The following is a 44,144-nucleotide window of genomic DNA, read 5'->3' as shown; positions in this document are numbered from 1 at the left end:
ATACTTCGCCTTTCGGCTTCGCAGAGACCTGTGTTTTTGCTAAACAGTCGCTTGGGCCTATTCACTGCGGCTCACTCACAAGTGAGCACCCCTTCTCCCGAAGTTACGGGGTCATTTTGCCGAGTTCCTTAACGAGAGTTCTCCCGCTCACCTTAGGATTCTCTCCTCGCCTACCTGTGTCGGTTTGCGGTACGGGCACCTATGATCTAACTAGAGGCTTTTCTTGGCAGTGTGAAATCAGGAACTTCGGTACTCTATTTCCCTCCCCGTCACAGCTCAGAATCATGTCAGACGGATTTGCCTGTCTGACTTCCTCGCATGCTTGGACGCACATCCATCGGTGCGCACTCCTTATCCTCCTGCGTCCCCCCATTGCTCAAACAATCATGAGGTGGTACAGGAATATCAACCTGTTGTCCATCGCCTACGCCTGTCGGCCTCGGCTTAGGTCCCGACTAACCCTGAGAGGACGAGCCTTCCTCAGGAAACCTTAGGCATTCGGTGAAAGAGATTCTCACTCTTTTTTCGCTACTCATACCGGCATTCTCACTTCAAAGCGCTCCACCAGTCCTCACGGTCTGACTTCACTGCACTTTGAACGCTCTCCTACCATTGTTCGTAAGAACAATCCGCAGCTTCGGTGATACGTTTAGCCCCGGTACATTTTCGGCGCAGCGTCACTCGACCAGTGAGCTATTACGCACTCTTTCAATGATGGCTGCTTCTAAGCCAACATCCTGGTTGTCTGTGCAACGCCACATCCTTTTCCACTTAACGTATACTTTGGGACCTTAGCTGGCGGTCTGGGCTGTTTCCCTTTCGACTATGAACCTTATCACCCATAGTCTGACTCCCAAGTGTAAGTAACTGGCATTCGGAGTTTGACTGAATTCGGTAACCCGGTAGGGGCCCCTAGTCCAATCAGTGCTCTACCTCCAGTACTCTCTATCTTGAGGCTAGCCCTAAAGCTATTTCGGAGAGAACCAGCTATCTCTGTGTTCGATTGGAATTTCACCGCTACCCACACCTCATCCCCGCATTTTTCAACATACGTGGGTTCGGGCCTCCAGTCAGTGTTACCTGACCTTCACCCTGGACATGGGTAGATCACACAGTTTCGGGTCTACGACCGCATACTCATTCGCCCTGTTCAGACTCGCTTTCGCTACGGCTCCGTGTCTTCCACTTAACCTTGCATACGATCGTAACTCGCCGGTCCATTCTACAAAAGGTACGCCGTCACCCATTAACGGGCTTCGACTACTTGTAGGCACACGGTTTCAGGTTCTATTTCACTCCCCTCCCGGGGTGCTTTTCACCTTTCCCTCACGGTACTGGTTCACTATCGGTCACTAGGGAGTATTTAGCCTTGGGAGATGGTCCTCCCGGATTCCGACGGAATTCCACGTGTTCCGCCGTACTCAGGATACACTCCGGAGGAAATTCTTTTTCGATTACAGGGCTGTTACCCTCTTTGGCTGACCTTTCCAGATCGATTCATCTAAAGAATTTCTTTGTCACTCCAATGGAATGTCCTACAACCCCAAGAAGCAAGCTTCTTGGTTTGGGCTCTTTCCGTTTCGCTCGCCGCTACTCAGGAAATCGATGTTTCTTTCTCTTCCTCCAGGTACTGAGATGTTTCAGTTCCCCGGGTCTGCCTCACCTATCCTATGTATTCAGATAGATGTACTGTTCCATTACGAACAGTGGGTTCCCCCATTCGGAAATCCTCGGATATAACGTTTACTTACAACTCCCCGAGGCATATCGGTGTTAGTCCCGTCCTTCATCGGCTCCTAGTGCCAAGGCATCCACCGTGCGCCCTTATTCACTTAACTAAAGTTTTTGAATAAGATGGCTGATTACAGAATGTAATCAGTTGTGTCGCTATATCAATAGCTTTTTTGCCTTATTTTTAAAGTTTGATGTCGTTGTTACTCTTATTTAGTTTTCAAGGTACAAGCTTCCTTTGAGAGAATTGCTCTCTCAAAACTGAACCAAACAACCACGTACGATGGCCCACACGATGTGGGTTATGTCGATGTTGCCACAGGATGTGGCGAACTTAATCGACGTTCCTTTTAATCCTTAGAAAGGAGGTGATCCAGCCGCACCTTCCGATACGGCTACCTTGTTACGACTTCACCCCAATCATTCGTCCCACCTTCGGCGGCTGGCTCCAAAAGGTTACCTCACCGACTTCGGGTGTTACGAACTCTCGTGGTGTGACGGGCGGTGTGTACAAGACCCGGGAACGTATTCACCGCGGCATGCTGATCCGCGATTACTAGCGATTCCGGCTTCATGCAGGCGAGTTGCAGCCTGCAATCCGAACTGAGAACGGTTTTATGGGATTTGCTGGACCTCGCGGGTTCGCTTCCCTTTGTTCCGTCCATTGTAGCACGTGTGTAGCCCAGGTCATAAGGGGCATGATGATTTGACGTCATCCCCACCTTCCTCCGGTTTGTCACCGGCAGTCACCTTAGAGTGCCCAACTGAATGCTGGCAACTAAGATTAAGGGTTGCGCTCGTTGCGGGACTTAACCCAACATCTCACGACACGAGCTGACGACAACCATGCACCACCTGTCACTTTGTCCCCGAAGGGAAAGCTCTATCTCTAGAGCGGTCAAAGGATGTCAAGACCTGGTAAGGTTCTTCGCGTTGCTTCGAATTAAACCACATGCTCCACCGCTTGTGCGGGTCCCCGTCAATTCTTTTGAGTTTCAGCCTTGCGGCCGTACTCCCCAGGCGGAGTGCTTAATGCGTTAACTTCAGCACTAAGGGGCGGAAACCCCCTAACACCTAGCACTCATCGTTTACGGCGTGGACTACCAGGGTATCTAATCCTGTTCGCTCCCCACGCTTTCGCTCCTCAGCGTCAGTTACAGACCAGAGAGTCGCCTTCGCCACTGGTGTTCCTCCACATCTCTACGCATTTCACCGCTACACGTGGAATTCCACTCTCCTCTTCTGCACTCAAGTCCTCCAGTTTCCAATGCACGTTTGCGGTTGAGCCGCAAGATTTCACATCAGACTTAAAGAACCGCCTGCGAGCGCTTTACGCCCAATAATTCCGGACAACGCTTGCCACCTACGTATTACCGCGGCTGCTGGCACGTAGTTAGCCGTGGCTTTCTGGTCGGGTACCGTCAAGGTACGATCAGTTACTATCATACTTGTTCTTCCCCGACAACAGAGTTTTACGATCCGAAAACCTTCATCACTCACGCGGCGTTGCTCCGTCAGACTTTCGTCCATTGCGGAAGATTCCCTACTGCTGCCTCCCGTAGGAGTCTGGGCCGTGTCTCAGTCCCAGTGTGGCCGATCACCCTCTCAGGTCGGCTACGCATCGTCGCCTTGGTGAGCCGTTACCTCACCAACTAGCTAATGCGCCGCAGGCCCATCTGTAAGTGACAGCAAAAGCCGCCTTTCAACTTTCCATCAGGTGATAGAAAGTGTTATCCGGTATTAGCTCGCGTTTCCGCGAGTTATCCCAGTCTTACAGGCAGGTTGCCTACGTGTTACTCACCCGTCCGCCGCTCGTTCCACGAACTTCCCTCCGAAGAGTTCCGTTCGCTTCCCGCGCTCGACTTGCATGTATTAGGCACGCCGCCAGCGTTCGTCCTGAGCCAAGATCAAACTCTCCATAAAAGTGTTTGAAACTTTAGCTTTCAGAAGTCAACTTCTGACTTATTTTTTAAGAAAAACGAGGTTGTCTTTCTTCTTTCGTACTGGTTGTTTTGTTCAGTTTTCAAAGAGCAATTTGTTTGTCGCTGTTTCAAATTGGCGACTTTATTAATTTATCACATCTGCAATTCGATGTCAACAACTTTTTAAATTCATGTTAGCTGAACGATCGCTCGAATTAGCAACGAGATTAAATTTACCATGCTGAAAATAGAAAGTCAACGATTATTTTAAAATATATCCAAATTAAATTAAATAAAATAACTTCATACTATGAATCAGTAATTCTATCAAACAGCATATAACGCAACAAAATGCTGATAAGCCAGTCTTTCAGTGGTAGTAACTTATATTTAAAACGTTAGATAAATAATAGTTAGTCAAAAACCATTTCGAACGAAACTTTCTTTCTCCAATTCTATTCGAGCTCTTCTTTGATTTAAAAAGAGGTGCCCGATTCTGCTTTTTATAATAACGAGTATAAGAATCATGCACATTTTCAACGGCTTTTTAGAGGCTAATACAATCAGCTTCTTTGAGGGTGGGATAATGAACTCCCGAACCGTTTTATTCGACGCACAGTCATAAAAAAGCTGGCCTTTCAATTATATTGAAGGGGCTGGCCGTTTTGCAATATCTCATTCCTTATTATTTTTAATTATTTCACTCAATTGAAATATTCCCTTTTCAATTTCATCCAGCGAAGCAAATCCATAGGACAGTCGTACAAATTGCCCTGCTTTTTCCTTATAAATACTTCCTGGATTGATGAGAATCCCTTTGGATAATGCTTTTCCAAATAACTTTTTCACTTTAAAAGCAGGATTTATTTTCACCCATATAAAGAAGCTTCCTTTTGGAGCATCCCAAGTGGCGACAGAACCTAAATATTTTTCTAATGTCTCTAAAGCTCTTTGCCGGCGAATCCTCAGTTGTTTCCGGACATTTTCGATATGACGTTCATACAAACTGCTGGATAACCATTTCTCTGCTACAAGCTGAGATAATGTACTTGACCCATAATCTAACTGCATTTTCAAGTCTGCTAACCGGTCAATAACAGGCTCTGGTCCGACCAGCCAGCCAATGCGTAATCCAGGACTTAATGTTTTTGATAAACTTCCAATATATAAAACATTGCCTTGACGATCTTTGGCTTTTAATGGTTCTGGAGGTGCGTTGTCAATCCATAAATCACGATACACATCATCTTCAATAACAGGAATCTGTTCTCTAATGCAGTATTCCATTAATTCTTCTCTTCTTCTGTCCTCCATTAAGATACCTGTTGGGTTATGAAAAGAAGGTATGGTATATAAAATGTTTCTGCCCGTTTCCTTGGTTTGGTAAATAGAATCAACCTTAACGCCCTTATTATCCATCGGCAATCCCTCCAGGTCCATACCGGCTGACTGAAAAACAGATAACGAATAGAGGTAAGAAGGTTCTTCCAAGAATACCGTTGATTTATTCTTTAAAAGGCCAATGGAGATAAGATAGAGGGCTTGAAGCGCTCCAGAAACCACTAAAATGGATGACGGTGACACATCGATACCTCTTTCTTTCAGATAATTACTAATAGCCTCTCGAAGCTTTATATTCCCTTTTGGCTCTTCATACCCGAACGGATCCAATTGTTTCGAAACTTTTTGGATGATATCCTGCATTTCTTCTAAAGGGAATAATGCTGGTGATAATTCCCCTTTACTTAATTGAATGAAACGATTATCTGATTCCGCTTCATTAATTTCTTGTACTGTAGATACACTAGCTTTATGGATACCCTGCGTAACATTTCCATTCCAGTTTATTGAAAGATGATCTCCCATCAATGTCCATGTGTTATTGGTGACAACAGTCCCTTTTCCTGCTCTTCCTTCTATTAATCCATCTGCCATTAATTCCTCTAACGCTATGATCACCGTACTTCGATTGACTCCAAACATTCTTGCCAAATGACGCTGGCTCGGTATTTGGCTTCCAATAGCCCACTCTCCTTTTGAAATTTTCTCTTTTATAAAATCAATAATGATTTGATATTTGGGCTTTTTCATAAGTACTCCTTTTCCAATCCTATTTAAACTGGTTGGATTTTTTCTATTTAAGCTGTTGCAGACATTCTAACACACTCATATTACTATAGGAAACAACGTTCGAAACTGGTTGTACTTAAAATAAATGAGGTGTACTTATGATAAAATCTTTCCATGTAAAAATCGCTTTTGCTCATTTGGTAACCATTATTTTATGGGCATCTGCATTTCCCGGAATCCGAGCTGCTCTGACTGCTTACTCCCCAGAGCATATATCCCTTTTACGATTATTAGTTGGATCATTGACACTAATCCTTGCAGCATTTATCAAAAGAATTCGTTTGCCGGAAATCAAAGATATACCCATTATTTTATTATTAGGTTTTCTGGGGTTCTCCGTCTATCAAACAGCACTAAATTATGGGGAACAAACGGTTAGTGCAGGGATTGCAAGTTTATTGGTCTCTACAACACCTATATTCGCTGCTTTCTTGGCTTTATTATTTTTCCGTGAAAGATTTGGCCTGTGGGGATGGATAGGCTCCTTTATCAGTTTTTGCGGGGTAGCTTTTATTGCTTTCGGTGACTCCGCCGGCAGCTTTTCATTTAACGCTGGCATTATCCTTATTTTAATCGCATCCCTTTCAGAAAGTATTTACTTTGTTTTTCAAAATGCTTACTTAAAAAAATATGGTTTTTTCGCATTCACGATATATACGATTTGGGCAGGCACGCTTTTCATGTTGATTTTTATGCCTGGACTTGGAGAGGCAATCATGAACGCGCCAATGGACGCAACACTGGCAGTGGTTTATCTGGGAATTTTTCCAACGGTTATTCCCTACTTCACTTTGGCCTACGTTACGTCCAAAACCGGGGCTTCCGAGGCAACGAGTTCGCTTTATTTAACACCAGTGTTTGCTTTCCTTATTGCATGGGTTTGGTTGAATGAGATTCCTCATTTCCTTGCAATCGCGGGAGGCATGATTACTTTATTAGGGGTGTTTATGTCAAATATAAAGAGAGAGGATGAGTTACAGGTTAGCCAGACATCGTTAAAAAATTTATAAAAGCACAAAGAGAGAACCGGAGCTAAACTCAAGTAAACAAGTTTAGCTCCGATTCTCTCTATTTATTTACAGCCATCCCTCTTGTAAACTCAGACAATGATATAGCGATAAAATCAATGGAGGAATAGCGCCTTATCGATTAGACGGAATTATCTTTTTTCAGACATAGGATATAAAGGATATTCCCATTGGTGCGTACATTCTTCCAGCATATAATATCCGCGTTCCTTGTTTGGCACAATACGCGAGCATTGCTGTGTCGGAATGGCTCCAGCCTCATTCTCATTGGCTATGTCAATCCACTCTTGATTTGCAGCCGCATCATACCGTACTGTTAATGTATTTCCATTCACGGTGATGGTTTGTCCGTCCTCTTTCTTTTCAGCATTATCCATAAACTGCTCTATCGCTTCCTCCAGGTTTGCCGTCTCGTCTGTTTCAGATGAAGGTTGTGTAGAATCTAAATAAACATCCTCCGTCCCTTTCCAAGTATGGAAACGAATAGCATTTGCTGTTAACCATTCTTCATTTCCTAACCCCAAAGCATTTTCAGCATTGAAGCTTTCAGACGGATAGTCCCTGCGTCGAGCAACTATGCTAATGGATTGGTCATCCAGTTGTTTGCCGATAAAGCCAAATTTCGTCTTGTAAAAATTATAAGAATAGGTTGTCTCCCCAAGGGTAAAGCTGCGATGCTCGATTACCAGCGACTGCTGATCGTATGGTGAATCGATTTTTGTGTAACTATATTCCATCAACAAAACCATGAAGCCATGAAACAATATGATTGGTATAAAAAGAATAAGCCCGGCAATTGTCCATACTTTAGGAAGGCTTGAACGAATAGGGAGCTTTGCGCGAAAACCGATCACAGTAAGAACTACCAGGTTTATAACCATTGGGATAACATATCCGGTTGGTTTTAAAAAAAGAAAATAATAATCGGTGCCATGCATCATGATAAGAACCAAATCCATGATTCCTAAAACAAGGAGCGCCCATTTAGTTTTTGTCATAAAATTCCCCGTTCTTATTCATTTCTTGTGAAATGGTTTCTTTTTTAACCCATTCGCCTTTATCAAAAGATTCTACTGAAACCAATACCCATTTCGCTTATTACGTGATTAATTTAAGCCCGATTACAGAGCATAAAACCATGGCGATAAAAACCATACGCTTCCAGTCTTTTGATTCTCCATAAAATATCATACCGATAAGTGCGCCGCCGACAACACGAATCCCTGTCCAAATGGCGTAGCCTGTTCCCATAGGAATGAATTGTAAGGAATAACTCAGTAAAGCAAGACTTGAACCAAACCCTAAAATAAGTAGAATGACTGTTTGCCAATTCCGTTTTACAGAGAGCTGATTAATCATGGCAACACCAAATGTCTCCAGTAAGCCTGCGATAATTAAAGTAAACCAAGCCATCAGGATTCAGCTCCTTTCTCTGCCTTATCTGGTGTGACCAATTTCAAACCCATCACTCCAGCTAATAATGTTGCTATAAGAATTACTTTTTCCCATTTAAACGCTTCTCCAAAGAAAAGAAATCCTGCAATAACAGTACCTGCTGTCCCTAACCCTACAAAAATAGCATAAACCGTTCCTGCCGGCAGTACTTGTGCCGCTGTAATCATTAAATAATTACTAACAATAATACATATAACTGTGCCAGTCCATGTCCAAAAATCATATGCATGCGTTAAACCAATCACCCAAAAAATTTCCAAAAAGCTGCAACGAATACTTTCATCCAATTTCGATTCACTGCAAACACCTCCACTTTTATTATTTCCAAAAAACGAATTAAAAAAAGCCCTGAGAGGCAACTGTACATACAGCTTCTCCCGGGCTTTTATCCCTCCGTGACACAGTAATTCCCTGTGTGTTTTCTCTCGGACCAGACCAACATTTGATGTGCGGAACCCTAGAAAACATTTTTTCAACGTAATTTCTTATCATAATAGACGTTTTTTCTTTTCTGCCATAAAAGCTTTCATCTAAAAAACCATATCAAAAAGAAGAAATTGATGCAACATTTTTACATACGTCAACTCTCCCCATCAACAAAGCGTAGCATCCCTCTTTTACTAAATGATAGTTATAGGCTAACTGAAAACATAACGAAATAGCACAAGCACTCATGCTCGCAAGGGAAAGCGCAGCCCAATTCTTTGGATTGTGTTTATCATATCTTGTGAGATTAATAACAGGAAGTATCCACGCAATTAGTCCAAGCAGAAGACTGCCAATATTAAGTAAACCGATCATAGCTGATTCCTCTTTTCATTTTTTAAATGGTAGCCGGGGACTTTCGTCTCGATATAAGGAGTAAGTCCACTCGCCATTTCATTACTTCATGTAGAAAGCATTGATACGCTTTTATTCATAACCGCCCTTGGCCCCAGGCAGCGCTTTATACGCATCCTTTTCTCTAACGATGCTAAATGCCTCCTCACGTAATCCGATAAATTCCTTTGTATCTTCAGTCGGTTCACAGTAAGCTCCAGAAACAGAATGTGTTATTGTTTCTCCGTTGACGATAATTTCCCACGCATCCTCTTCATGTGGTTCTACACTGCAAATCGTTCCGTCGACGGGTTCTGGAGTAAACTCTTTTGGTTCTTTTATATTGATTTCTTTCATTTTTTCATAAATTTGGTTCATTTCTTCCTCTGTTAAGCTGATTTCTGCAGTTGCTGTACCATTTTCTATTAAATCCTTCGTCACGGTGCCTTCGAAAGTGTTAATCTCATTATTTTTGCCCACACCAAACTGTATGGAAAAATCAAAGTCATCCGGCATACTTTCCGGCATATTGGCAACCGAATCAACGGGAGCCGTTTCAGGTTCGGGTTCATTTGTTTCCGGTTGACTGCACGCGTATAGAGAAAGCGTAAGCAGCATAAAAAGGAATAACTTCTTCATTAGATATACCCGCCTTTACTAAAGAATAGTATGGTATGCTCATTTATTTCAGTTCCAAAGCAATATTTCCCAAAGCTCCCGATCTTCTATGACTAGGTCATACGGATTTTTTATGTCCAGCCAATGAATACTCCTCTTTTTAAAAAGAGCTAAATCTTCTTCGCCATCCCAAGAAGTAAAATACTCAACAACTTGACTATTTTGGATTGCTTCGTCCATATAATTGTATAGTATAGTTAAACATTTCTCTTCTTCTGCAGTTCCTTTAATTTGATTATTCAAAGGGATTTGATTAGCATATGCAGCTACTTGATGCTTGTATGAAAAATGAGAACTATACGAAAACCTGCGTTTAATTGTGCTATCATAATTATTTTCAAAGAATAAATGTGTAAAATCTAATTCCGTTCTAAAGATATTCGGTTGTTTTGGCGAAACAGGATTGGAACCAAAGGAACCTTTAGGTAATTTCATCGGGGAAGCAATATATATACACTGGGTCATCAGCGTTTCCCTCCTCTGATAAAGCCTTATTAAATAATCTTGGCTCATTAAAGTAAAGTCATTTAATTAATAATAGCTTGCCAAAGATATAGATTAATAATCTGACATTTTAATATCCTTATTCGAACATTCACTGCAAATCACAGGAACATTCTCCCACTCAAAACTCTTTCTAGGCATTGTTTGCGTCTTCAAATGGCTGGGAGGGAAATTCCACTTTATCCAGCACTTTTCACCTGTTTCTATGATTTTATCGCAATGGTCACAATGGAATTTTTTATCTTTATTATTATACATAATGAAGCTGCTCCTCTCTATGGCACCCTTTGGTTAAGAAAAATAATCCGCATTTATTTTCACCCTTTAGAAAACTCCAAAGTGCTTCTATTGGTGTCTTACTTAGAAGTCTTCCTGCTTATTATCGTATTCATTGCATTCGCTTCTCAACAAATAACAAAATTAATGTTGCTATTGGGCCTAATACAAGGGAAAGCAAAAACCAATTTAACCCTGTTCGATTCTTTCCTTGTGCAAGTCCGGCATTTATCAATGCCAGTGTGCCCCATCCTACAAAATATTGGTTATCCATCATTCATCCTCCCCTTTAAAATAATCAGTAAATCCGCTGCCAACAACACACTACACTTTTTTATTGTCATCACGTTCTCCTAAAATCCTATTAATGCATCCCATCCTGAGGCGGCCTCTTCCCCTCTATGCTAACTGCAGTCATACTTTGCCTGTCAACTTCATAAGAAGCTGTCCAAGTACCTGATTCACTCCCCTTTTTCCAGTGTTCTGTAAAGGTGACAATATACGTTTCATCCCTAATTTCTTCTGCATCCGTTTCTTTTGTAATATGATAACCTTCCACCGTTTCTTTCCATTGGCCAATATTATCGGGGAAATCATCTGTTACCGATCCTTCACCAGAAGTTGCAAAATCAACCGCATCTTCTTTGGTAAACGGGGGCACAGGCGGTGAGGTTACTTCTAGATAGCCCCAGCTTATTCCAAGGCAAGCGATTGGGATAATCCAGAACGGTTTAACGCTCTTTTTCTTCCTCTTTCTTCTTTCTAACCACTTATCAAACATCCCATAGATGATGGCGGCTGGCATTCCGTATAAGGCAGCCATTCCATCTTGAAAGATGATGCCGTTAGCCAGCCCGAAAAAGCCGAGAATCAACACATACAGCCAGTCATGTTGACGAAACCATTTCCTTTGCAAATATGCTACTGCTACCGCTACCAGGTTTCCATAAATCAGGATAATCATCCCAATATACAGGGCATAAACGGTAAACCAGCCCATGAATTGATTTCCGCGATGGTATGCAGAGTCAAATCCATTCATAAAATGGATAACAACAAACCATGTTGATAGAAAGATGGTGGTCACAAAGGTTGCGCTTAGCTTTCTTAAAAAGAGGCTTTCTGAATTATTTTCCATATGTATTTACTCCTGACGCTTCGTAATTCATTTGAGTTTCACACTGTAAAACCGCATTGCTTTAGGAACACCTTTTATTTCAAAAACACCCTTCAAAATTAAATGTCTTACTCTGTACTCCACATACACATCATTAATATATTGGTCTAAGCAGCCAATAACCTCGCCAATAAGACGTGCTGATAGGATGAATTCCGTATTCTCTTGCTTCTGATGCAGCATTTTTGCTTTGTTGATTATCAAGTCGTCATAATAGCTTTCATCTACACTTTTTATATCTCTATTTTCCCATACCCTCAGAGCTTCTTGTGTATCAGCTAATGCTTGCCATTTCTGCTCGAATTTTTCCCGCTGCTCTTTGCTTAAAGCAGGTGTCTTACTGCTATTTTCATAAATCAACTGCAGCTTTTCAGACATGATTTCCCCGGTGTGCAACGGATAATTATCCCTTTCTGGAATATTGAATTGTTTTTTATACTGTTTCGTTGTGTTTATAGCGGTTATATCATTCCTTTTATCTCTCAATAAATACAGAACATAGCTTAAAGCAGTCTGTTCATGAGCGTTTTCCCCAGTCCAAATGATAATAGACGCCGTTTCAGGGATAGCACTTATCATGGAGAGTGTACGATTGAAATGATGTCGGTATTCATCTAGACAATCATCATCCAGAATAAGATGATTTTTTAGCCATTCCTCCCTGTAGTCAAGTCCCGCTTGATCATGCAATTGCCAAATCGGGCCGATTGAAAAGGCATCTGAAAAGGAGATAACCATTTCTTCATCTTGTAATCCCATTTCTTTTAATGCCCATTTCAAGCTTCCAGCCGCGGAATCATCAAAGAGAATATGAACAACTTTATCATTGGTACTATTTTTTATATTTGTTTGATCTCTTTTGACATTCAAAAAATCATGGTATGTTTTCTTCAAGTCTGCTACAAACTGCTCCTCCGTATATTGGTCTGATTCTTCAAGCATATGGATTCGAAAAAAGTTTTGAAATAAAAGGGACCTCACTTCCTCTTCCGCAGCATGATTAAGGGTTCTTTTTAATTCATCCATCATTGTCCCGTCCCCCTTTATAGGTTTTATTACGATAGCGCCTATTAGCTCTTAATTAAACGAAACTGCTTGATCACATAAGAATTTTTTATAATCCTCCATCATTTATTTCAACTATCTCCATAAATTCACGTTACACGAAATTACTTATAGATGTAAATACTTATTAAGAGATAACCTCATACTCCCTTTTCTAACTAATAAAAAATCTTTATATAACGGATCTGTTTCTATCAATATCAGTGCCTATTTTGCTTGTCTTTTTTGAACCAGCAAAAATTACCCGGCATGCTTTATCCGAGCATACCGGGTAATTTTCTACTATGTGTTCAAAAAGCAGCCAACGGTTATTACTCATCTCTTTTCAATAAAACTTCTCCCGATAATTCGCCAGAGCAAGCAACGGAAACAAATATTCATAGCTATGGTAGTGAATATAAAATCCTCCAGGAAGCCCCTGCCCCTTCGGATAGGCTGTTGTCCAATCCGCTTTCACCGACGCATCCAGCAAATACGCAATACCCCGCTTGATTTCCGGCGTTGCTTTTCCTTCTGCAGCAATCAGCGCATCTAATGCCCAGGCGGTATGTGTACGAGTGCTTTCCTTGAGCGGGACATATTTTTTCTCTATATCGCTTTTGCACGACTCTCCCCAGCCGCCGTCCTGATTTTGAATGGCGTATAACCATTGGATCGCTTTTTGAACCTGCGGATGGTTGCTGCGTGTTTTAACCGCTGCTAACCCTGTAATCGCTGACCAGGTTCCGTAGATATAACAAATCCCCCATCTGCCATACCAGGATCCATCCTTTTCCTGATTTTGCAGAAGCCACTTTACGCCACGTTTTATAAAGGGCTGATACGTATCTGTATGCGTGTCATTTCCGAAGAATTCCAATGTCCTCCCAGTTAAATCAGCCGTTGATGGATCCAGCAACATCGATCCTCCCCCTTCAATCGGCAGCCAGGAAAGCAATGTATTATCTACATTCTTCTCAAAGGCCGGCCAGCCGCCATCATCATTCTGCATGGAGACTGCCCACTGAATTCCGCGGTCCCAGGCTTGTCGATAGACGGGGGTGTTACGGGCAAAGGAACGAATAGACCTCAACGCAGCTGTTGTATCGTCCAGATCAGGATTGAACGTATTGATATGAGAGAACCCCCATCCGCCCGGTGTCACATCTTGGTTATGGATGCTCCAATCGCCGTACTTCATCTGTTGTCTCCCAAGTAAATACTGATTTGCCTTCTTAATTACCGTGGCAGAGGAGGGTACACCAGCCTTTTGCAAAGCATGGCTGATCAAAGCCGTATTCCAGACGTTTGCCGTCGTATACTGCATGTGCGTTTGTTTTCCAATACTGGTTTGAAACGCTTTTAGTCCCTCTACTGCCTTGATAATAATCGGATCCTTTTTCGAATAGCCTCTGGCCATCAGAGCAAATATCATCAAAAACGTTGCACTGAAATAGCTGTAAAATGTCCCGTCTGATTCCCTTCGATTCAGCATATACTCCTCTGCACGCTGCAAGGCTAATTCATGGAGCTGTTCCGGGTTCCCTATCAGGCTGCTAATTCCTCGTTGAAAAGGGGTTTGGAAGGAGCGCCAATCGTTTAACTCCGCTTCCCAATCGCCGTCATCTCCCCGTTGTAAAAATAGATCGGACAAATCAGGCGAACGCTTTGTCTTCCGGCTGAATTTATAATCTGCAGTAATTAATATAGGAACCAAATTGGACCGTGCATATAATGATAAGTCAAATAGATTAAGTGGAAAAGAAACCGGAAAAAGAATGAATTTAACCGGAACAGGAAGATAGCGCGGCCACTTGTACTGCCCTGTCAGAGCTAACATAACCTTTGCAAACATATTGATTTCTTTTAAGCCGCCATGCCGCTGGATAAACCTTGTTGCCAGATGAATCTCCCGGTCCTCCTTTTTTCGGTGACCGGAGTAAAGGAGCGCATAACAAGCCTCCGCCGTTGCCGTGAGGTTCCCTTCCTCTTCATCGTGGAATATTTTCCAGGCACCATTTTTCCCTTGTTTACGAAGGATTCTGCTTACCAGGGCATCGATAAGATCCTCATCATCCATTTCCAATGTACGCAAGAGGATAATCATATAACAATCCGTGGAAATCCCCGTTTCAAAGGGATACGCCCAGGAACCATCGTGCTCTTGTTCTTTTGTAAGCCTGTCAACCAGACGATTGATTTCTACGTCTATCTTTTCCTTCATCAGAAAACCTCTCTTATAAGAACCGTTTTTCCTATACATATGACACACCGTGTAAGCATATTCCTTAGAGGAGGAGGAGACTGGATGACAATTGGCTGTTTCAAAAAAAGGATAGTGTATGAAAAGTCTGTTCTTGAAATAAAAAAAGAACTGAAGAATATAAGGAATCCAAAAGCAAACGGCCTATCCGTATCCATGCTTCCTAAAAGAGAGCAGGTATTCATTCAACGCATTCATCAACTGACAATTAAATGGAATAAAAATAATGTCACCCGGACACAAGCCTACTTCGATTTTTATATGCAGCACCCAGAAATCCATTGGGCTTTATTAGGGCATATGGTGTCACGCAACGGCGGTTGGAACATGACTGATTTGAAAGGCGACCTCCTATCGCGTTTGTTATCCGAAAAAGAACAAAAAAACTTTTATTTATTTTTAGAACGGGGAAATTGGTTAATATTCCAGGATGTTTATCCGCAATTATTGCTGTATCAGCAAAGTGTAAGAATGCATCAAAATCTTTTTCACCTTCTTCCTTTCTTGAATGTCTCTAGATTTATGGAAGTGGTATGGAATCATTTTTGGAAGCATGGTGACCGTTATCTATTAGCCATCGCAACCATTATTAATGAACAAAGCTATTTAGAAAAAAGAGTGGTACATCATCCTCATTTTAAAGAAACGGTATTAGATACATTGGGTTTTAAGCTGTATGGTTTTTTACGCTTCAATCATGTTATTTTCCCGCATTATCAACTTGGAAAAATAGAAAAGAAGCCCGCATTAATCGGTGATACCCTGCACCATTTCGGCTCTCTCCATGAGCGGATTATGCTGGGGAAACGTTTATATGCCATCCTTTTTCAACAGAAATCTGTCTTAAAAGATGTTCTGTTATGGGCAGAGAAGCATCCGCATACAGGTTCCCGATCCGATTATTGGAAGGATTTGTTTCATTCTGTGAATGAATCTGCGCCGGGTACGGTGTATAGACGAAGAACAAGGCATTGTGAACGGAGAAAAGGAGCTCTCCGAATCTATAGCCCTCCATTGAAATATGCTTGGAAAAACGTTAACCACTCCCCGGCTGAAAAAGGAGACTGGTTTGACGATGTAAGTGTGATTGATTATTTCGTAGAAGAAGAAAAAAATACAGGTGGGGAAATTCATGAAAAATACTGCAAAGCAATGGAAAAAATCGATCTTATCATCATTGCAAAAAAGGCGATTTTCCTCAGACAGGAATAAAGAACAGCAGGCGTATGTCATCGCAGCTCTCTTTTCTTCTATCGTGGGGACCTACTTAGATTTATTTTTTGTTGGCATCGGCATGTATCACTTTCCTATGCGGCTTTTCCCAGAAATATTTGCAGTCAATATTGCCTTTACACTGCTGATTCTTCCTGTTTCCGTCATTTTATTCTTGTACCTGGCCAATCGGATGAGGATTCTTCCGCGCTGCATAATGATCCTTACGATTAGTACAGCGGTCATTTTTATCGAAAAAACCGCTGAACAGCTGGGGTGGTTTATGCCTCATCCAGATTGGAATCACGCCTATTCCTTTTTCGGGTATATGCTGTTCCTCATTATTGTTTGGAGAATTTTTCATTTTTTTCAGGGGAAAATTTGAAAAGCTGGTATTTACTCCTCCTCCTTATCATAAAAATGAGGAGGAGGTGGCGTGATGCGAAATCGAAAAATTTCTATATTGCTGTTAGCAGCTACATATGTTGGAACGGTTATTGGAGCAGGCTTTTCTTCAGGGAAAGAAATTGTTACATTTTTTAGTGTCTATGGAGCTTTAGGAACCATCGGCATTGCAATCAGCGGAGTCTTGTTTATTTGGATAGGAACCAAAATAATGATTATATCTGCCCGAATTGGAGCCTATTCTTATCAGGATTTAAATGAATACCTCTTTGGAAGAAAGATTGCCAAAGTGATTAATCTTTTTATCTTTTTCGTCGTTATTGGCGTTACTTCCGTCATGCTCTCCGGGGCTGGCGCTGTATTTCATGAACAGCTCGGTCTTCCATTTCAATTGGGAGTGATCCTGACACTCATTCTCTCTTATATCGTTGTCATGAAAGGGCTAAACGGCTTATTTGCCATCAACTCCTACATTGTGCCATTAATGCTTCTTTTCGTCCTGTTTGTAGCAGGCTCTATCGCGGGAGAGCATCCGCATCTGCTGGCAGAAAAACTCCTCCCTGTTCAGTTATCGGACAACCTTTCATGGGCAGGCTCCCCTTTTGCCTACGCAGCATTTAATCTGATGACAGCACAGGTTGTTCTTGTGCCATTGGGAAAGGAAATTCAGGATGAGCATGTTTTACGCTGGGGCGGATTTTTGGGTGGACTGGCTTTATTCTTTATCCTGTTATGGATACATTTTTCATTGTCCGTATTTCCGGAAACATTTCCTTATGAAATACCAATGGCCGAGATTGTCCAACATTTCGGAGCCCTTATTCATATTCTGTTCTTAATCGTTATTTACGGCGAGATTTTTAATACGGTGGTCGGGAACGTATTTGGAATCACACGGCAGCTGCAGTCGGCATTTCGTCTTCGTTATCAGCATGCTGTCCTGATAATCCTGTTTGTTGTTTTTTTAATCAGCCAGGTGGGATATGGGAAATTACTGTCGGTCTTGTATCCGCTGTTTGGTTATCTGGGGTTGTTCTTTCTGTTGTGGTTATTGATTAAAAGAATGCCTGGGAAATAGGTGGGGATAAAATAGATATTTTTGTTTGGGGACTAAATAACAAAAGCAGCGATACTCTCTGTTGTTTGGTTCTGTTCGCTTTTATTCATGCAGAAATAATCTTCATTTCTTTATGAGCGAGCCTCCATGCTTATTCTATTTATATTTACCAAGAATCGACTGAATTTATAATTTGACATATCTGGAAAAATAGATACAATGGGGCGTACGGAACCTATTGATGTATTTAAAGCATTATCTAACGAATTCGGCTTCACATCTTACAGTTGTTAAAAGAACAAGAAGCTCATTTGCCGAAATCCGTTTGCTGAATATTTTAGAACAGAGATTGAAATAGATTCTCTTTTCTTTTTAGTTTATATATCGTTAATCCTAGATATACAGATATGTAGTTATTCAGGTAAGAAATAGGTTCAGTTTAGCTCGATACCCGCTTTTATATTTTTGTGTCAAATTATAAAATTGCCGGATCAGAGTTTAAGAAATAACCAAAAAAACAATAGAATTGTTTTTAAATGAAAGTTTATTGGAGGTATTATCGTAATGGATAAGAAGTTTGAACCACTATTTGAAAAAGTAACGTTACCCAACAAAATAGAGTTAAGGAATAAGTTTGTCTTGGCCCCGCTCACTCATGCGTCTTCAAACGACGATGGAACAATTTCTGATGCGGAAATTAATTATATCAAAAAACGTTCTAAAGATGTCGGATTGGCTATTTCTGCAGCTAGTAATGTGGCCGATATAGGAAAGGCATTTCCTGGTCAACCTTCCGTTGCACATGATTCAAACCTGGATGGTTTAAAACGGCTGGCTGAAGCGATGAAACAAAATGGGGCAAGAGCGATTGTACAAATACATCATGGCGGGGCACAGTCAATGCCGTATTTAACACCGAATGGAGATGTAGTGGCTCCAAGTCCTATCACCTTACAAGGTGATGAGACGCACAGTCCCTCCTATGAAAAAGAGGAGCATCATGCCAGAGAAATGACGCAAGAAGAAATTGAACACACCATTAAAGCATTTGGCGAGGCCACACGCAGAGTGATTGAAGCAGGATTCGATGGTGTAGAAATACACGGTGCAAACCATTATCTCATCCAACAATTTGTTTCACCATATTATAATCGTCGTGATGATGCGTGGGGCGAAAACAGATTAAAATTTCCAATGAAGGTTGTAGATGAGGTTATCAACACGGTGAAAGCTCATGCAGATGAGAATTTCATCGTTGGTTATAGATTTTCACCAGAAGAAGCAGAAACACCAGGTATAACGATGGAAATTACGGAAGAATTGGTGAAAAATTTAATTGAAAAACCTTTAGATTTCTTGCATGTTTCCTTAATGAACGTACACTCTAAAACCCGTGAAGGGAAGTATCAAGGCGAAGAAAGAATTAAATTACTTCACCAATGGGTGGATGGCCGCATGCCATTAATTGGTATTGGTTCTATATTTACTGCTGAAGACGCATTAGAGGCTATCGAATCAGGAAATGTTGACCTAATTGCATTAGGAAGAGAGATTTTATTAGATTATCATTTCATTAACAAAATACAGAATGGTAAAGCAGCCAACATCCTGTCCGAATTCAACCCTGATAGAGAAGATAAACATGATTTACCGCCTAAGCTATGGGAACAAATTAATAAAGGTTTATATCCGCTCCCAAGAACAGATAGCAAATAAGCCTTTCAATGGAATCAAAAAATCGAGTAGAGGGAAAAGTTATTTAGCTTTTTCCTCTACTCGATTTCTATTATCATGAATAACTCGAGGTGCAAATTCCATATTTGATATCTTACTTCGTTCCATCTTATCTGCTGTTGGTACTGTTTCTCATTAGGAAAAAGCGTCCTACAATTGAAGCTCGCTTTTTAATTCCCTTTCTCTACCTTTGGAATTTGTCTGAATGCAAATTCAATCCGATCAATTTGCTTGTCTTCATCTCTCACAAAACGTGTGATAGCATCCATTTCCTTCATGGTAAATAAAAATTGGTCATCCCCAATTGGATGAAGCACCGCGTCAGCTAAACCAGTGGCTGCCAAATGCAGGCTGTCATCTTCCACATAAAATTCAATTTTCAAACCGTCACCCGATATGAAAGTTCCCTGAAATTCCTTTAAGCTTTCCAATGCTAAGTCAACAAACTCAAAGTTTAAGTGCGTAGCATCGATGGGTTTGCCCAAGTAACTGGCAAATGCACCAAAAAGCAGTTTGGAAGATGGAGCTCCCGCTACATTTGCAAGAGAAATTCCCGTTAGTCCGATTTCCGGAAGAATATTCATCTGAGCTGCTGCCCCTTTAATATCTCCACCGTGTTGAATCAGCTTATATCCAAAGAAATCTGGAATAATCATTAAACCGTAACCATAGCAGGTTCCTTTTTCACATTCGATGTAAGGCGTTGTCATGGATGCCACACTTTCCGGAGATAGGATGCGCATATCACCAACCATCCCGTCATTCCGAATTATTTCTGCAAATTGAAGCATATCATTCACTGTTGACTTTAAGAACCCTGCTGCACGCATTGCTGGAGCATCTAAAGGATTATTGGACCTAACTATCATTTCTTCATCATCTTTCTGTTGCGTATCATACAAAACGGCTATATCTTCATATTCCAGGTCCTCCAGTTGGAAACCACTGTGATGCATACCGGCTGGCTCTAAAATATTTTCTTGCACATATAATTCATACGGTTTCCCGCTAATGCGTTCAATGATTGCACCTAAAAGAGCGTAAGCATCATTGGAATAACTAAATGCTGTTACCGGTTCCCCAATCGGTGTGAATGCTGTTTTTGCAATTGTATCCATTAACTCCGCATACGTATCAATCGCCTGAATTGCATCCAATGGGTCCTCTTGCTGCTGATTTTCTTCTAAGCTTAAATCCTTTTCCATACTTTTCTTCACCGCACCCATTAAAGTGGCTAACGGCGGAATACCTGATGTATGTGTCAAAAAATGATGAATCGTTATTTGTTTTGTTTGCACTTCATTCGGTGTCTTAAATTCCGGCAAATAGTTGATGACAGGATCATTTAGATTCAGCTTTCCCTTTTCTTGTAACTGAAGAATAGCAACAGCTGTAAAAGCTTTTGTTAATGAACCGACTCCAAAAATGGTATCTGGTGATAAAGGAAGTTTTGCTTCGGTATCACGGAATCCAAACTCTTTCTTATAATTCCATTCACTTTCTTTAGCTAATCCAATTGCAAAACCAGGTACGTTGTATTTTTTCAACATCTCATCACAATATTGTTTGAAATCATGGATCTCTGTTTCTTTTTTCATAAAGTAAACCTTCTCTCTTCTATTTATACTTATCTTTTAGATAAATTTTCATCAATTTTGAAGATGTGCCTATATAAAATGAATGTTTCACTCAACGTCCTCTTCTCAATCTCCAATTAATCGTTTCTACCACGTTACCTCACATCTTATTTCCAAATTTTTCCATAAAAGTATTGCGTTTCTCCATTGTACTCGTTTTTCCACCAAAAATGAACAAAGAAAAGGTATTGTTCTTTCAAAAATAGTGGATTTTTATTGCACAGATCCTATTGAAGAGATATTGAGTGATTATCTGAAATAGCAGCATCGAAAAAATAGATGATTTAAAGCGGAGATTAATTTTGTATTTTCTATCGAATTTGAGCGTAAAAAAACCAAAGGCCCGGTGTAAATACACCGGACCTTTGGGTTTGGAAATGTTACTTTTTATAAGGAACGTTAATATTATTTAATCTGCTTTAATTTTATATAGGGACGCTTGGAATCTTCAACCAAGGTTTATATTCTACTCCTATACCTGGGCACCGGTCTTGTTTAAACCACTGTTTAATTTCATGTTCTTTTAGTTATAAAAACACCCCTTTGGACAAAAATATCCAAAAGGGTAAAACGGTATAAATTTTCTATAAGCAGGTAATCTTTTTTACAAACGGTTAGATTTTATTTTAAATCCAGAGCAAGCCAGATGATGCTGGTTCTCTCATTCCTGGATAATTCCCTATTAGCATTCTACATGAGGAAAAGCTATATATAACCCTTTCTCATCCAACCCTTCGCTATGACCAAAGTAGATACTGAGAAGCCGGTGTGAGCCAGGCGTCGTTGTAAAAGTTTAATATTGATTAGGCTCTAATCCAAATCCTATTGCAGAACCAACTTTTTCATAACTCCTTATAGCTGGTTCATTAAAAGCAAATACTCCTAAACCAATTATTATCTGGGTTCTCGCCTTATGGCTGCTTCTTCAACATTTTAAAAATTCCTACATCAAAATATTTTCGGCCATCAGAGCCCCGGAAGCCACTACTTCTAAGGATTTCCGGGGTTCCCACAGCTACCAATTGAAGAAGCCTTTTAACACAAGCAACATAATGGAATAGACAAGGGATGAGATTAAAAATGTTGGCAAGTGAGCATTCTTTTCAAAAGGGATTTCCTTGCTGATGACATTAAATATCATGGCACCTGAGCTAAAAGCAATAATGGAATCTACAAACAGACCGGATGATGGCCCGAAAATTCCTGCAAACGCCCCAATCAAGGTTGACCCCGCAAGCATGTAGCGTCCTGCCCTTTTATGCAGTCGCTCGCTCTCTTTTCCCAGATGATACGACAAGCCGATAAAATGAAGACTAACGGCTAGACCGTAAAATAAGGATTCGACGCGCTGAACATCAGATGAAAAAACGATATAAGTAACAATGAAGGAATACACCATAAAAAAGCTGATCTGAACGAAATAAATGGTGTCTGCCTTCAGCCGTGCAGCTGTTTTCGTCTCAGCAAATGCATATACTGCAAAGTAAATCAATAAACCGATGAGGCCGAGAAAATAAAGTTCCGTATCTAATGCGAAAGATCCCCCGAGTTTATCCTGCTCCTCATGAAGCGTTGGCAAAATATAGACAAACACATAAGCAATAGCTACACCGCCTGATAATGAGAGCAGCTTTCTTTGTCCAATCGGCGAACGTTCAACAATCGGCAGGGCATAGAGTTGAATAATAATAAATATAATACCAATTATAATGGATTCTATCGTAACCATGACCGTTCCTCCTGATGTTAATATATGAGGTATACTTCCACAAAAACAGAAAAACCAAACATATCATGGGAATTTTATGAGAGAATGCTTAGGAGATATTTTTGAAGAACCCTTCGAAAAGGATAATTTCAGAATCATCCAATGTAAATTGGCTACTTCTTTATTACATAAAAGCGCCCGTTAATGGCAGATTGGCCTGTACATATCTGCAACCATAATTTTTTTAGCAAGCAAATGATAAAACAACGTAACACCACTTTCAAAAGGCAAGTGTGTATCTGTATCAAACTCACTAGCAATTTCTCGAATACTTCGCGAATTGTTCAATAGACGATTCCTAAGAGACATTGATAAATCATCAATTTGTTGGTTAGCCATTTCCCGGTATACATCATAGCTCCGAATATCAAAATAATCATTTTAATCCACTTATCAACTTTAGATGTTCTTTTTCTTTTCCCCACAAAAACACCCCTTTAGACAATCATATCAAAAGTGTCCCCATCGAAAATTAACGTTACCACCCAACACCCCACCAAAATCTCCCTCAATCTCTTCTCCCCCATACTCTCGCCCCTTATTTCCAAATTCTGCAATAGAAGAATTACGTTCCTCCATTTTGACCGCTTTTCAACCGTTTGTGTACCAAATTTTCACCCTTTTGTATAGAAAAATTACGTTCCTTCTGGTGGGTTTCCAACTGGAATACCTCCGGTATTATCCACCCGCTTTTCACCCGAAAATGAACAAAGAAAAGGTGTTGGTCTTTCAAAAATATTGGATCTTTATTGGATTTCTATTGAAAAATATCGAACAGAAAAACAGAGGATAAAGACGGAACAATCCTTCGGATTTATGTGTGGAAAAGACAGCAGAAAAGATATTGGAAATCATATTGAACACATGCCTGGCAAGGGATTGAAGCATTTCGAAAAAGAAGCGGATGATATATTGGATTGGTATTGGAAAGATCCTACGGAAAAAATATTGAAGGGATATTGAGTGATTATTTTGGGCTGCAGCAGCGGGAAAACGGATGATTTGAAGCGGGGATTAATTTTGGATTTTCTACTAAATTTGGGCGTAAAAAAAACCGAAGGTTCGGTGGGGATATACCGGGAAGACCTTCGGGTTTGGGAACGTTATTTTTTTATAAGGTACGCTTTTAATATTTAAGGAATGTTAATTTTCTATCGGGACACAAACTTGTAACTTTAAAATAAAGTTTGATCAAAAACGTTCGACAAATCCATATTTTACGGTAAAAGAAAAGAATCCATTTTGAAAAAAGATTGATCAAAATGGGTTCTTTTCTTTTTGAATGAACATTCCTTTTTATAAAAAAGTTTAATTAAAACTCACATAGAATCCTTTAATCGAAAAGGAATAAAACGGTGCAACTTTTTTGTAAACGGTATAACTTTCTTTAAAACGGTACATCTTTTTTATAAACGGTACGACTTTATTTCAAATCCACAATTGTGTAGGTATTGACGGGAATAAATCATCTTTGGAGATTCTTGAACAAAAATTAAAGTTGCCAAGGTGGAACCCTTGGACCTATTCAAATTTCTACAAAAGCTGTGCAAAAATATGGAACGGTCCAATTAATAGATGTTTATGGGGGCAACTATAATGTGTTTCCATTGGGTTGAGTTAGGAATATCAATCTGAGAATGGGACTGGCATCAGTCATACATTTTATGCCTGAATTTTTTGAAAAAATAACGAATAACGAGTTTGACCCACATACAAAGTGGCCCTTGGATAAGCAAGTCATGGTTATCAAATGTTTAATAATCGTGAGGACGACTGTATAAAAGTCGTTTTAAAACCGTTATCCTATTAGTTTAAATGGATGAATTGAAAGTTAGCATAATTGCGAACCCTAAGCGAAATGTTGAATGGACTTCCACACTGTGTATAGAAGTCTTTTTGTCTGTTATTATTTAGATTATTGGATAATTCAGCTCGTAACTTGGGTAGCAATAATATGGTGGTCTCAGTCCTATTTTTGGCATGGGCCAGGAATCCTCCATATAGACCATCCTTACTTTTTCATTTGAATGGTTTACTAGCAATAGCTTTACTTCTGGATTAAATTCATATCTCAAAATGGTAACCCCCTTCCATTAGGAATGTGTGGATTCTCCCCCATCAACATGAAGAACTTGACCAGTAACAAAACGAGAATCATCAGAAGCAAGATAGACAAAGGTTGGTGCGAGTTCAAATGGATGGGCAACTCGTTCCATTGGATTAAATGCTCCATATACAGCGACTTGGTCTGACGAGAAACTTGCTGAAATAAGTGGGGTCCAAATTCGGCCGGGGGCGACGGCATTGACTCGGATCCCTTGTTTCACGACATTTTTAGCCAAGGCACGTGTCCAACCAACTATTGCGCCTTTTGTGGCCGTATAATCAATCATTTGCTGCTCACCTACATACGTCACCACTGAAGAAGTGCCAATGATTGAGCTGCCTGGTTTTAAATGAGGAAGCGCTGCCCTTGTTGTGTAAAAATGAGAGTATATATTAACTTTGAAGGTGTCATCGAATTGCTCATCTGTAATGTCAAGCAGACTTAGTTGTTGGAATTGGATACCAACGTGGTTACAAAGAATATCGAGACGTCCAAACGTATTTACTGTTTGTTCTACAATGGAGATACACTGTTGTTTGTCTCGCAAGTCCCCAGGCATTAGAAAACAACGTTGTCCGAGTTGTTCAATCCTCGTTTTTGTTCTATTTGCATCCTCATGTTCATCTAAGTATGAAATAGCAACATCTGCGCCTTCTTTAGCAAACGCAATTGCTACTGCTGCACCAATACCACTGTCCCCCCCTGTAATAAGTGCTACTTTTCCTGTTAACTTTTCACTCCCTTTATAGTTCGGGTTTTCGATAATTGGAAGGGGTACCATAAATTTTTCCACTCCGGGATGGCGCAGCTGGCGCTGTTCAGGTAAACTTATCGGAATTTCTTCGTAACGTGTGATTTTCCCATAGTTAGGGTACATGGGATAAGGTTGAGTTTTCATGTTCGCTTTAAACATTTGTTGCATTTGCTTTATTTGGTCTAATTGACGACTTTGATCCTTTTGATCCATGGAAACCTCCTATAGAAATAATTTTCTTCTATAGAATGTTTATGTTGTTCACTACAAATAAATTAAAAAAGTTTGAAAAAAGTGGTTTACTTTCAACACAGAAGCTTATTCTTCCTCAAAAGAGACACCTTTTTTCTTTATTGAACTGACCTTTAGGACAAGGAGCTTTACTCAATATTCTACCCCTTTAACGGATCAACTTATTTTTACTTAACAGTTCTTTAATCCCGGCTACCTCAAGAATAGTACCTAAAAAAATAGGTCAACCAGAAAAAACCGGCTAACCACATAATACGATTTGACCCTATTGCTGAATAACAAAAAATACGTTTTGTTGTTCCACAAATTCTTAATATCATGAAGTAATTCTGTAGAGATGTTCAGTTTCCATTAACCAATCTCGGCGAGCAACGAGAGTTCTAAATGTGATAAAGTCGCTCTTTTTGCATCCTCTTTCAATTGATTCCATGGACTGTTTGTAGAACCTTCTGATACCTCGAAAAGTTGATTCACGCTCTCTTTTTGATTTTCATTAAGTAAGTTATGATAAATCATACGATAAGACCTTTTTCGAACATCATTGGCTGCATCTTTTAAAGTATTGTAGATGGGAAGTTCATATTTTTGATGTATTAGCTCTTCAATTGCTACATTGACTAGGTCAGCAGGTTCGTCTTTACTGTATGCGAGTTTATTCATTGTATCTATCAATTACTTTTTGACCTTCTTGGCTAAATGGTCGAATAAAGAGGCTGGGACAAAACTAGCCTCAACTAGTAAGTAAAAAAGATTCCAAGCAATAAAAGTTTGCTTGGAATCTTTTTTTGTGAAAGGATTCCCATCACCTGTCGCTGATTTTCTGTTATTGGCGGTGTACTTTCTCAAGTTCACCGCCATAAGTGCAAATCCTAATTCATTTTTCACTTTCTTTTTGCCCCTCACGGACATTCTAGTGAAACCCAAATTAGCCTTCAAGAAACCGAAGACTGGCTCCACATCTGTTTTACGTTTTCCGTAAATCTCAGCCGTTTTCTCTTCTGAAAGCTTTCTCCGTACAAATTCTTTTTGAGTTTCCCACTTTTCGTTGAGATAGACTCTTCGGTTGTTTCCTTCCTTTGCTTTTGTACAAAAATCACGGAGGGGACAGTCCGAACAACTCTCACATTCGTATACTTTAAATTCTCGTGTGAATCCATACCGATCTATTCGTTTTGATCGATGACTAAACCGTACTTTCTGGCCATTTGGGCACAGAAAAGTATCCTCCTCTTCATTGTATTCCCAGTTGTCTATATGAAAAACGTTATCTTTATGTTTCTTCTTTTTCTCCTTTTGGTATTGATTATATGTAATAAGAGGTACCCTGTTTCGTTGTTCAAGAATAGCTTCATAATTTTGTTCACTGCCATATCCTGCATCTGCCACAATATTTTTAGGTAATTCAAAAAAGTGTTCCTCTATTGTATCCAGAAAAGGAATTAAGGTCCGTGTATCTGTTGGGTTAGGAAAAACATCATAAGCGAGCGCATATTGACCTTCAGTAGCAAGCTGCACATTATATCCAGCTTTTAATTGGCCATTCTTCATGTAATCGTCTTTCATTCGCATGAAAGTAGCTTCAGGATCCGTCTTTGAATAACTATTGCGATCACCGAAAATCTCCATATCTTTTTGATACTTTTGTTTGCGAGTGATGAAATTCATCACTTGCTTACGGGCTTGTTTTGGTAGTTTGCGTTCCGAACGGATTTTCTTTCGTTCACTGCCAACCTCACACGTTTCGATTTTTTCATCATATGCTTCAATCTTTTCGTCTAAATTTTCAATGATTTCTTCCATCTCTCCGACGGAAAGTTCTTCTTTATTTTCCCGTTCCATTGCTGGGATGATTTCCTTTTCCAATAATTCATCATATAATTGATTAGACTTCTCAATTAGTTTATCATTGTACCTTTCCACGGATTTACGCCACACAAAGGTGAATTTATTTGCGTTTGCCTCGATCTTCGTGCCATCAATAAAGATTGCTTCTTCTTCAATCAACTCTTTTTCCACGAGCTGATTCCGGAATTGCACAAAGCATTCGCGTAATACATCTTCAATGAATAGGTTGGAACGGAAACGATTGATCGTACGATAGCTGGGCTTTTCACCTTGTGCTAACCACATCATGCGGACACTATCCTCTAATAATGCTTCTATTTTCCGCCCTGAGAATACAGATTGCGTATAGCCACATAAAATAATCTTCAACATCATTCGAGGGTGATAAGCAGGGCGCCCAGTTTGGCGCAAGAAGTCCTTGAAAGCTTCATCAGGTATGCTTTCAACAAGATCATTAACAGCAAAGGCAATATCATTTTCTTTTAATTTCATTTCTAAATCTAACGGCAAAATAACTTGATTCATGGTATAATGTTTAAACATAAGGACGCCTCCTAAGATTATCGTGTGGTTACTTTAATTTTATCAGAGGTTGTCCTTTTTGTGTGCATAAAAAAAGTGGTACTGACCAATTTACTGGCGAGTACCACTTTTTTAATTACTGGGTTTTGTCCCAGTCTCTTTTTATTATTCCTCTTCACTATCTTCTGCTTCTTCATCATGATCTTCTTTTATGTCAAAGTACGTATCTAAAATTCGCGAACCAATTTTACTGTTAATCCCGTCTCCTGTATCTATTCCTACACTTGGCACAACTACTGCGAAAGCAACCTCCGGCTCATCAAACGGCGCATAGCCGACTAATGTCAGGTTATTGAGATCTGCCAGCTTCTGTCCATCTTCATAAATTGATGTCTGTGCTGTACCTGTTTTTCCAGCCGGGTTGTACGATTTACCATTAAAATAGCTATATCCTGTTCCTCCATTTTCTTGAAACACACGGCGGAACCCTTCCTGCACCCTGCTGATTTCATCGTTAGTCATATTAATCCGATTCATTACCGTTGTATTTTTTGTGTAATACAATGGTCCAAGCTCGTCTAAAGAGGCAATTGGATCACGGGCTTCTTTTAAAAAGTGCGGCTGGACACGGTAACCGTCGTTGGCAATGGTGGATACATATTGCGCCAGCTGCAGTGTTGTATACGTATCATACTGTCCGATGGCAAAGTCAAGAATATTTCCTGGATTTTCCGGTGTCTGGCCTCTTACTCCGGTACTTTCATATGGGAAATCAATTCCTGTCGATGCACCTAAACCAAATTGATTGAAATAATTTTGTAAGCTCTGCAAGGTTTCAGCCTTATTTATATTTAAATTGGCATTCCCAGGTAATGGATGGCGGTAATCTCCGCCCAGACGCAAGGCAACATAAAACATATAAACGTTTGAAGATCGTTTCAATGCATCCAGGTCAGTTACACTTCCCATATTTTGAAAAGATTTTTTCGTTACTCCTCCTGCCAGTGTTATTGGTGCATCATAGAAAAATGTTTCAGGTGAAATAACTTCCGAATCATATCCGGCAAGAACGGTGGCTCCTTTAATACTTGAACCAGGTTCCGTAGCATTGGATAAAGCCATAAAGGAAGCATCGGTATATTCGTCTTTTTCTTTATCATAATTCACACCGGAAATAGCCAGGAGTTCTCCTGTTTTGGGATTCATCACAACCGCATAAGCATTTGCTAAATACCGGTTATCATAAGGATTACTCGCTTTTGCTGATTTCAGCTCCTCCAGGACAATTTTATCAACCTCCTGTTGGAATTCTAAGTCAGTTGTTAAAACTAAATCCTTTCCACGCTGGCCCTCAACAATAGTCTCTGAACCGATAATGGTCCCATTCTGACGCGTCGTATACTGAATCTGCTCTTTACGTCCGCGCAGAAAGTCTTCATATTGTTCTTCCAGACCGCTTCTGCCGACGCGGTCATTCCGGCTGTAGCCTTTCGTCAGATAAGCGCTCATATCCTCTGCCGGAATTCCCTGCTCCTGGCTGGAAATGTTCCCTAAAATAGTTGATAATGTATCTCCGTTCGGATAAACGCGATTCCAGTCTGTTGTTGCATTGATTCCGGGAAGTTCATCCAGATGCTCAGCAACAGAAGCATATTCCTCTGCTGTTACGCCCTCATTTTTAACTATCTGCGGCGTCAGTGCATATGCTTTATCCAGTTCTTTTTTTGTAGCAATAATTTCTAATTCTTCATCGGTAAAATCTGCAATTTCTTCATCGGTAATTAATTCCAATGTGGCAGCATATTCCTCTGAAGCATCCATCTCCTCTGTATCAATTTTTTTCAGCCGATCCTCTATCTCCTCTTGATGAAGCAGTAAATAATACTCTCTTTTATCTCTATCTGTGATTCGATCGATTTTTTTCTCGTCACTCATATCGATGTATTTAACTAAAGCTTCAGCTACCTCTAATCGGTCCTTTGCCTGAACGTCCTTAGGGGGCGTATATGTAATGGAATACATAGCTTCATTATCGACTATGATGTTCCCATTTCTGTCATAGATTTTCCCCCGGGGCACCGGCACACTTGTTGTGTCTAAATTCGTTCTCTCAATTTCTTCCTGATAAGATTCTCCGTTTAAAATTTGAACAACACCTAATTGGAGTATGAGTGCAGAAAATAATAAGAAGATGGCAAAGAAAAGGATATTCATACGCACAGGAAGCTGGGCCCGTTTTTTCTTTTTCTTCTTGTCTACCACTTTTCTCCCCCTTTACATGTATTTTGGCCTTACATGGCTTAGATTCTATGATTTGTTTAAAAAGCAAAAAAAAATGGAATGATGTATAGGCATCTTTTTAAACATTTCAGTTATCAATACTACTGTTTGATTTCATCAAACTTAACGACTTTTTTCGTCCGTGAAATCCTCTTTTAATGCTATTTTTTGTTTTTTTGCTGGTCCGATAAAAATATTACGGATACAAAAATAAATAATCGCATGTCCTGCTCCAAAAATCTTTTTTGATTTTTACAGCCAAACGTATATGTATCTCTATTCTACATTATTCTAGGTATTCATTCACATGCACCTCCTATAAGCTGAAAATAAAGTTGCGAAGTTTAACCTCCTTAGATATGATAATCTAAAAGGACGTTTTTCTAGAGAAAGCATATTATGCAATCAGACCAATTATTATAGAAGAGAACATACAGAATAACCAAACTTTTTTAGGATAGAATGATTTAATTGCTTATAGTAAAAAGCGTGTCCCTTGTACTTTTCGCTAAAGTATCGTGTAGTTTTAATCATAAAAGAATGGATGTTTGATTATGCAAAAGAAGATATTAATTGTAGAAGATGACATGGAAATAAGTGAAGTGGTTAAAGGGCACTTAGTACAGGAAAATTTCACAGTGCTGACAGCTTTTGACGGTGAAGAGGCACTTGAACTCTTTGAAAATACGCCAGTTGACCTTGTATTACTCGATTTAATGCTTCCAAGGCTGAATGGAATAGAGTTATTAAAGAGAATGAGAGAGAGAAGCTTTGTTCCAGTACTGATTATTTCAGCCAAAGAAAGTGATGTTGATAAAACGTTAGGTCTTGGTTTAGGTGCTGATGATTATATCAGCAAACCATTTTCCATTGTTGAATTAACGGCAAGGATTCATGCTGCTATTCGCAGGGCTACGCAGTATCTTCCTGGAGCAAGGGAATCTTCTTCACATATCATTCAATTTAAAGCACTGACGCTTGAATTGGATACGTTTTCAGCAAAATTAAACGAGAAAAGTATCCAACTCACGTCAAAGGAATTCCATATTTTAAAGCTTTTTATGCAGAATCAAAGCAGAGTTTTTACGAAAGAACAAATATATCAATTAATATGGGAAGAGGATTACTTTGGTAATAAGAATGCCATTAATGTTCATATTCGAAGGTTGCGTGAAAAGATTGAAAAAGATCCATCAAATCCGCAATATATACGGACAATTTGGGGGATTGGCTATAAATTAGGGGAGTAAGGTATGAGTTTTTTTCTGATAGTAATAATTATTTTTTTGCTACTCGTCATCGGATGGAAATATGTGTCCATGCAAAAATTAAAACGTGAACTTAACGAAATGCATGATAAATTATCTAATATTATCGAACAGGAATCAGCTAATAAAGTGTTAATGCAAACGAATCGGACATCTATTCAGCAAATGCTTATTCAAGTGAATCGTCTTTTAAGCCATAACCAAAAGGTGGTTGCTGATAACGTCAGAACAAAAGCAAGTATGAAAAAAATGCTCTCCAATATGTCGCATGATTTAAAAACACCACTAACCGTTATTCTTGTATACATAGAGAAGTTAAACAAGGATAAGACAATTTCGGAAGAAGAGCGATATGAGATAATGACGCGCCTTCATGAAAAAATACTAAATGTCATCGGATTGATGAACAAATTTTTTGACCTTGCTAAGCTAGAGTCAGGTGACGATGATTTTCCAATCGGTCGATTATCAGTCAACGAAATCTGCCGGAAGAATGCATTGGAGTTTTATCACTTGTTACAAGAAAAAGGTCTCCGTGTAGAGGTAGACATTCCAGAACAGGATTATTTTATTCTAGGTAATGAGAACTCGTTGAATCGTATTTTGAGCAATTTAATTTCAAATGCGATTCATTATGGAAGTGACGGCGGTGTAATTGGCTTAACGATTCGAGAAGTAGGTGAGAATATTGCTATTGATATTTGGGATGAAGGTAAAGGGATTGCAGAACCACATCAAGATCGTGTATTCGAAAGATTGTATACGATGGATGATGCAAGAAATCCAGAATTTCAAGGGAGCGGCCTTGGCTTAAGTATTACTAAACGTTTAACTGAAGCAATGAATGGTGAGATTAAACTAATCAGCCAACCGTATAAAAAAACAGTGTTTACATGTATTTTTAAGAGAATAACGTATTAGAGACTTCCAAAGGGGTGTTCATCAAGAACAGCCTCTTTTTTGTAATTAACGCAAACTTAAGAAATTTGTAAGGAATGAGAAAGAAAAAAATTAATTTCAATTATTACAATAAGATATAGTTAAGGAGGGGCTAAATCATGGAATATATCGTTCAAATGAATCGTTTAACGAAAAAAATTAAAGAGAAAGAACTTATATCCGATATAAGCATTCATATTAAAAAAGGTGAAATTTATGGGTTACTCGGTTCGAATGGTGCAGGTAAAACAACCATTTTGAAGATGCTTACGGGTATAACAAGACCTACAAAGGGAGAAATTTTAATATTGAATAAGAGATTGGCGGAACAAACAAAATCCGTATTGGCAAGAGTGGGCAGTATTATTGAATATCCGGTCTTTTTTGAACATTTAACTGCATTTGAAAACTTAAAGCTGCATTGTGAGTATTTAGGGTTTTTTGACGAACATGAGATGAAACAAGCGTTACAACTGGTAAATTTAAAAGGAATTGAAGAAAAAACTGTAAAAGATTTTTCGCTTGGAATGAAGCAGCGGCTTGGGATTGCGAGAGCGATTATCACAAAACCTGAACTGATCGTTTTAGACGAACCGACAAATGGCCTAGATCCAATTGGGATTAAAGATATGCGTCATTTAATTGGAATGCTCAATAAGGAATATGGGATGTCTTTTGTTCTTTCAAGTCACATATTAGGAGAATTAGAGCAAATTGTTGACAGAGTTGGTGTGATTCATCATGGAAAATTATTAAATGAGATTACTTTGGCAGATATTCGAAATGAACGTTCTGATTATATCGAGCTTGTGGTGACGGATGTTAAACAGGCTGTTTATTTACTTGAAAACGATCTCCACCTTTCGAATATGAAAATTATTCAGGATCGTAAAATTCGCATTTATGATACGACCTTTACTCCAAACGAAATTTCAAAAACACTTATTCTTCATGATATTGAAATTGAAGAAATAAAGAAACATTCCAATTCATTGGAAGATTATTTTTACCAACAAATAAATGGAGGAAATGGCGATGATTAAATTAATGCGATTAGAGTGGAAAAAGCTAAAACAAAAATCGGTGATTGGGGAAGTGATAGTCTATCCACTTATAATAATGTTTTTGCCCATTTTCTTTATAGAAGTCCTTAACTATGATTTTGGTCAGAGTTATGCTGCAGTTATTGAGTTGAATTTCTTCATTCAAATGGGATTTATCTTATTTGGAGCCTCTTTAATCAATCAAGTTTTTATTGATGAATATAAAAATAAAACGATTTCTTTATCCTTTAGTTATCCGTTCAGCCAAAAAAAACTGTTTGCAGCGAAAATACTTTTTATTGCAATGTTTGTATTTCTCCTTACTATGGCCTCTTATTTATTAACAGGTATTGTCACTTATTTTTATGATCAAGTCCATTCAATTATAAACGGTGATCCGACATTTTCAGATATCATCACTTTTTTTAGTCAGATGATTTTTCGCTCATTGATGATTACCTTGATTAGTTTTATTCCGCTCTTTTATTTGGGAGTTTGGAAAAGAGCGACAGTTCCAACTGTAATTGTTGCTATTGTTACGATGCAATCATCATACCTCTCATCAATGTTTAACCTTAATTTTAACCTAGTTCTTGTGGTGCTGTGTCTGTTAGGAAGTCTTAGTGTCTTTCTTTCTATTGTTACAGCGGAAAAAACCGGAGAGGCCTAATTTGTTAATATTACTATAAGGTTCAAAAATTAAATGTATGGAGGGATTATTTTGGTTATTTCTTTTGTTCTGCAGTTTATACTGATTGCTATATTTGTAAGTGTTGGCATACAAAAAATATTGGGGCATGAACAACAGGTTGCCATTTTTAAGCATCTAAAACTTCCTCAGTGGTTTCGGTTAGTAACCGGTTGGGTAGAGGTAGTTGGTGTTGTGGGATTGATTATTGGTTTTTGGTTACCGTGGGTTGTGGTCATTGCAGGACTATGGTTTGCAATTACTATGTTGATTGGAGCCATCGTACACATCAGAGTAAAAGATTCGTACAGTAAATCCATACCAGCGTTCATATTGTTGATCATCTCTGTTATACTGAGCATACTTAACTTTTCTGAATTACAGAATATTCTTCCGTAGATAGTGCCAATGTCACGTACAGGTATTTGGATTTTACAGGTAAACTGAAAAAAATATTTAGAGGCTTAAGTCAATGATACTTTAATGGAAGAGCTTAAGTGAAAGAGAATCAGTCTTTTTCAAAAATGAATGCTTGTATTTTTCTGCAAAGATCCAAGTTTGCAAGGTGTTTTGCAAAGCTGCGACGGAATCATTTTAATATTTTTCTATCACTGTTTACAGTTCCGTTGAAGAGATCGAAAATGTTTTACTTGATGTGTGATTTAGCAATATAAAAGAAATTTCACCCTCAAACTACTGTTATAATAATCATGAGTGGATACGGAATTTTGATTGTGAGGTGATTTAAATGTTATTTAAAGACTAATATGCTCTTTATACAGTCAACGCAGGATGGCAAGCAGCACGCCAGATGGACGTTTTTATAACATTAACATTTCGCCTCTTTTTTATTGGCGTATTCTTGCAAAAAACGAACAGCCTGAGGGAATCAAGCAAAAATGGAAAGTAAGTTGTCAACCTTTTACTGGGGCTTAAAACTTTATTATTAAATGAAAAGAGGTTAACCAAATGACAAATCATACCGCTGATGGTTTTATTCAGGAATTGAAGCAGCATCAAAATGAAGCAGAAATAGAAAAAATGAAAAAGTTTTTTAAAGGTTCAGATGAAAACACGAAGTGCTTAGGTCTTAACATGCGTACGGTATTCCAAATTGCTAAGCAATTTACGGATATGCCTTTAACCGAAGTCGAACGGCTTCTGGAAAGCGATTATTATGAAGTGAGAATGGGCGCCGTGAGCATTATGGATTTTCAAGCCAAAGCCAAGAAACTACCGGAGGAAAACAGGCAAGCTTTGTACGAGCTGTATATACGGAGACATGATCGAATCAACAACTGGGATTTCGTTGATCGTGCCGCTCCTTCTGTAATCGGAACTTATTTGCTGGATAAACCGAAGGATAAACTATACGAAATGGCACACTCCTCTAATATTTGGGAACGAAGAACAGCTATGGTAAGTACGTATAGCTTTATCAAAACCGGAAACACGAAGGACACATTTGCTATCGCTGAGATACTAATAAACGATCCTGAGGAATTGATCAACAAGGCCGTTGGCAGTTTCATTCGTGAAGCAGGTAAAAAAGACGAAGACAAGCTGAAATCTTTCCTGAATAAGCACGCTCGCACCATGCCTAGAGTCACATTAAGATACGCTATCGAGAAGTTTGATAAAAGTACAAAGGACTACTACTTAAATTTAAAGAAGAGTTAGCACTATGATAAAATCGATTATTAGAGGAAGGGAGGTCGCTAATTATGAAACCTTTATCAGGAAAAGTAGCGTTGGTTGCTGGAGGAACCCGGGGAGCAGGCAAGAGGCATCGCAATTGAGTTGGGGGCAGCAGGAGCAACCGTCTACGTGACTGGCCGTACAACACGGATGAGTCCCTCTGAATACAATCGTCCAGAAACCATTGAAGAAACTGCTGAACTAGTTGATCAGGCGGGCGGCACCGGAATTGCGGTACAAGTCGATCATCTCGATCCCGTTCAGGTTCAAGCTTTAATCGCACGAATCGAACGCGAACAAGGTCAACTGGACATTTTGGTTAATGATATCTGGGGCGGCGAATATATGGTGAAGTGGAATGTTCCCGTATGGGAGCATTCGTTGGAAAACGGTTTGCGTATGCTGCATTTGGCCATTGATACCCATATCATTACAAGCCACTACGCGCTGCCGCTGCTAATTCGCAAGCCCAACGGACTCGTTGTGGAAGTCACGGTCGGCACGAAAGCCTATAATGAAACAAACTACCGGTTGTCGTTATTCTACGATTTGGCGAAGAACTCCGTCATACGAATGGCCAAGTCTTTGGCACATGAACTCGCCCCCTACCAAGGAACTGTCCTATCGGTATCGCCAGGCTGGCTGCGCTCCGAAATCATGCTGGAGGAATACGGCGTAACCGAAGCAAACTGGAGAGATGCGCTCGTCCGCGAACCGCATTTCATCATTTCCGAAACGCCTCGCTTCATTGGTCGCGGGATCGCAGCATTGGCTAATGATCCTGACGTCGCGCGCTGGAGCGGACAATCCACCTCAAGCGGTGAGCTTGCCAACGAATACGGAATAACGGATCTCGACGGATCTCGACCGGATGCATGGCGCTACATCGTCGAAGTTCAGGATGTAGGCAAGCCTGCAGATGCTAAAGGGTACCGGTAAATCTCAACCTTGAATACATTGAGCAGTCTAAAATATACTATAAAAAATAATGACATCAGAACGATGAAGAGAATCCAACTCGGAGGCGTTTTCGTCAAGGGAAAGTCGTTCTTCCTAAGTTAATCGGACCCGCCTGTTACTGCGGAACTAAAGATATTAGACAGTTATGCTGTTCGATCAATTTGGGTGACACCACGAGAATAGCGCACTTCGTCCCAATCCGACGAGAGCGCTTGGGGTGTAGAAATGGCGGAAGATATTCAAATCGATATTTTTAGACAAGATAATCCTCTGGGTCAAGACTTTTTTTAGAATCGTTCTCTATTAATCATCGGCCAAAGGTGTAAGTAATTGCCGCCTTAATAGACACCCGGATGAACCCTATAAATAAAAAGGGAAAGGAAACGCCCCCGTTGTGGGGACATGAGCTGACTAGAAGAAGTGTGTGGAGCTTGTTCAATAATAATCAATGGAAAGCCCAAGCAGGCCTGCTCTATACTTATAGATATATTAGAACACCAAATAAAGCTCGAACCTATGAAGATGATATCCATATAATCCTTGTCAATTTCCCCTAAGTAATCAAAATGCTGTTTCAAGGCATAACAGCAGTACGTCTTTTGAGTATCGCTACTCTTTCCAATGTTATTTAAGAATTTGAGGTATCTTGCCACTGGCTTACAGGGATATCCTGTGATCCCATTAATAAATACCTTCTTTTATTTTCATCCAACCACACTTCTTGAGCAAATCTATCTGTATTTGAATTTTCCTCAAGCTAACTTCTTAATTCCCGTCTTGTCTTAACTCCAATCAAATTCTTAATTTCCATTTTGAACATATCCTTTCCACATCATTAAGGGTGGTTTTACCCAATAATCTTCACTTTCATGATTGATGATTTATTCCATAATACCAGCTAATAAGAAGTCAACCCATAAGTGTAAAGTTGCACACTATTCCAGCCAGAAACGGGTGATTTTTTGCAAATTAGAACGGATATTTTCATGTTATTTCGGCAAAAATCTGGCGTAATACACAAATAGATTACCATTTAATTGCAATTATGTGTTGCCGGCTTGACATGTAGCCTCTGTGACCATGGGTCGTTGTGAAAGCAGATAACTGCAAAACACCGATTTCACAAGGCGTATAGCCTACCATGCCCACTTCTCTATGTAAAGCCGTGTCACCGATTTTTCTTAGCATTCTTCAATCTGAATTACTGTGCTAATGTGAAACTGAAATAATGTGGATATTTACACCATAAGGGTAAAAAAGTTCTACTATGATACAAGAGCCTTCCGGATAGGAAGGTACACTAGGGAATAGAAGTTCCCGTTGTTTATACCTCTACAAAGGCTTCTATACGCTTAAGCATGTAAAAAAATCAATGAATCAGCTTATTCATGCAGGCCCCCATCACAACTTTATGGGGTTTGTCTTCTACTCTCTTGTTATACGAGATCATCTGATAATCCCCCAATCAGCCTCACCCATGTTCCTGTAAGTAGAGGGTAACATTTTTGTGGACGGGATCAATTAAAGTCCCACCGGCTCCTTCGTTCCCCTCCGGCTACCTCGATTAAACCATTAAAAATGGCCAACCTGAAAATAAAGATCTGATTGACCTTATACTACGAACTGGTCCGGTTGCTAAAGAATATTAAGTTATTTTTACCACAAAAAGACGCTTTTGACAAAGGCATACATCAAGGGGATACAAATTCGTATCTTTTTTAAGAATGGCCGCGACTTTATTTTAAATCAACAACTATAGGTAGCATATTATCCTTTGGGTCCAATTCTTCACGGTCTCATTATAATGTCTGATCTTGTTGTGTACCTGATTTTTTAAGAATGAATTACTCCAACTTCCACTATTAAAAACCAACTTTGTTAATAATCCTTGAATATGAATTTCACTTTTATGGACTGATCCCGATGAGGGTATAATTAACGTTGATAAGGAACGATTATCTGGCACAGCCACTTCAACTATAAAGGACTCCTTCATTCCATTATTTACTTTAACAATAGCACAAATTCTTCTTCTCCCGTCTGGCAAATACGAAAACTTCCGTCCTAAAGGAAGGTAAACAAAATTTACGGATACACTCAAATGGCTATAATTAGCAGCAAGATACTTAATCATCGCAATGAATTTATCCAATCCATAGTTCATATGTGTATCTGCGATTTCCATGGATTTAAACTCTATAGGCGTTATTTTACCGCCAAATATTGATTCGTCTAATCCAGCAACACTCTGGTTCACTCCTCCCCCACGGCCAGAGTTTGAAATATATTCATCTCCTTGGTTCACATTTTGTTCTTGTTTTGGTATTCTATTTACTATAGTTGATTGACGGAAAGCTATCTGAGTGAGTTCTATATCAATGACCGGTTGATTTGCATCCTCTCGTGATCGCTCTCCGCTGTTTTCATTTAATACATGTTCCTGCGGCTGATTTTGTTTTGACAGTCGCTTTTTTCTTTTATCTGGTGTATACAAACGTCTTTTTATTGATTTATGTTTTATATTTAATTCTTTAAATGGTGGATCAGCAAGGTCTGATGCCAGCCATTCTAATATTAGTATTTCGTCATTTTTTCGTAATCCTCTAACGGTTAGGTTGAATTCGTCTGTATCTGGCATTGTCATTTCCATTGGAGTTCCTTTTAAATTTGGACCATTTATTATCATTGCATAAGCATTACTTTGAATGGAAGAATACGATTGTTTCATTTCAGGATGTAAATATAGCCATCCAAAATAACGTGCAAAATCATCTGTCATTATTGTGCCAGGAATTTCATCGGAAAAATTAATCGCTGCTTTTCGGTTTTGATTGATAGATACTTTATTTACTAAAAGATCTAGCCCGTTTGGTCGCAACAATGCATTTGTAAGGATCTTATTAATTGCAAACAATGCTCTTATCAATTCTGTTTGTGGAATATGATACGTTATACCACCTGATTGAAATGACCACATATGTTGATTCATTAACACTGGTTTCTTATAAAGAAAATAATTAAAGTTCCTACAAACATTAATCGCTTTCGAAATGAATCCATTTTTCAAGTTATCCACTTGAATTTCGTATAATGTACCTATCTTTTGTGTTTGCATTGGCAATCCATCGTGATAAGGAGTACCTATTCTTAACAAAGGTAGGGCTGCAATAGGTAGAGAAATAATTATGCAATCATTTCTATAAACAAACGCAGCTTGTATGCGCCATTGTTTATTTTCCAATTTTACATTTCCAATCCAATGCAATGTTGCTACTTCTTTTTTAAAAGGCCATGGTCTGATTTTTAGAATCTTGATCACCTGCTTTGTAGTTCAATATTTCTGTTTGCAATGCAATTTGTACTTCCTCGCTTACGTCATTACGGATTCCGGCTAAACGTCTTACTTTCCACTCTATAATTTCTTCCCCTTTAACTTCCAATTGTCCGCATGCCCATTTAATTCTCCTTATTTGAAACTGATATCTTGATTCAATATGATCTTCTATATACTTTTTCGTCTTTGGTAATTTTGCTAAATGCTTTTCAATGAACGATAACTGATTGATTTCTTTGCCAATACGAGTTTTATTCACATAAATTGGTTTATCATAAGCGTACAACTTATTGATTGTCTGCTGTACTTGAAGTAATATTTCTTCATCCCTTTCTGTCCAGTCCACTCTTCTTAAAGTGTCAGCTTTTCTTTCTTGTTTCGGTGAATGCTCTTTAAGCCATTTTCTATTGTTTCGATAATGCCAAGCATATAAGGCAGGTACTATTTTTCTTAATTGAGTAACTGATTTTTCTGGATGCATTTGTATCAAATCCAGCCATTTCTTTTGCTTAGTTGAAGTCATATCCTCAGTAGATTCTTCAAAAATGCTTACATCTTTAAAAGTGGGACTAGTTGTGTATTTCTTAACCGTCCCTATATCACACTGCAATTCCTTTGCAGCTGAATTCAAACTTTTCTTTTCTATATGAACTAGCTTATTTAATTTTGATTCCCATACATCTCCAAATTGTTTAATACGACCAACCTTTAATTTATCTTCTTTAACTTTATCAGGTCCTCGTCTTGAATAAACAAAACCACAGGAACAACTAAATGTAGCCACAGGGCGTCTTGTATCTGTGCATAAACTCATTCGCAAATCTGTAATGACTCTTTCCTTAAAGTGACCCGCAGCAGGGTTTAAACAATAATAGGGGGCTTCTCCGAATGGCTGATACTCTTTAGATGCAAATTTATAAAATGTCTCTATTGACTCACCAAGAAAATGAATAAATAAAATATGACGCAAAGGATGAAAGGATTTACGGTGCTTTCGAGTGATGTTTTTAAGCCAGCAAAATGAATTTTCATAACTGACTGAAGATTGGACGACACTCAAAAGCTCCTCGCCATAAAACAACTGAAACTGCTCAGCTAACCTTTTTTGATCGACTTTTCCGTTAATATTTGAAAAACCTTTCTCTTTTAAAAGATATTGATAGGCTTTTTGGATGCCTTCAAATGTAAACAGGAAATCAGACGATATAAGTTCCTGACTTTGTCTAGCAATCATGTTTAAAAAAGCTTTAGTCTTGTCCGAATATGAAGCCTGTAGAAAAATACTTGGACAGTTATCTTTTGTGGCAGCAACAAATTTATGTTTTTCAGTGTTTCTGTATCTTACTGTTGAATCACATAAATAATCACCGTGTTTCAAACAAGTGAAAACACCTGGAAATTGATGTGATACATGCCAGTAAGGTTCCCCCTTCTTTTGCATGTCTTCTTGAAGGCATGTCGGACAAAACCGGAGAAACGTCCACTCCTGTACCACACTCGCTGCTATTCCCGTCATCGTATGAATAGCACCCGGTTGATTTCCTTCAACCATTGCCTGATATACTTTCTCTCTTACGGACTCCGGTTGAAAAGCTGTATAATAACGAAACAGCGTATGATTCAAAATAAGGTTGTCTAATGACTGTATGTCAAAGTGCCTGATGCGGTCATAAACCTGCTTTAATTGTGTTGGTAAATCTGGAACAGCCACAGCACTGGTCGTTCCAAACAATTCCTTCATCGTTTGTTTTGGACTGACATTTGCGGAATGAACATGATAACGAGCAAACCAGCTGTACAACAACTCATCTTCATAAAGTGTTGGAAAATAGGCATGCATTTGTTTTCCCCCTTAGATTGCAAAATCATCCAGTGGCGATTTGATGAAACCAGCTTCTTTTAAAGATTCATAAACTGATTTCTGATTCCTTTTTCCTTTATCTATTATCAATTGTAATTCGTTCTTCTTAGGGTTATCTCTTTTGGTTTTCTTTGTCTCTTTCTTCTCTGTGAACATTTGTAATGCTCGTCCAGTAACTTCAGCTTCAGCACTGCCGGGCAATTCATTGATGGCTTTGACTGCATATTTTTCGGCAAGTGAAGGTTCGATATTTAGGTTGATTAACGTTAGTATCACTTTTTTAATCAATGACGTTTTTTGCTCTTTTCGATTATTCGCTATTTGTTCCTTTTTCTTTTGAATGGACGCACGCAAATCAATTTTAGACTCGTGATGTTTCAAATAATCAGCAATGTCCATTGGCATAATATCTTCATACCTCTCCAGTTCAGACAATTGACCATCTTTTAGTGCCTTTAACATTGGCTGTACTAGCTTAAGGTCATCTTTAGCTACTTTACTTATAAGTAAAGGTGTTATTGTTTCTACCCCCGTTTCAATAGCTCTCCCTTGCGATAAAGCAAAAAGTTTTACGGCAATATCAATAATGCCTTGGCTCTCTTCATAAATCGCTTTATTAAGTTCATCTGTCAACTCGACTTTGTTTTGAAGCCATTGATACTCCCACATGCTTTCAATCAGCAAATCCCAATCATCATTTTTCTCCATTTGCTGCCACACCATATCACCCTGACCACTGCCTCTTCTGGCTTGCCTAAAGTCCTGCTGTAGAACGCTTTTAGCACGCATCGTTCCAATCATCATGACAGGTATTCCAATTTCGTTAACAAGGGTTACAAAGAAATTCATCATTTTTTCCGAGTTATTATCCCGAGTTGCCAGTAAATGTTGAATCTCATCTATTACAAGGGCTCCTACACAATGCAATCTAGCAATTTGCCCCATCCTTGTTACCATCGAACTGATGGAGTTTCTTCTACTTCCGAATCGTTCATAATAATTTGATCCTAGAAGTTGATCCATTTTCAAGAAAAAGTCCATACACAATGATTTCAGTGAACCGTCGTGAGGACAATTTAACTTCAACCAGACAACCTGGGTAATATTTAAAGGGTGCTTGTGTATAATTAATTGTGGATATAATGATAGGACTCGCTCAATCGCTGTTGTTTTCCCTATTCCTGAAAACCCCATTAATGTCATACTTGATGCAGTAGAACGTATATCGTTTTTTGTTTCTAATCCGTGTAACTGTTGATGCCCAGTCGCAAGGCTTTTAGTAAATTCAGGAGTTAACGGGTTTCGACTTATATACCCATGCCTTAATAGACGAGAAAAGCGTTGCTCTAAGTCCAAATGCTGCATAACCGGTTGAAAGAAACGGTTAAGTCTCGGTATAGCATGGTAACGAATATGAGTAGGTAGGAACCTCTCTTGTTCATCATAATTAGGATAATAACTGAGTGCATCAAAGGCTTCTTCCGGAGATAAAATATTAGGCAATGCTTCGATTAGTTGATTACCCTTGAAATCAATTACTTGCTGCTGTCTATAATTAGCTACTTCAGCACTGACTAACCGCTGTTCTTCACTCATCCCTTTCTTCCTTTCTTCTATTAAATAACTCCCTTACATTCGGCCTTGAAAAGTCTTGATTGTTTTCTTTATTGGATTGAAAAGAGAGTATTTCCGTTTCTTTCATTTGTTCTTCTTTGTCTTTTTCCAGTTGAAAAGCCTCTTCAGATTTCAGACT

General features: G+C 39.2%; 32 protein-coding genes, 2 rRNA genes, 3 pseudogenes and 1 riboswitch (2 of these 38 cut by a window edge). Of the genes and pseudogenes, 13 read left to right on the top strand and 24 right to left on the bottom strand.

Annotation, left to right across the window (positions count from 1 at the left end):
* From MKY65_RS01710 to MKY65_RS01700, 3 genes are all read right to left on the bottom strand, one after another.
* A 23S ribosomal RNA gene (locus MKY65_RS01710) occupies nucleotides 1-1,838 on the bottom strand (it extends 1,084 nt beyond the left edge of the window).
* Between the two features lie 254 nt (nucleotides 1,839-2,092).
* A 16S ribosomal RNA gene (locus MKY65_RS01705) occupies nucleotides 2,093-3,654 on the bottom strand.
* The 16S and 23S rRNA genes sit together here, the layout of an rRNA operon.
* A 674-nt stretch (nucleotides 3,655-4,328) precedes the next feature.
* Complete coding sequence (locus tag MKY65_RS01700) at nucleotides 4,329-5,744, bottom strand: PLP-dependent aminotransferase family protein (protein ID WP_339181725.1); 1,416 nt, start codon at nucleotides 5,742-5,744, stop codon at nucleotides 4,329-4,331.
* Nucleotides 5,745-5,881: 137 nt separating this feature from the next.
* On the opposite strand from MKY65_RS01700, the gene MKY65_RS01695 reads away from it, so the two are divergent.
* On the top strand, nucleotides 5,882-6,793 hold the full coding sequence (locus MKY65_RS01695; RefSeq protein WP_339181722.1) for a DMT family transporter: 912 nt from the start codon (nucleotides 5,882-5,884) through the stop codon (nucleotides 6,791-6,793).
* 149 nt (nucleotides 6,794-6,942) lie between these two features.
* Here MKY65_RS01695 and MKY65_RS01690 read toward each other — a convergent pair whose 3' ends face one another.
* The 10 genes and pseudogenes from MKY65_RS01690 to shc all read right to left on the bottom strand — a co-directional run bounded on the left by MKY65_RS01690 (nucleotide 6,943) and on the right by shc (nucleotide 14,988).
* Nucleotides 6,943-7,809, bottom strand: a complete 867-nt coding sequence (locus MKY65_RS01690) for a hypothetical protein (RefSeq protein WP_339181720.1) — start codon at nucleotides 7,807-7,809, stop codon at nucleotides 6,943-6,945.
* A gap of 100 nt (nucleotides 7,810-7,909) precedes the next feature.
* Nucleotides 7,910-8,224: a multidrug efflux SMR transporter gene (locus MKY65_RS01685; RefSeq protein ID WP_339181717.1), complete on the bottom strand. Its 315-nt coding sequence runs from the start codon at nucleotides 8,222-8,224 to the stop codon at nucleotides 7,910-7,912.
* Nucleotides 8,224-8,564 (bottom strand): annotated as a pseudogene (locus MKY65_RS01680) (multidrug efflux SMR transporter). The gene MKY65_RS01685 and the pseudogene MKY65_RS01680 overlap by 1 nt, the downstream one beginning before the upstream one ends.
* A 74-nt stretch (nucleotides 8,565-8,638) precedes the next feature.
* Nucleotides 8,639-8,738, bottom strand: a riboswitch (guanidine-I (ykkC/yxkD leader).
* A gap of 71 nt (nucleotides 8,739-8,809) precedes the next feature.
* Nucleotides 8,810-9,067, bottom strand: a complete 258-nt coding sequence (locus MKY65_RS01675) for a hypothetical protein (protein WP_339181715.1) — start codon at nucleotides 9,065-9,067, stop codon at nucleotides 8,810-8,812.
* A gap of 111 nt (nucleotides 9,068-9,178) precedes the next feature.
* Nucleotides 9,179-9,724 (bottom strand): hypothetical protein, encoded by a 546-nt coding sequence (locus tag MKY65_RS01670; RefSeq protein WP_339181712.1) that lies wholly within the window; start codon nucleotides 9,722-9,724, stop codon nucleotides 9,179-9,181.
* Between the two features lie 48 nt (nucleotides 9,725-9,772).
* Nucleotides 9,773-10,276, bottom strand: coding sequence for a hypothetical protein (locus MKY65_RS01665; RefSeq protein ID WP_339181709.1), 504 nt, complete (start codon nucleotides 10,274-10,276; stop codon nucleotides 9,773-9,775).
* Between the two features lie 379 nt (nucleotides 10,277-10,655).
* Nucleotides 10,656-10,820, bottom strand: coding sequence for a hypothetical protein (locus tag MKY65_RS01660; RefSeq protein WP_175296989.1), 165 nt, complete (start codon nucleotides 10,818-10,820; stop codon nucleotides 10,656-10,658).
* 87 nt (nucleotides 10,821-10,907) lie between these two features.
* Nucleotides 10,908-11,681, bottom strand: a complete 774-nt coding sequence (locus tag MKY65_RS01655) for a hypothetical protein (RefSeq protein ID WP_339181706.1) — start codon at nucleotides 11,679-11,681, stop codon at nucleotides 10,908-10,910.
* A 27-nt stretch (nucleotides 11,682-11,708) separates the two neighbouring features.
* A complete protein-coding gene (locus tag MKY65_RS01650) occupies nucleotides 11,709-12,749 on the bottom strand; it encodes a DUF1835 domain-containing protein (RefSeq protein ID WP_339181703.1) in 1,041 nt (346 codons plus the stop codon).
* Nucleotides 12,750-13,110: 361 nt separating this feature from the next.
* Nucleotides 13,111-14,988 (bottom strand): squalene--hopene cyclase, encoded by a 1,878-nt coding sequence (gene shc / locus MKY65_RS01645; RefSeq protein WP_339181701.1) that lies wholly within the window; start codon nucleotides 14,986-14,988, stop codon nucleotides 13,111-13,113.
* 84 nt (nucleotides 14,989-15,072) lie between these two features.
* On the opposite strand from shc, the gene MKY65_RS01640 reads away from it, so the two are divergent.
* The 4 genes from MKY65_RS01640 to MKY65_RS01625 all read left to right on the top strand — a co-directional run bounded on the left by MKY65_RS01640 (nucleotide 15,073) and on the right by MKY65_RS01625 (nucleotide 19,417).
* Nucleotides 15,073-16,239, top strand: coding sequence for a DUF2515 domain-containing protein (locus MKY65_RS01640; RefSeq protein WP_339181698.1), 1,167 nt, complete (start codon nucleotides 15,073-15,075; stop codon nucleotides 16,237-16,239).
* Nucleotides 16,160-16,624, top strand: coding sequence for a CBO0543 family protein (locus tag MKY65_RS01635; protein WP_339181696.1), 465 nt, complete (start codon nucleotides 16,160-16,162; stop codon nucleotides 16,622-16,624). The genes MKY65_RS01640 and MKY65_RS01635 overlap by 80 nt, the downstream gene beginning before the upstream one ends.
* Before the next feature lie 54 nt (nucleotides 16,625-16,678).
* Nucleotides 16,679-17,722, top strand: a complete 1,044-nt coding sequence (locus MKY65_RS01630; RefSeq protein WP_339181693.1) for a hypothetical protein — start codon at nucleotides 16,679-16,681, stop codon at nucleotides 17,720-17,722.
* Nucleotides 17,723-18,265: 543 nt separating this feature from the next.
* Nucleotides 18,266-19,417: an NADH-dependent flavin oxidoreductase gene (locus MKY65_RS01625; RefSeq protein WP_339181692.1), complete on the top strand. Its 1,152-nt coding sequence runs from the start codon at nucleotides 18,266-18,268 to the stop codon at nucleotides 19,415-19,417.
* Between the two features lie 188 nt (nucleotides 19,418-19,605).
* On the opposite strand, the gene MKY65_RS01620 is transcribed toward MKY65_RS01625, so the two are convergent.
* The 3 genes from MKY65_RS01620 to MKY65_RS01610 all read right to left on the bottom strand — a co-directional run bounded on the left by MKY65_RS01620 (nucleotide 19,606) and on the right by MKY65_RS01610 (nucleotide 23,206).
* Nucleotides 19,606-21,033 carry a serine hydrolase gene (locus MKY65_RS01620; RefSeq protein WP_339181689.1) on the bottom strand — a complete coding sequence of 476 codons (1,428 nt, stop codon included), beginning with the start codon at nucleotides 21,031-21,033 and terminating at the stop codon, nucleotides 19,606-19,608.
* Between the two features lie 1,054 nt (nucleotides 21,034-22,087).
* Nucleotides 22,088-22,801 (bottom strand): hypothetical protein, encoded by a 714-nt coding sequence (locus tag MKY65_RS01615; protein ID WP_339181686.1) that lies wholly within the window; start codon nucleotides 22,799-22,801, stop codon nucleotides 22,088-22,090.
* Nucleotides 22,802-22,981: 180 nt separating this feature from the next.
* Nucleotides 22,982-23,206 (bottom strand): TnsA endonuclease C-terminal domain-containing protein, encoded by a 225-nt coding sequence (locus MKY65_RS01610; RefSeq protein ID WP_339185072.1) that lies wholly within the window; start codon nucleotides 23,204-23,206, stop codon nucleotides 22,982-22,984.
* Nucleotides 23,207-24,272: 1,066 nt separating this feature from the next.
* On the opposite strand from MKY65_RS01610, the pseudogene MKY65_RS01605 reads away from it, so the two are divergent.
* Nucleotides 24,273-24,650, top strand: a pseudogene (locus MKY65_RS01605) (glutathione-dependent formaldehyde dehydrogenase); the annotation flags it as partial.
* Between the two features lie 283 nt (nucleotides 24,651-24,933).
* On the opposite strand, the gene MKY65_RS01600 reads toward MKY65_RS01605, so the two are convergent.
* From MKY65_RS01600 to MKY65_RS01585, 4 genes are all read right to left on the bottom strand, one after another.
* Nucleotides 24,934-25,914, bottom strand: a complete 981-nt coding sequence (locus MKY65_RS01600; protein WP_001993829.1) for an SDR family oxidoreductase — start codon at nucleotides 25,912-25,914, stop codon at nucleotides 24,934-24,936.
* A 390-nt stretch (nucleotides 25,915-26,304) separates the two neighbouring features.
* A complete protein-coding gene (locus MKY65_RS01595) occupies nucleotides 26,305-26,625 on the bottom strand; it encodes a DUF4158 domain-containing protein (RefSeq protein WP_016201446.1) in 321 nt (106 codons plus the stop codon).
* Nucleotides 26,626-28,341: an IS1182 family transposase gene (locus MKY65_RS01590; RefSeq protein ID WP_339181681.1), complete on the bottom strand. Its 1,716-nt coding sequence runs from the start codon at nucleotides 28,339-28,341 to the stop codon at nucleotides 26,626-26,628. It abuts the gene before it with no gap.
* A 144-nt stretch (nucleotides 28,342-28,485) separates the two neighbouring features.
* The gene (locus MKY65_RS01585; protein WP_338113585.1) at nucleotides 28,486-30,582 is read right to left on the bottom strand and encodes a penicillin-binding protein 2; all 2,097 of its coding nucleotides are present in this window, start codon (nucleotides 30,580-30,582) and stop codon (nucleotides 28,486-28,488) included.
* A gap of 572 nt (nucleotides 30,583-31,154) precedes the next feature.
* Between MKY65_RS01585 and MKY65_RS01580 the strand changes: the two genes are divergently transcribed.
* From MKY65_RS01580 to MKY65_RS01550, 7 genes and pseudogenes are all read left to right on the top strand, one after another.
* Nucleotides 31,155-31,850 carry a response regulator transcription factor gene (locus tag MKY65_RS01580; protein ID WP_256708503.1) on the top strand — a complete coding sequence of 232 codons (696 nt, stop codon included), beginning with the start codon at nucleotides 31,155-31,157 and terminating at the stop codon, nucleotides 31,848-31,850.
* 3 nt (nucleotides 31,851-31,853) lie between these two features.
* The gene (locus MKY65_RS01575; protein ID WP_256708502.1) at nucleotides 31,854-32,789 is read left to right on the top strand and encodes a sensor histidine kinase; all 936 of its coding nucleotides are present in this window, start codon (nucleotides 31,854-31,856) and stop codon (nucleotides 32,787-32,789) included.
* Nucleotides 32,790-32,926: 137 nt separating this feature from the next.
* The gene (locus MKY65_RS01570; RefSeq protein WP_256708501.1) at nucleotides 32,927-33,850 is read left to right on the top strand and encodes an ATP-binding cassette domain-containing protein; all 924 of its coding nucleotides are present in this window, start codon (nucleotides 32,927-32,929) and stop codon (nucleotides 33,848-33,850) included.
* The gene (locus MKY65_RS01565; RefSeq protein ID WP_256708500.1) at nucleotides 33,843-34,520 is read left to right on the top strand and encodes an ABC transporter permease; all 678 of its coding nucleotides are present in this window, start codon (nucleotides 33,843-33,845) and stop codon (nucleotides 34,518-34,520) included. The genes MKY65_RS01570 and MKY65_RS01565 overlap by 8 nt, the downstream gene beginning before the upstream one ends.
* 51 nt (nucleotides 34,521-34,571) lie before the next feature.
* A complete protein-coding gene (locus MKY65_RS01560; RefSeq protein ID WP_256708499.1) occupies nucleotides 34,572-34,937 on the top strand; it encodes a DoxX family protein in 366 nt (121 codons plus the stop codon).
* A gap of 570 nt (nucleotides 34,938-35,507) precedes the next feature.
* Entirely contained in the window at nucleotides 35,508-36,218 is a 711-nt protein-coding gene (locus MKY65_RS01555; protein ID WP_256708498.1) for a DNA alkylation repair protein, read from the top strand.
* Between the two features lie 44 nt (nucleotides 36,219-36,262).
* Nucleotides 36,263-37,175, top strand: a pseudogene (locus MKY65_RS01550) (SDR family oxidoreductase).
* Nucleotides 37,176-38,949: 1,774 nt separating this feature from the next.
* On the opposite strand, the gene MKY65_RS01545 reads toward MKY65_RS01550, so the two are convergent.
* The 4 genes in view from MKY65_RS01545 to MKY65_RS01530 are tightly spaced (at most 16 nt apart) and all read right to left on the bottom strand, a layout consistent with a single transcriptional unit that may run on beyond the window.
* Entirely contained in the window at nucleotides 38,950-40,461 is a 1,512-nt protein-coding gene (locus tag MKY65_RS01545) for a Tn7-like element transposition protein TnsE (RefSeq protein ID WP_256708497.1), read from the bottom strand.
* Nucleotides 40,462-40,477: 16 nt separating this feature from the next.
* Nucleotides 40,478-42,370: a TnsD family transposase gene (locus tag MKY65_RS01540; RefSeq protein WP_256708496.1), complete on the bottom strand. Its 1,893-nt coding sequence runs from the start codon at nucleotides 42,368-42,370 to the stop codon at nucleotides 40,478-40,480.
* A 12-nt stretch (nucleotides 42,371-42,382) separates the two neighbouring features.
* The gene (locus tag MKY65_RS01535; protein WP_256708495.1) at nucleotides 42,383-43,987 is read right to left on the bottom strand and encodes an ATP-binding protein; all 1,605 of its coding nucleotides are present in this window, start codon (nucleotides 43,985-43,987) and stop codon (nucleotides 42,383-42,385) included.
* Nucleotides 43,980-44,144, bottom strand: partial view of a Mu transposase C-terminal domain-containing protein gene (locus MKY65_RS01530; protein WP_256708494.1) — the final stretch only. Its footprint extends 1,986 nt past the window's final position; 165 of the gene's 2,151 nt are visible here — the last part of the coding sequence; the start codon falls outside the window, past its right edge; it ends in the stop codon at nucleotides 43,980-43,982. Before MKY65_RS01530 ends, MKY65_RS01535 begins: the two co-directional genes overlap by 8 nt.

The organism is Oceanobacillus sp. FSL W7-1293, assembly GCF_037969815.1.
In the GTDB taxonomy this organism is placed as follows: Bacteria; Bacillota; Bacilli; order Bacillales; family Amphibacillaceae; genus Oceanobacillus; species Oceanobacillus oncorhynchi.
Note: the sequence above shows the minus strand (reverse complement) of the source record. Positions and strands in the feature narration are given on the sequence as shown.

Bases quoted from the DNA above. Each gene is read 5' to 3' on its own strand.
- MKY65_RS01700 (WP_339181725.1), bottom strand. From the start codon at position 5,744: ATGAAAAAGCCCAAATATCAAATCATTATTGATTTTATAAAAGAGAAA.
- MKY65_RS01600 (WP_001993829.1), bottom strand. From the start codon at position 25,914: ATGGATCAAAAGGATCAAAGTCGTCAATTAGACCAAATAAAGCAAATG.
- MKY65_RS01565 (WP_256708500.1), top strand. From the start codon at position 33,843: ATGATTAAATTAATGCGATTAGAGTGGAAAAAGCTAAAACAAAAATCG.
- MKY65_RS01620 (WP_339181689.1), bottom strand. From the start codon at position 21,033: ATGAAAAAAGAAACAGAGATCCATGATTTCAAACAATATTGTGATGAG.
- MKY65_RS01535 (WP_256708495.1), bottom strand. From the start codon at position 43,987: ATGAGTGAAGAACAGCGGTTAGTCAGTGCTGAAGTAGCTAATTATAGA.
- MKY65_RS01635 (WP_339181696.1), top strand. From the start codon at position 16,160: ATGAAAAATACTGCAAAGCAATGGAAAAAATCGATCTTATCATCATTG.
- MKY65_RS01690 (WP_339181720.1), bottom strand. From the start codon at position 7,809: ATGACAAAAACTAAATGGGCGCTCCTTGTTTTAGGAATCATGGATTTG.
- MKY65_RS01540 (WP_256708496.1), bottom strand. From the start codon at position 42,370: ATGCATGCCTATTTTCCAACACTTTATGAAGATGAGTTGTTGTACAGC.
- MKY65_RS01570 (WP_256708501.1), top strand. From the start codon at position 32,927: ATGGAATATATCGTTCAAATGAATCGTTTAACGAAAAAAATTAAAGAG.
- MKY65_RS01675 (WP_339181715.1), bottom strand. From the start codon at position 9,067: ATGATCGGTTTACTTAATATTGGCAGTCTTCTGCTTGGACTAATTGCG.
- MKY65_RS01685 (WP_339181717.1), bottom strand. From the start codon at position 8,224: ATGGCTTGGTTTACTTTAATTATCGCAGGCTTACTGGAGACATTTGGT.
- MKY65_RS01555 (WP_256708498.1), top strand. From the start codon at position 35,508: ATGACAAATCATACCGCTGATGGTTTTATTCAGGAATTGAAGCAGCAT.
- MKY65_RS01580 (WP_256708503.1), top strand. From the start codon at position 31,155: ATGCAAAAGAAGATATTAATTGTAGAAGATGACATGGAAATAAGTGAA.
- MKY65_RS01625 (WP_339181692.1), top strand. From the start codon at position 18,266: ATGGATAAGAAGTTTGAACCACTATTTGAAAAAGTAACGTTACCCAAC.
- MKY65_RS01660 (WP_175296989.1), bottom strand. From the start codon at position 10,820: ATGATGGATAACCAATATTTTGTAGGATGGGGCACACTGGCATTGATA.
- MKY65_RS01630 (WP_339181693.1), top strand. From the start codon at position 16,679: ATGCGAAATCGAAAAATTTCTATATTGCTGTTAGCAGCTACATATGTT.
- MKY65_RS01670 (WP_339181712.1), bottom strand. From the start codon at position 9,724: ATGAAGAAGTTATTCCTTTTTATGCTGCTTACGCTTTCTCTATACGCG.
- shc (WP_339181701.1), bottom strand. From the start codon at position 14,988: ATGAAGGAAAAGATAGACGTAGAAATCAATCGTCTGGTTGACAGGCTT.
- MKY65_RS01590 (WP_339181681.1), bottom strand. From the start codon at position 28,341: ATGTTTAAACATTATACCATGAATCAAGTTATTTTGCCGTTAGATTTA.
- MKY65_RS01695 (WP_339181722.1), top strand. From the start codon at position 5,882: ATGATAAAATCTTTCCATGTAAAAATCGCTTTTGCTCATTTGGTAACC.
- MKY65_RS01655 (WP_339181706.1), bottom strand. From the start codon at position 11,681: ATGGAAAATAATTCAGAAAGCCTCTTTTTAAGAAAGCTAAGCGCAACC.
- MKY65_RS01575 (WP_256708502.1), top strand. From the start codon at position 31,854: ATGAGTTTTTTTCTGATAGTAATAATTATTTTTTTGCTACTCGTCATC.
- MKY65_RS01650 (WP_339181703.1), bottom strand. From the start codon at position 12,749: ATGATGGATGAATTAAAAAGAACCCTTAATCATGCTGCGGAAGAGGAA.
- MKY65_RS01640 (WP_339181698.1), top strand. From the start codon at position 15,073: ATGACAATTGGCTGTTTCAAAAAAAGGATAGTGTATGAAAAGTCTGTT.
- MKY65_RS01665 (WP_339181709.1), bottom strand. From the start codon at position 10,276: ATGAGCCAAGATTATTTAATAAGGCTTTATCAGAGGAGGGAAACGCTG.
- MKY65_RS01615 (WP_339181686.1), bottom strand. From the start codon at position 22,801: ATGGTTACGATAGAATCCATTATAATTGGTATTATATTTATTATTATT.